The organism is Cellulomonas sp. SG140 (genome assembly GCF_025770785.1).
Taxonomy (GTDB): Bacteria; Actinomycetota; Actinomycetes; order Actinomycetales; family Cellulomonadaceae; genus Cellulomonas.
On the sequence record NZ_JANZLA010000002.1, the window covers coordinates 269,698 to 327,368 of the forward strand.

General features: G+C 73.0%; 51 protein-coding genes (1 of these 51 running past the window's edge). 38 read left to right on the plus strand and 13 right to left on the minus strand.

Features of this window, described 5'->3' with window-relative positions:
• Positions 1–198, plus strand: a 198-nt coding sequence (locus N0B34_RS05070) for a hypothetical protein (RefSeq protein WP_263730220.1), incomplete at its 5' end; no start/stop codon positions are given.
• Positions 199–254: 56 nt separating this feature from the next.
• Positions 255–1,265 carry a DNA polymerase III subunit delta gene (gene holA, locus N0B34_RS05075; protein WP_263730221.1) on the plus strand — a complete coding sequence of 337 codons (1,011 nt, stop codon included), beginning with the start codon at positions 255–257 and terminating at the stop codon, positions 1,263–1,265.
• 39 nt (positions 1,266–1,304) lie between these two features.
• On the opposite strand, the gene N0B34_RS05080 is transcribed toward holA, so the two are convergent.
• Positions 1,305–1,958, minus strand: coding sequence for an EAL domain-containing protein (locus N0B34_RS05080; protein WP_263730222.1), 654 nt, complete (start codon positions 1,956–1,958; stop codon positions 1,305–1,307).
• A 139-nt stretch (positions 1,959–2,097) separates the two neighbouring features.
• Positions 2,098–2,826 (minus strand): EAL domain-containing protein, encoded by a 729-nt coding sequence (locus tag N0B34_RS05085; protein ID WP_263730223.1) that lies wholly within the window; start codon positions 2,824–2,826, stop codon positions 2,098–2,100.
• Between the two features lie 191 nt (positions 2,827–3,017).
• Between N0B34_RS05085 and N0B34_RS05090 the strand changes: the two genes are divergently transcribed.
• Both N0B34_RS05090 and N0B34_RS05095 read left to right on the plus strand, forming a co-directional pair.
• Positions 3,018–3,146: a hypothetical protein gene (locus N0B34_RS05090; protein WP_263730224.1), complete on the plus strand. Its 129-nt coding sequence runs from the start codon at positions 3,018–3,020 to the stop codon at positions 3,144–3,146.
• A 104-nt stretch (positions 3,147–3,250) separates the two neighbouring features.
• Positions 3,251–4,570: a helix-turn-helix domain-containing protein gene (locus N0B34_RS05095; RefSeq protein WP_263730225.1), complete on the plus strand. Its 1,320-nt coding sequence runs from the start codon at positions 3,251–3,253 to the stop codon at positions 4,568–4,570.
• Between the two features lie 224 nt (positions 4,571–4,794).
• On the opposite strand, the gene rpsT is transcribed toward N0B34_RS05095, so the two are convergent.
• Entirely contained in the window at positions 4,795–5,055 is a 261-nt protein-coding gene (gene rpsT, locus N0B34_RS05100) for a 30S ribosomal protein S20 (protein WP_263730226.1), read from the minus strand.
• A gap of 186 nt (positions 5,056–5,241) precedes the next feature.
• Positions 5,242–5,631 carry a type II toxin-antitoxin system PemK/MazF family toxin gene (locus tag N0B34_RS05105; protein WP_412175695.1) on the minus strand — a complete coding sequence of 130 codons (390 nt, stop codon included), beginning with the start codon at positions 5,629–5,631 and terminating at the stop codon, positions 5,242–5,244.
• A gap of 226 nt (positions 5,632–5,857) precedes the next feature.
• Between N0B34_RS05105 and N0B34_RS05110 the strand changes: the two genes are divergently transcribed.
• From N0B34_RS05110 to hemW, 5 genes are all read left to right on the plus strand, one after another.
• Positions 5,858–7,435 (plus strand): circularly permuted type 2 ATP-grasp protein, encoded by a 1,578-nt coding sequence (locus N0B34_RS05110; RefSeq protein ID WP_263730228.1) that lies wholly within the window; start codon positions 5,858–5,860, stop codon positions 7,433–7,435.
• A complete protein-coding gene (locus N0B34_RS05115; protein WP_263730229.1) occupies positions 7,429–8,358 on the plus strand; it encodes an alpha-E domain-containing protein in 930 nt (309 codons plus the stop codon). Before N0B34_RS05110 ends, N0B34_RS05115 begins: the two co-directional genes overlap by 7 nt.
• Positions 8,355–9,191 (plus strand): transglutaminase family protein, encoded by an 837-nt coding sequence (locus N0B34_RS05120; protein WP_263730230.1) that lies wholly within the window; start codon positions 8,355–8,357, stop codon positions 9,189–9,191. The genes N0B34_RS05115 and N0B34_RS05120 overlap by 4 nt, the downstream gene beginning before the upstream one ends.
• A 79-nt stretch (positions 9,192–9,270) precedes the next feature.
• Entirely contained in the window at positions 9,271–11,172 is a 1,902-nt protein-coding gene (gene lepA / locus N0B34_RS05125; protein WP_318529963.1) for a translation elongation factor 4, read from the plus strand.
• Positions 11,169–12,407 carry a radical SAM family heme chaperone HemW gene (gene hemW, locus N0B34_RS05130; RefSeq protein WP_263730231.1) on the plus strand — a complete coding sequence of 413 codons (1,239 nt, stop codon included), beginning with the start codon at positions 11,169–11,171 and terminating at the stop codon, positions 12,405–12,407. Before lepA ends, hemW begins: the two co-directional genes overlap by 4 nt.
• A gap of 127 nt (positions 12,408–12,534) precedes the next feature.
• On the opposite strand, the gene N0B34_RS05135 is transcribed toward hemW, so the two are convergent.
• Both N0B34_RS05135 and N0B34_RS05140 read right to left on the minus strand, forming a co-directional pair.
• Complete coding sequence (locus N0B34_RS05135) at positions 12,535–13,014, minus strand: DUF4870 domain-containing protein (protein WP_263730232.1); 480 nt, start codon at positions 13,012–13,014, stop codon at positions 12,535–12,537.
• 135 nt (positions 13,015–13,149) lie between these two features.
• Complete coding sequence (locus N0B34_RS05140; protein ID WP_263730233.1) at positions 13,150–14,007, minus strand: DUF3097 domain-containing protein; 858 nt, start codon at positions 14,005–14,007, stop codon at positions 13,150–13,152.
• A gap of 124 nt (positions 14,008–14,131) precedes the next feature.
• Here N0B34_RS05140 and hrcA point away from each other — a divergent pair, with 124 nt between their 5' ends.
• The 3 genes from hrcA to N0B34_RS05155 are packed head-to-tail and all read left to right on the plus strand — an operon-like array spanning position 14,132 to position 17,098.
• Positions 14,132–15,157 (plus strand): heat-inducible transcriptional repressor HrcA, encoded by a 1,026-nt coding sequence (gene hrcA / locus N0B34_RS05145; protein WP_263730234.1) that lies wholly within the window; start codon positions 14,132–14,134, stop codon positions 15,155–15,157.
• A 35-nt stretch (positions 15,158–15,192) separates the two neighbouring features.
• Positions 15,193–16,317: a molecular chaperone DnaJ gene (gene dnaJ / locus N0B34_RS05150; protein WP_263730235.1), complete on the plus strand. Its 1,125-nt coding sequence runs from the start codon at positions 15,193–15,195 to the stop codon at positions 16,315–16,317.
• A 13-nt stretch (positions 16,318–16,330) separates the two neighbouring features.
• Entirely contained in the window at positions 16,331–17,098 is a 768-nt protein-coding gene (locus N0B34_RS05155) for a 16S rRNA (uracil(1498)-N(3))-methyltransferase (RefSeq protein ID WP_263730236.1), read from the plus strand.
• Positions 17,099–17,225: 127 nt separating this feature from the next.
• Here the strand turns inward: N0B34_RS05155 and ppdK are convergent, their stop codons facing one another.
• Positions 17,226–19,934, minus strand: coding sequence for a pyruvate, phosphate dikinase (gene ppdK, locus N0B34_RS05160; protein WP_263730238.1), 2,709 nt, complete (start codon positions 19,932–19,934; stop codon positions 17,226–17,228).
• A gap of 185 nt (positions 19,935–20,119) precedes the next feature.
• Here ppdK and N0B34_RS05165 point away from each other — a divergent pair, with 185 nt between their 5' ends.
• The 10 genes from N0B34_RS05165 to N0B34_RS05210 all read left to right on the plus strand — a co-directional run bounded on the left by N0B34_RS05165 (position 20,120) and on the right by N0B34_RS05210 (position 31,428).
• Positions 20,120–21,193, plus strand: coding sequence for a PhoH family protein (locus tag N0B34_RS05165; RefSeq protein WP_263730239.1), 1,074 nt, complete (start codon positions 20,120–20,122; stop codon positions 21,191–21,193).
• Positions 21,190–21,642, plus strand: coding sequence for an rRNA maturation RNase YbeY (ybeY, locus tag N0B34_RS05170; protein ID WP_263730240.1), 453 nt, complete (start codon positions 21,190–21,192; stop codon positions 21,640–21,642). Before N0B34_RS05165 ends, ybeY begins: the two co-directional genes overlap by 4 nt.
• Entirely contained in the window at positions 21,639–22,940 is a 1,302-nt protein-coding gene (locus N0B34_RS05175) for a hemolysin family protein (protein ID WP_263730241.1), read from the plus strand. Before ybeY ends, N0B34_RS05175 begins: the two co-directional genes overlap by 4 nt.
• Complete coding sequence (gene era, locus N0B34_RS05180; protein ID WP_263730243.1) at positions 22,937–23,851, plus strand: GTPase Era; 915 nt, start codon at positions 22,937–22,939, stop codon at positions 23,849–23,851. Before N0B34_RS05175 ends, era begins: the two co-directional genes overlap by 4 nt.
• A gap of 2 nt (positions 23,852–23,853) precedes the next feature.
• On the plus strand, positions 23,854–25,446 hold the full coding sequence (locus N0B34_RS05185) for an alpha/beta hydrolase family protein (RefSeq protein WP_263730244.1): 1,593 nt from the start codon (positions 23,854–23,856) through the stop codon (positions 25,444–25,446).
• Between the two features lie 140 nt (positions 25,447–25,586).
• Complete coding sequence (locus tag N0B34_RS05190; protein WP_263730245.1) at positions 25,587–26,396, plus strand: PP2C family protein-serine/threonine phosphatase; 810 nt, start codon at positions 25,587–25,589, stop codon at positions 26,394–26,396.
• A 9-nt stretch (positions 26,397–26,405) separates the two neighbouring features.
• Complete coding sequence (locus N0B34_RS05195) at positions 26,406–27,866, plus strand: hypothetical protein (RefSeq protein WP_263730246.1); 1,461 nt, start codon at positions 26,406–26,408, stop codon at positions 27,864–27,866.
• A 166-nt stretch (positions 27,867–28,032) separates the two neighbouring features.
• Positions 28,033–29,829, plus strand: a complete 1,797-nt coding sequence (gene leuA, locus N0B34_RS05200) for a 2-isopropylmalate synthase (RefSeq protein ID WP_263730247.1) — start codon at positions 28,033–28,035, stop codon at positions 29,827–29,829.
• 76 nt (positions 29,830–29,905) lie between these two features.
• Positions 29,906–30,637 carry a DNA repair protein RecO gene (gene recO, locus N0B34_RS05205; RefSeq protein ID WP_263730248.1) on the plus strand — a complete coding sequence of 244 codons (732 nt, stop codon included), beginning with the start codon at positions 29,906–29,908 and terminating at the stop codon, positions 30,635–30,637.
• An 8-nt stretch (positions 30,638–30,645) separates the two neighbouring features.
• Positions 30,646–31,428 carry an isoprenyl transferase gene (locus N0B34_RS05210; RefSeq protein WP_412175696.1) on the plus strand — a complete coding sequence of 261 codons (783 nt, stop codon included), beginning with the start codon at positions 30,646–30,648 and terminating at the stop codon, positions 31,426–31,428.
• Positions 31,429–31,489: 61 nt separating this feature from the next.
• Here N0B34_RS05210 and N0B34_RS05215 read toward each other — a convergent pair whose 3' ends face one another.
• From N0B34_RS05215 to N0B34_RS05225, 3 genes are read right to left on the minus strand one after another with little or no spacing between them, the layout of a single operon-like run.
• A complete protein-coding gene (locus N0B34_RS05215; protein WP_263730250.1) occupies positions 31,490–32,482 on the minus strand; it encodes a metal ABC transporter permease in 993 nt (330 codons plus the stop codon).
• Positions 32,479–33,279: a metal ABC transporter ATP-binding protein gene (locus N0B34_RS05220; RefSeq protein WP_263730251.1), complete on the minus strand. Its 801-nt coding sequence runs from the start codon at positions 33,277–33,279 to the stop codon at positions 32,479–32,481. The genes N0B34_RS05215 and N0B34_RS05220 overlap by 4 nt, the downstream gene beginning before the upstream one ends.
• Positions 33,276–34,268, minus strand: coding sequence for a metal ABC transporter substrate-binding protein (locus N0B34_RS05225; protein WP_263730252.1), 993 nt, complete (start codon positions 34,266–34,268; stop codon positions 33,276–33,278). The genes N0B34_RS05220 and N0B34_RS05225 overlap by 4 nt, the downstream gene beginning before the upstream one ends.
• A gap of 101 nt (positions 34,269–34,369) precedes the next feature.
• Between N0B34_RS05225 and N0B34_RS05230 the strand changes: the two genes are divergently transcribed.
• The 7 genes from N0B34_RS05230 (at position 34,370) to dusB (ending at position 41,281) form a co-directional block, all read left to right on the plus strand.
• Positions 34,370–35,755 (plus strand): glycine--tRNA ligase, encoded by a 1,386-nt coding sequence (locus tag N0B34_RS05230; protein WP_263730253.1) that lies wholly within the window; start codon positions 34,370–34,372, stop codon positions 35,753–35,755.
• A gap of 100 nt (positions 35,756–35,855) precedes the next feature.
• Positions 35,856–36,812: an ABC transporter ATP-binding protein gene (locus N0B34_RS05235; protein ID WP_263730254.1), complete on the plus strand. Its 957-nt coding sequence runs from the start codon at positions 35,856–35,858 to the stop codon at positions 36,810–36,812.
• Positions 36,809–37,633 (plus strand): ABC transporter permease, encoded by an 825-nt coding sequence (locus tag N0B34_RS05240; RefSeq protein WP_263730255.1) that lies wholly within the window; start codon positions 36,809–36,811, stop codon positions 37,631–37,633. The genes N0B34_RS05235 and N0B34_RS05240 overlap by 4 nt, the downstream gene beginning before the upstream one ends.
• Positions 37,634–37,680: 47 nt before the next feature.
• Entirely contained in the window at positions 37,681–38,862 is a 1,182-nt protein-coding gene (locus N0B34_RS05245; protein WP_263730256.1) for a sensor histidine kinase, read from the plus strand.
• Positions 38,859–39,482 (plus strand): response regulator, encoded by a 624-nt coding sequence (locus N0B34_RS05250; protein WP_263730257.1) that lies wholly within the window; start codon positions 38,859–38,861, stop codon positions 39,480–39,482. Before N0B34_RS05245 ends, N0B34_RS05250 begins: the two co-directional genes overlap by 4 nt.
• Before the next feature lie 110 nt (positions 39,483–39,592).
• Positions 39,593–39,988: a VOC family protein gene (locus tag N0B34_RS05255; protein ID WP_263730258.1), complete on the plus strand. Its 396-nt coding sequence runs from the start codon at positions 39,593–39,595 to the stop codon at positions 39,986–39,988.
• Between the two features lie 93 nt (positions 39,989–40,081).
• Positions 40,082–41,281 (plus strand): tRNA dihydrouridine synthase DusB, encoded by a 1,200-nt coding sequence (gene dusB / locus N0B34_RS05260; RefSeq protein WP_263730259.1) that lies wholly within the window; start codon positions 40,082–40,084, stop codon positions 41,279–41,281.
• A gap of 69 nt (positions 41,282–41,350) precedes the next feature.
• Here the strand turns inward: dusB and N0B34_RS05265 are convergent, their stop codons facing one another.
• Positions 41,351–42,244, minus strand: coding sequence for a carbohydrate kinase family protein (locus tag N0B34_RS05265; RefSeq protein WP_263730260.1), 894 nt, complete (start codon positions 42,242–42,244; stop codon positions 41,351–41,353).
• Between the two features lie 87 nt (positions 42,245–42,331).
• Between N0B34_RS05265 and N0B34_RS05270 the strand changes: the two genes are divergently transcribed.
• Positions 42,332–43,834: an alpha-amylase gene (locus tag N0B34_RS05270; protein WP_263730261.1), complete on the plus strand. Its 1,503-nt coding sequence runs from the start codon at positions 42,332–42,334 to the stop codon at positions 43,832–43,834.
• Positions 43,835–43,884: 50 nt separating this feature from the next.
• On the opposite strand, the gene N0B34_RS05275 is transcribed toward N0B34_RS05270, so the two are convergent.
• Together N0B34_RS05275 and N0B34_RS05280 are read right to left on the minus strand one after the other, a co-directional pair.
• Entirely contained in the window at positions 43,885–45,591 is a 1,707-nt protein-coding gene (locus N0B34_RS05275; protein WP_263730262.1) for a glycoside hydrolase family 13 protein, read from the minus strand.
• A 124-nt stretch (positions 45,592–45,715) separates the two neighbouring features.
• Positions 45,716–46,780: a LacI family DNA-binding transcriptional regulator gene (locus N0B34_RS05280; protein ID WP_263730263.1), complete on the minus strand. Its 1,065-nt coding sequence runs from the start codon at positions 46,778–46,780 to the stop codon at positions 45,716–45,718.
• 218 nt (positions 46,781–46,998) lie between these two features.
• On the opposite strand from N0B34_RS05280, the gene N0B34_RS05285 reads away from it, so the two are divergent.
• From N0B34_RS05285 to N0B34_RS05320, 8 genes are all read left to right on the plus strand, one after another.
• Positions 46,999–48,246: a maltose ABC transporter substrate-binding protein gene (locus N0B34_RS05285; protein WP_263730264.1), complete on the plus strand. Its 1,248-nt coding sequence runs from the start codon at positions 46,999–47,001 to the stop codon at positions 48,244–48,246.
• A gap of 260 nt (positions 48,247–48,506) precedes the next feature.
• Positions 48,507–50,126 (plus strand): ABC transporter permease subunit, encoded by a 1,620-nt coding sequence (locus tag N0B34_RS05290; RefSeq protein ID WP_263730265.1) that lies wholly within the window; start codon positions 48,507–48,509, stop codon positions 50,124–50,126.
• Between the two features lies 1 nt (position 50,127).
• Entirely contained in the window at positions 50,128–51,057 is a 930-nt protein-coding gene (locus N0B34_RS05295; RefSeq protein ID WP_263730266.1) for a sugar ABC transporter permease, read from the plus strand.
• Positions 51,054–52,940, plus strand: coding sequence for a glycoside hydrolase family 13 protein (locus tag N0B34_RS05300; RefSeq protein ID WP_263730268.1), 1,887 nt, complete (start codon positions 51,054–51,056; stop codon positions 52,938–52,940). The genes N0B34_RS05295 and N0B34_RS05300 overlap by 4 nt, the downstream gene beginning before the upstream one ends.
• Before the next feature lie 43 nt (positions 52,941–52,983).
• Positions 52,984–54,276, plus strand: a complete 1,293-nt coding sequence (locus N0B34_RS05305; protein WP_412175704.1) for a deoxyguanosinetriphosphate triphosphohydrolase — start codon at positions 52,984–52,986, stop codon at positions 54,274–54,276.
• A 17-nt stretch (positions 54,277–54,293) separates the two neighbouring features.
• A complete protein-coding gene (gene dnaG, locus N0B34_RS05310; protein ID WP_263730269.1) occupies positions 54,294–56,261 on the plus strand; it encodes a DNA primase in 1,968 nt (655 codons plus the stop codon).
• A 92-nt stretch (positions 56,262–56,353) separates the two neighbouring features.
• Entirely contained in the window at positions 56,354–57,256 is a 903-nt protein-coding gene (locus N0B34_RS05315) for an ABC transporter ATP-binding protein (RefSeq protein ID WP_263730270.1), read from the plus strand.
• A protein-coding gene (locus N0B34_RS05320) for an ABC transporter permease (protein ID WP_263730271.1) crosses the window boundary here: on the plus strand, positions 57,253–57,671 show its 5' end (the start). It continues 640 nt past the right edge of the window; the window shows 419 of its 1,059 coding nt (coding positions 1–419); the start codon lies at positions 57,253–57,255; its stop codon lies beyond the right edge, outside the window. The genes N0B34_RS05315 and N0B34_RS05320 overlap by 4 nt, the downstream gene beginning before the upstream one ends.

The following is a 57,671-nucleotide window of genomic DNA, read 5'->3' on the forward strand; positions in this document are numbered from 1 at the left end:
CAGCGCGCGGGCGCCGCCGGCTGGGGGGCGGCCGGGGTCGCACGGGTCGCGGCCGCGGCGCCGGGTGCCCAGCTCGCGTGGGCACCCGGCGCCGGTGGCATCGTCGCGATGGCCGGCGTGTCCGCAGCGATCGGTGCCCTCGTGCTGTCGGCACGGCGGCGCCGCCATCGACGAGGGCCCCCACGTGTCCCGGTCTGAGCGGCGTGGCGACGCGGACTGGAGAACGTGTCCGTGCTGTCTGGCAGGCTGGTGCCGTGCCCAGCGCCCGACGTGCGACGTCCCGAGCCGCGCAGAGCGGGATCGGCTGGCAGGACGCACCGGTCGCACCCGTGGTGCTGGTCTCCGGTGCCGAGGCGCTCCTCGCCGAGCGCGCGGTGGACCGGATCGTCGAGCAGGTGCGGGAACGGATCCCGGACGTGGCGGTCGAGCGCCTCGATGCCGCGGAGTACACGCCCGGTGCCCTCGCGGTGCTCACCAGCCCCAGCCTCTTCTCGGACGACAAGGTGGTCGTCCTCGAGGGCCTCGAGCGAGCGTCGGACGAGCTGCTGTCGGACGCGGTCGCGTACGTCGGCGCTCCGCTCGACTCCGTCGTCGTGGTGCTCCGGCACGGCGGCGGTGCTCGGGGCAAGCGTCTCCTCGACACGTGCCGGGCTGCCGGCGTGCCCACCGTCGCTGCCGATCCCGTCAAGTCGGATGCCGACAAGGTGGCCTTCGCCGCCGCCGAGCTGCGGCGTGCCGGCCGCCGAGCCGATGCCGCAGCGCTCCGCGCGCTCGTGGACGCCGTCGGCGCGGACCTGCGCGAGCTGTCCGCCGCGTGCTCCCAGCTCGCCGCCGACACCACGGGGCTCATCGCTGCCGAGACGGTCGAGCGGTACCACGGGGGGCGTGTCGAGGCGACGGGCTTCCAGGTGGCCGATGCCGCCGTGGTCGGTGACGCCGGCCGCGCGGTGGCCCTGCTCCGGCACGCCCTGTCCACCGGCCTCGACCCGGTGCCGATCGTCGCGGCGCTCGCGGCCAGGTTGCGCATGCTGGCCAAGGTCGGTGCGGTGCGGAGCCGGGGCGCTGCCGCCGCGCGGGAGCTCGGCCTGGCTCCGTGGCAGGTCGACCGGGCCGCCGGTGAGCTGCGCCGCTGGACACCCGAGGGTCTGGCTGCCGCGATCAGCGCCGTCGCCCAGGCCGACGCCGAGGTGAAGGGCGAGAGCAGGGACGCCGAGTTCGCCGTGGAGCGTGCCGTTCTGCGGATCGCGGCTGCCGTCCGCCGCTGACGGCGCGCGGCCTGCCGTTCCTCAGCAGGCTCGTGTTGGTCAGCAGGCCTGCGTCGTCGCGGCGCCAAGGGCGTCACCCTGGAGGAACTCGAAGCCGAGCTCGAGGGCGCGCACCAGCACCTCGACGTCGCACACGTGCTCGGCGACCAGTCGCGCACCGTACCGCCGCGCCTCTTCGAGCGCCTCGCCCGGCAGCCGCGCGAGGTCGCGACAGTCGACCTTGACGAAGTCGGCGTACGGCAGCATCGCCCGCTGGTCCGTCGACGCGGTGTAGTCGTCGACGGCGATGCGGTAGCCGCGGGCCCGCAGCCGTCGGAGCCCGAGCAGCACCCCGGCGTGGGCGGGAACCGTCTCGACGACCTCGAGGACGAGCCGGCCGCACGGTGCCGGGAGCGGACGGTCGCGGACCAGGAACGAGCGCGTCACGTTGACGAAGGCCAGCGCCGACCCCGCCGCCACGCCGCCGTCGCCGAACACGGTGCGCAGCACGGAGGCGGATGCCTCGTCCTGCCGCGCCGCCGCCCAGCTGTCGACCCCCGCCGGCCGGCCGGAGATCGACCGGTACAGGTACTCGTGCCCGAGGAGTACTCCGTTCGTGGCCCAGATCGGCTGGAGGGCGACGGGAAGCCGCTGCGTGGGGACGCTCGTCGGGGCGCCCCCACCCCCACGCACCCGGTGCACCTGTGCGGTCACGTCGGATGAGAGCGGCCGTGGTCCGGATCGTGACGGCGCATCGCCCGTTCGGCCCAGCCGGCCATGACGCGACGCAGGTCCGCTGAAGGTCACCTGGGCATGCCGCAGGCGTCCCCGGACGCTGCGATGGACCGACGGCTCAGGGCACGACGGGCCGTGCGTCGGCCCGGTCGAGCACGCCAGCGCGCTCGAGCAGGTTGCCCTGGAAGAGGTTGACGCCGAGCTCGCGCGCGTGCTGCAGCTGGTCCGGGCGTTCGACGTACTCGCCTACGACGAGCGCGCCGTACGACCGGGCGGCGCGGACGACGGGCCGCCCTTCCACGTCGAGGTCACGGACGTCGATCTTGACGAAGTCGACGAGCGGCAGCAGCTGACGTTCGCTGGGGACGTTGGTGAAGTTCGGCAGCGCGATCCGGAACCCCTGAGCGCGGAGGCGCCGGATCCCGCCCATGACGGCGGGGTCCACCGAGTCGCTCACCTCGATGACCAGCCTGTCTGGGCGGTGCGGCACCCGCAGCTCCCCGAGCAGGTAGGCGCGCGGGCAGCGGACGAACAGCAGCCGTCCCTGGGCCACGTCCTCCAGGTCGGCACGACCGAACGTCGCGTCCAGGACGTGCGCGGTGGCCTCTTCGTGCTGGCGGGCGCTCCAGGCGGACGGGTTCTCCAGCCGGTGCCCCGGTGACCGGAACGACAGCTGGTACGCGAAGGCCCGGCCGTGCTCGGTGAAGATGCCCTGCCGTGCGACGAGGACCGGCGTGCGCGCGACGTGCCGGTCCCACTCCAGCAGCAGCTGGGCCGGGATCGCCTCGTCCACCGCGGCGCCCAGCCAGGACAGGCTGTCGTCGCTCTCGGGCGTCATGCGGTTCATGACACCACATGTGTGCCTCAGGCACGCAGTTCGGCGAGGGTGGATTTTCCGCGAGGCGACGAGGCCTTTGTGCCGGTCCGTCGTTCCCGTGCCGACACGCCCCGAAACGTACCGAGAAGTAGGGACATCGTGCGGTCGAGGTGTGATGATGGGAATGACCGCACGCACAACCCTCATGACAGGAGCCCGTCATGTCCCGCGCCGCCAAAACCCTCACCGCCGCCCTCGCCCTCGTCGCCCTGCTCGGCCTGAGCGCACCCCAGGTCGCGCCCGGTTCGTCGACCGCCGGCGGCGCGATCGGCTGCTGCAAGACCTACTGAGCGTTCCCGCCGGCCGGGGCGGTTGCGACCCCATGCCGCCCCGGCCGGAATTGACCCGCTGTTGAAGGCGTCACCTACCGAGGTCACAGGTAGAGTGACTTGGTATGACGACCATCGCTGACCGTGTGCGGGAGGCGCGACTGGCTGCGGGCCTGTCCCAGACCGCCCTCGCCGGCAACGCGTTCTCGCCCAGCTACATCTCGCTCATCGAGTCAGGGCACCGAGAGCCGACAGACGCTGCGCTCACGGTCCTCGCCGAGCGCCTGGGCAGCACGCTCGAGTACCTCAAGCACGGAGAAGAGGGCCCCAACGAGGCCCGGATCCGCTTGGAGCTCAGCTACGCCAGGCTGGACGTCACGACGGGCGACACCGAGGCGGCGCGTCGGCGCCTCGAGGCGCTCGACCTCGCGGTCGTCACGCCCACGCTGCGCGTCGAGGTGCTGTCGGAGCTCGCTCGCACCCACGAGCTGCTCGGTGACCTCGAGGCGGCGGTCGAGATCCTCGAGCCGCTCCACGCCGACGAGCGCGCCCGCGGGCATCACCTCGAGGCCGCCAAGCTCGCGAACGCCCTCGTCGTGTCCTACCTCGAGGGTGGAGACCTGCACAGAAGCGTGGAGGTCGGGGAGGCCGCGCTGGAGGACCTGGTCCAGCAGGACCTGGTCGGCACCGACGAGCACCTGCGGCTCGGTTCGACGGTCCTGTGGTCCTACGTCGAGCGGGGCGACCTGCTGTTCGCCACCCATCGAGCCGCCGAGCTGATCCAGCTCGCCGAGTCTCTCGGCTCACCGCGCGGGCGCGGGTCGGTGTACTGGAACGCGGCGCTGGTCGCCGAGGAGCGCCGGGACTACGCGCTGGCCCAGCAGTACACGGAGCGGGCCCTCGCCCTGCTGTCGGAGGGCGAGCCGGACCGTGACCTGCCCAGGCTGCGGCTGAACTACGCGTGGCTGCTGCTGCGCTCGGACCCCCCGGAGCCGGCGGCGGCCCTGCAGCACATCCAAGGTGCGGCGCGCGACCTCGAGGTGCTCGGCTCCACCGTCGAGCTCGCGGCGATGGACGTCGAGACGGCGCGGGCGCACCTGCTGCTCGGAGATCCCGAGCTGGCGGAAGAGCGTGCGCGGCACGCGATCGAGCGCCTCGGTTCCGCACCGCGCCTCGAGTCCGCAGTGGCGCACCTCGCGCTGGGCGATGCGCTCCACGCCCTTGGTCGTACCGAGGAAGCGGCCGGGGCCTACCAGTGGGCTGCCGACGTCCTCGGCATGATGTCCGCCTCCCGACAGTCTGCGGCTGCGTGGCGGGACCTGGGGGATCGCTACCGGGCGCACGGCGAGTCGGCGGCCGCCGCCCAGGCGTACGACCGTGCCCTCGCGGAAGCAGGCTTCCGCAGCAGCGTGCCGGTCGGCGGTTGGCAGGTCTGGGCTCGCTGAGGAGAGGTGGCGGTGGCCGGTCGCCAGGAGGGCGGTGACCGGCCGGCGGCTTCGCCCGGGCTGCGGGCACCGTCTCGTCGCCGATGGCAGTCGAGCTCGGCAACGACTGAGGGCGTCACCCCACGGGGTGACGCCCTCAGTCGTCGTGCGAAGCGGTGCCCTGTCGGGCTACCTCACCGAGCTGCGGTCGAACGGCGCAGCGGCGCCGGTGCGCGCCGCTGCTGTCAGAGACCGTTGACCGACTTCGCGAGGGCCGACTTCTTGTTCGCGGCCTGGTTGGCGTGGATGACGCCCTTCGAGACGGCCTTGTCGAGCTTGCGGGACGCGGTGACCAGCGCCTCGCCGGCCTTCTCCTTGTCGCCGCCGGCGACCGCCTCGCGGACGCGCCGGACGTAGGTCTTCAGCTCGGACTTCACGGCCTTGTTCCGCATCCGCGCCTTCTCGTTGGTGCGGATGCGCTTGATCTGAGACTTGATGTTTGCCACGTGTGGACTCTCTGGTGTTCGCCGAAGCGGTCTGACAGGTCGTGAGGGCGGACCGGCTCCGGGACCGAGGCGGTGGGGACGCCCGTGCGGAGGAGCTGGACCAAGCAGCGCAGCGTGTCGGCGCAGGGCGCCGGCGAGGAGGACCCGCCGACACGAACCCGGCCGGGCACGCGAGCGACCATGGTATCAGGCCGTGCGGCCGGCCAACGCGCGCGTGACCAGGTCGAACATCGCGCGCGGAAGCGCGGCGCCCTCGCGACGCACCGCCGCCGGGTCGATCCGCAGCACCCGGTCGAGGCGTACCTCGCTGGGCCGGCGGCGCGCGTCCCAAGGCCCGGTGCCGAGGTCGAGCCACACCCGGCCGAGGCGATCGGCACGCACGCCGCCCGCCTCGCCGGCAGCGACGTGGTCCTTGCTCGTCAGCATCAGTCCCAGCAGCCACGGTCCGTCGCGGCCCACGAGCAGGGCGGGCCGGTCCTTGCCCTGGCTCGCGTCCTCCTCGAAGGGCACCCAGGTCCAGACGATCTCTCCGGGGTCCGGTGCACCGTCGAGGTCAGGTGCGTAGACCGGGCGCACCGTCCCGTGGAAGTCAGGGCCCGGCCGGTGGTGAACGACCGACGGGTCAGGGGGAGCGGTCGCGGCGGCGCGTCCGACGGACGTCGGCGCGGGCGTCCCCGGCGCTCGCCACACGTCGAGGAAAGTGCGCCACCAGCTGCCGGCCATGGTGGTGCACGGTAGCGGTTGGTCGTCGCACGTAACACGGCGTAACGCGGCCGAGACATCCCGCTCCTAGCCTCCCGGCATGGCGGACCTGTTCGACGGCTATCCCACCGGGAGGGCGTGGGACGAGATGCTCGGTCCGGACGGGGCCGTGCTGCCCGCGTACGAGCAGGTGCACGCGGCGGTCGCGCGGCTCACCGCCGACGAGCTGCGTGCCCGGGCGGACGGCCTCGCGCGGTCGTACCTCAAGCAGGGCGTCGCGTTCGACTACGCCGGTGAGGAACGGCCCTTCCCGGTGGACGTGGTGCCGCGCGTGCTCGCGGAGGACGAGTGGGACCACGTCGCTCCCGGGGTCGCCCAGCGCGTGCGCGCCCTCGAGGCGTTCCTGGCGGACGTGTACGGACCGCAGCGGGCCGTCGCGGACGGCGTCGTGCCGCGTTCGGTCATCGTGTCGTCGCACCACTTCTGCCGGGCGGCCCACGGCATCGAACCGCCCAACGGCGTCCGGGTGCACGTCTCCGGCATCGACCTGGTGCGTGACGGGCACGGCGGATGGCGGGTGCTGGAGGACAACGTCCGAGTGCCCAGCGGCGTGAGCTACGTGCTGGCCAACAGACGGTCCATGGTGCAGACGTTCCCGGAGCTGTTCGCGACGCTGCGGATCCGCCCCGTCGCCGACTACCCCCGCAGGCTGCACGCCGCGCTGACGGCCGCCGCACCTGCGGGGGTCGACGAGCCCACGGTCGTCGTCCTCACCCCGGGCGTGCACAACAGCGCGTACTTCGAGCACACGTTGCTCGCACGGATGATGGGCGTCGAGCTCGTCGAGGGCAGGGACCTGTTCTGCGCCGGCGGTCGCGTCTGGATGCGCACCACGCAGGGCCGTCGCCGGGTGGACGTGATCTACCGGCGGGTGGACGACGACTTCCTCGACCCGGTGGTGTTCCGTTCGGACTCCGTGCTGGGCTGCCCCGGGCTGCTGGCGTGCGCGCGCAACGGGACGGTGACCCTGGCCAACGCCGTCGGCAACGGCGTGGCCGACGACAAGCTCGTCTACACGTTCGTCCCCGACCTGATCCGGTACTTCCTGCACGAGGAACCGATCCTGGCGAACGTCGACACGTGGCGGCTCGAGGATCCGGGTGCGCTCGAGGAGGTGCTCGACCGGCTCGACGAGCTGGTGGTCAAGCCCGTCGACGGGTCGGGCGGCAAGGGCATCGTCGTCGGGCCCGCCGCGAGCGTCGCCGAGCTGACCGCGTTGCGCGACCGGCTGCTGGCCGACCCTCGCGGGTGGATCGCCCAGCCGGTCGTCCAGCTGTCCACCGTCCCGACCCTCGTGGAGGAGGGCCTCCGGCCGCGGCACGTGGACCTGCGGCCGTTCGCCGTCAACGACGGCGAGCACGTGTCGGTGCTGCCAGGTGGGCTCACCCGGGTGGCGCTGCCCGAAGGCCAGCTGGTCGTCAACTCGTCCCAGGGGGGCGGCTCGAAGGACACGTGGGTGCTCGGTCGCGCGGCTCGCCGAGGCCCTGCAGCCCCGCACACGCCGCCGCAGGCCGTGGCGAAGGATGCGTCGGTGCCGATCGACGCAGGTCCGGAGGACCTGCGCGGCCAGCAGATGCAGCAGCAGCAGGCCCGGACGACCGGCGGTGCACCGTGCTGAGCCGCATCGCCGAGGCGCTGTTCTGGATCGGACGCTACGTCGAGCGTGCCGACGACACCGCCCGCCTGCTCGACGTGCACGTCCAGCTGCTCGCGGAGGACCCGTGGGCCGAGGAGGACCTGGCGTGCCGTTCGCTGCTCTCGGTGATGGACCGGCCGGTCCCGGCGCCCGGCGTGGAGGTCGGCCGGGAGCAGGTGCTGGCCGTGCTGGCGTACGAGCGGTGGTCCGCCTCGTCCGTCACGGGCGCGGTCGTCGCAGCGCGGGAGAACGCACGTCGGGTGCGGGAGATCATCTCCACCGAGCTGTGGGAGTGCCTGAACGCGACGTGGAGCGCCGTCCCCGCGATGGCGACGAGCACCGGTCCCCACGAGTTCTTCACCTGGGTGCGGGAGCGGTCCGCGATGGTGGCGGGCATCGTAGACTCCGCCCTGTCCCGCGACGAGACGTGGCAGTTCCTGGTGCTCGGGCGGTCGATCGAACGTGCGGACATGACGGCTCGACTGCTGACGACCCGGGCGCTCGCCGGCTCGACGGGGCCGAGCTGGACCGCTCTGCTGCGGTCCTGCGGGGCGTACGAGGCCTTCCTCCGTACCTATCGGGGGGCGGCGTCCGACGAGCGGATGGCCGGGTTCCTCCTGCGGGACCGGCTGTTCCCGCGCTCCGTGGTGCACGCGCTCGAGCAGGCGGACGTCTGCCTCGCGGGTCTCGAGCCCGTGGTGGACCGGTCGACGGTCGAGGACGCCCGGCGGCACGTCGGCCAGGTGCGCGCGGCGCTGGAGTTCAGCAGGCTCGGCGACCTGGTGGACGACCTGCCCGGCCAGATGGCCCTCGTCCAACGCGGCTGCTCGGCCGCGTCCGACGCCGTGCGGGCGCGCTACTTCCCGACGCCGCTGGTCACCACATGGGTGGGGGAGGCGCTGTGAGCCGCCTGCGCATCGTGCACACGACGACGTTCCGCTACCCGGAACCGGTGGCCGTCTCGCACAACGAGGCCCGGATGACACCCGTGGACGAGCCGGGTCAGCGGGTGCTCTCGACGCGTCTGGACGTGCAGCCGAGCACCTGGTCGACGGCCTTTCGGGACTACTGGGGCACGGCCGTGACCGCGTTCGAGGTGGTGACGCCGCACACCACCCTCAGCATCACCGCCGAGCACGTCGTCGAGGTGGGTGGGCGACCGGAGGTCGTCGCGGTCGACTGGGACGTCGTCCGCTCCCGGCAGGTGCGCGACCGGTACGCCGAGCACCTCGCCGACCCGCCGAGCACGCAGGTACCCGACGAGGTCGTCACCCTCGCCGTGTCCGCGGCCGCCGGTCTCGCGCCCGATGCCGCCGCCCGGGCGGTGTGCGCGGCCGTGCACGAGGCGATGGAGTACGTCCCGGGCGTCACCACCGTGCACACGCCCGCAGCCGAGGCGTGGGCCGCACGCAGGGGCGTCTGCCAGGACCTGACCCACCTGGCGCTCGGCGCGCTGCACGCCATCGGGCTGCCGGCGCGGTACGTGTCCGGATACCTCCACCCGAAGGCCGACGGCCCGACGGGACAGCCGGTGACCGGGGAGTCGCACGCGTGGCTCGAGTGCTGGGTGGGGGACTGGCTCGCCCTGGACCCCACGAACCTGGGCGTCGTGGCGGACCAGCACGTGGTCCTGGCCCGCGGTCGCTCGTACGAGGACGTGCCGCCCCTGCGCGGCATCTACGCCGGGCCGGCGGCGCAGGAGCTGAGCGTGCAGGTGCAGGTGACCCGCCAGGCCTGAGGTCGTCGTGTGAGGGCCTCGTGCGGCATGGGACGATGAGGGGCCCCCGCCCCTCCCGTCGTCCGGAGCCCGACCGCCCGTGTCACCGATCCCGAGCACCGCCGCCGCGGCCCGCATCCGCCCCGCGGCGACCCCGCCGGAGCTGCTGCGCAACTTCTGCATCATCGCGCACATCGACCACGGCAAGTCGACGCTGGCCGACCGGATGCTGCAGCTGACCGGCGTGGTGGACGCGCGGGCGATGCGCGCGCAGTACCTCGACCGGATGGACATCGAGCGCGAGCGCGGTATCACCATCAAGTCGCAGGCCGTGCGGATGCCGTGGGGCGTCGAGGACGCCGCCGGCGTGCTCACCCCGTACGCCCTGAACATGATCGACACCCCGGGGCACGTGGACTTCACCTACGAGGTGTCCCGGTCGCTGGCCGCCTGCGAGGGGGCGGTGCTGCTGGTCGACGCCGCCCAGGGGATCGAGGCCCAGACCCTCGCCAACCTGTACCTGGCGCTCGAGAACGACCTGGCGATCATCCCGGTGCTCAACAAGATCGACCTGCCCGCGGCGCAGCCGGAGAAGTACGCCGAGGAGCTGGCGCACCTGATCGGCGGTCAGCCCGAGGACTGCCTGCGGGTCTCCGGCAAGACGGGCGAGGGCGTCCGTGAGCTGCTGGACCGCATCGTCGAGCAGGTGCCCCACCCCGTCGGGGACGCCGGCGCACCGGCCAGGGCGATGATCTTCGACTCCGTGTACGACACCTACCGCGGCGTCGTGACGTACGTGCGGGTCGTCGACGGGCACCTCGACCAGCGCGAGCGCATCGCGATGATGTCGACGCACGCGACGCACGAGCTGCTCGAGATCGGCGTCATCTCGCCGGAGCCGGTGCCGACCACCGGTCTCGGGGCCGGCGAGGTCGGCTATCTCATCACCGGCGTGAAGGACGTGCGGCAGTCCAAGGTCGGCGACACCGTCACCAACGCCGCACGGCCTGCCACCGAGTCGCTGGGCGGGTACCGCGACCCGAAGCCGATGGTGTTCTCCGGCCTGTACCCGATCGACGGTTCCGACTACCCGAACCTGCGGGACGCGCTCGACAAGCTGAAGCTGAACGACGCGGCGCTGCACTACGAGCCGGAGACGTCGGTGGCCCTGGGCTTCGGCTTCCGCGTCGGCTTCCTCGGCCTGCTGCACCTGGAGATCGTGCGGGAGCGGTTGGAGCGCGAGTTCGACCTCGACCTGATCTCCACCGCACCCAACGTCGAGTACGACGTGACGATGGAGGACCGGACCGAGATCCGGGTGACCAACCCGAGCGAGTTCCCCGGCGGCAAGATCCGCGAGGTGCGGGAGCCCGTGGTGACCTCGACCGTGCTGGCGCCGAGCGAGTTCGTCGGCACGATCATGGAGCTGTGCCAGTCGCGTCGCGGCGAGCTGCTGGGGATGGACTACCTGTCCGAGGACCGGGTCGAGCTGCGGTACCGGCTGCCGCTCGCGGAGATCGTCTTCGACTTCTTCGACGCGCTGAAGTCGCGCACCCGCGGGTACGCGAGCCTCGACTACGAGCCCGCCGGTGAGCAGGCCGCGGACCTGGTGAAGGTCGACATCCTGCTCCAGGGGGAGCAGGTCGACGCCTTCAGCGCGATCGTGCACAAGGACAAGGCGTACGCGTACGGCGTCGCGATGGCGTCCAAGCTGCGCGAGCTCATCCCGCGCCAGCAGTTCGAGGTCCCGATCCAGGCGGCGATCGGGTCGCGGGTGATCGCCCGGGAGACGATCCGCGCGATGCGCAAGGACGTGCTGGCCAAGTGCTACGGCGGTGACATCACCCGCAAGCGCAAGCTGTTGGAGAAGCAGAAGGAGGGCAAGAAGCGGATGAAGACGATCGGTCGCGTCGACGTGCCGCAGGAGGCCTTCATCGCCGCCCTCTCCTCGGAGGCCGCGCCCTCGTCCGGCAAGGACGCGAAGGACGCGAAGCGCAAGTGAGCCCGGCGCTGCCGGACGGCGATCCCGCACCTGACGACGGCGCGCTCCCCGCGTCCGCCGCGGTCGGCGCCGACCGGCGCCGGTTCGGGGTGTACCTGCACGTGCCGTTCTGCACGGTGCGGTGCGGGTACTGCGACTTCAACACGTACACCTCCGCCGAGCTCAGCGGAGGTGCCAGCCAGGTGGCGTACGCCCGGACGGCGGTCGACGAGATCCGCCTGGCGGCACAGGTGCTCCGGGATGCCGGTCTCCCGTCGCGGACCGCGTCGACGGTCTTCGTGGGTGGTGGCACGCCGACCGTGCTGCCCGTGGCGGACCTCGGGACGATGCTCGGCGCAGTCCGGGACACCTGGGGCCTCGCCGAGGGCGCCGAGGTGACCACCGAGGCGAACCCGGACTCGGTGGACGCCCGGTCGCTCGTGGCGTTGGCGGAGGCGGGCTACACGCGGGTGTCCTTCGGGATGCAGTCCGCGGTACCGCACGTGCTGGCGACCCTCGACCGGACGCACGACCCGCGGCGGATCCCGGACGTGGTGCAGTGGGCGCGCGACGCGGGGCTGCGGGTCTCGCTCGACCTGATCTACGGCACGCCGGGCGAGTCGGTGGACGACTGGCGCCGGTCCGTCGACGCGGCGCTCGCCACCGGCGTCGACCACGTGTCGGCGTACGCCCTGGTGGTGGAACCCGGGACCCGCATGGGGGCGCAGGTGCGTCGCGGTGAGCTGCCGATGCCCGACGAGGACGACCAGGCGACGAAGTACGAGCTGGCCGACGCTGCCTTCGAGGCCGCCGGTCTGCACTGGTACGAGGTGAGCAACTGGGCCCGCGGGCCGCAGGACGTCAGTCGGCACAACCTCGCCTACTGGCGCGGCGACGACTGGTGGGGCGTCGGGCCTGGCGCCCACTCCCACGTGGGCGGGGTCCGGTGGTGGAACGTCAAGCACCCACGGGCGTACGCGGACCGGCTCGCTGCCGGACACTCACCCGCTGCCGGTCGCGAGGTGCTCGACGAGGACACCCGTGCGATGGAGAGGGTGCTGCTGGGTGTGCGGCTCGCGGAGGGTCTGCCGGTCGACGAGCTCTCGGCGGCGGCACGCCTTCGTGTCGCCGAGCTGGTGGCCGACGGTCTCGTCGACCCGGTGGCGGCCTTGGGCGGCAGCGGAGCGCGGCGTCTGGCGCTGACGCTGCGCGGACGGCTCCTCGCCGACGCGGTGGTCCGGACCCTCGTCGACTGACCGAGGGGGCGAGGCGTCGTGCCGACAGCCCCGCAGCAGAGGCGTGGGCACGGCGGAGGCCGGCGCCCGTGGGCACCGGCCTCCGCATGCTCGACGGTCCTGACCGTGGGCGGTCAGTCCCGGTTGCTCACTTGATGATGCGCCAGTTGAACGGGTAGCGGTACAGCTCACCCTTGTTGGCCGCGACGGCGCCCATGACCCCGAAGATGATGGTCGCCAGCCATGCGAGGGCCAGGATCAGGCCGCCGATGAGGACCACCGTCAGGATGCCACCGACGATGTAGGCGATCACGATCAGGATCTGGAAGTTGAGGGCCTCCTTCGCCTGGTCGTTCACGAAGCCGCTGCGCTCGCGGAACACCAGCCAGACGACCAGCGGCGCGATGAAGCCGAGGACGATGCCGCCGACGTGCGCCAGGGTCGCCCAGAGCCGCTCGTCGCTCGGGCTGAGCGGCGCGGCGTAGACCGGCTGCCCGTAGGCGGGTGGCGTCTGGCCGTAGCCAGGGGCCGGAGCCTGGTAGGCGGGGGGAGCCTGAGGCGGGGTGGGGGAGTCCGGCGGCGGGTAGGCCCCGGGATCCGGGGTGCCCTCGGGAGGGTTCGTGGTCATGGTTCCAGCTCTCTCGTCGGGGGTCGCCAGCCGCGTCCGGCGCGGCCTTGCGCCGACAGTAGCGCCGCGCACAGCTTCGGTGGAGGTGCTGGCAGGGCGGGTTTTGGACCAGTTCGTCGCCGTTGCGCGCGCCGGTCAGGACGTGACGAAGTCGATGAGCTCCTCGACGCGTCCCAGCAGGCTCGGCTCGAGGTCGGCGTACGACCGCACGGTCCGCAAGATGCGTTGCCAGGCGCGTGCGACGTCCGCCTGGTCCTCGGCCGGCCAGCCGAGCTCGCGCAGGACGCCGAGCTTCCACTCCGTGCCCCGCTCGATCGCCGGCCAACGGTCGAGACCCACGCGTTCCGGCCGGACCGCCTGCCACACGTCCACATAGGGGTGGCCGAGCACCAGCACGCTCCCCGGTGGACCGCACCGCCTCGCCTCCGCGGCGATCCGCTCCTCCTTCGAACCCGCGACGAGGTGGTCGACCAGGACGCCGACCCGACGGTCCGGGCCGGGAGCGAAGCTCCGCAGGTGGTCCACCAGGTTGTCGACCCCGTCGAGCAGCTCGACCACCACGCCCTCGATCCGCAGGTCGTCGCCCCACACCTTCTCCACCAGCTCGGCGTCGTGCCGGCCCTCGACCCAGATCCGGCTGGCGCGGGCGACGCGCGCGGGGGCGCCTGCGACGGCACGCGACCCGGATGCCGTCCGCGCCGGTGCCACCGGCGCTCGTCGGCCTGCCGGTGCGGTGAGGACGACCGGTTCACCGTCGACCCAGAAGCCGGGCCCCAGCCCGAAGGTGCGGGTGCGGCCCCGGCGGTCCTCGAGCACGACGACGTGCTGGCCACCCGACTTCTCCACCCGCACCACCGCGCCGACCCAGCCCGTCTCGACGTCCTCGACCACGAGCCCGGGCTCCGCCGGGCACGGCCGGGCGCGCGGCGCAGCTCGGTGGGGCACTGCCTGGGTCCCGGCCAGCACGTCGCGCCCGTAGCGGTCCTCGGTCACCCGGGCACTGTAGGGGCACGACGACGGCGCCTCCGTCACCCTCCCGCGACGTTGCGTAGAATTGGCACTCGACTGCGTGGAGTGCTATCCGCAGCGATCCGGCTGTGACGGGCGGGAGGGACGCATGAGCAGCGAAGACCGACGCCTCGACGTCCTGCGCGCGATCATCGAGGACTACGTCGCGACCCGTGAGCCGGTCGGGTCGCGGGCCCTGTCCGAGCGGCACCAGCTCGGGGTGTCGCCCGCGACGATCCGCAACGACATGGCCGCCCTCGAGGAGGCCGGGCTGATCGTCCAGCCGCACACCTCGGCGGGTCGCGTCCCCACCGACATGGGGTACCGGCAGTTCGTCGACCGGCTCGCGGAGGTCAAGCCGCTCTCCCTGCCCGAACGGCGGGCGATCAGCGCTCTGCTCGAGCAGGCGGTCGACCTCGACGACGTCATCGACCGGGCCGTGCGGCTGCTCGCCCAGCTGACCCAGCAGGTCGCGGTGGTGCAGTACCCGTCGCTGCGCCGCTCGTCGCTGCGACACGTGGAGCTGGTCCCCGTCGGCGCCCGTCACCTGCTCCTCGTCATCATCACGACCACCGGCCGGGTGGAGCAGCGGACGCTGGAGCTCGCGGAGGACCTCGACGAGGCGCTGGTGGCTCGCCTGCGGGTGCGGCTCAACGTCGCGCTGTCCGGGCTGCGGCTCGCCGAGCTCCCCAAGGCGCTGGAGGGTCTCGTCGCCGAGCTGAGCCCCGCCGGAGCCGCACTGGTGCGGGTCGTCGTCGCAGCCGTGTCCGAGACGCTCGCGCAGGAGAGCGAGGAGCGGGTGGTCGTCGCCGGCACCGCCAACCTCGCGCGGACCGCCGGTGCCGACTTCAGCCGCACCATCGGTCCGGTGCTCGAGGCGCTCGAGGAGCAGGTGGTGCTGCTGCGCCTGCTGGCCGAGATGGCCGAGGACCACACGGCCGTCGCCGTCCGGATCGGGCGCGAGACGCAGCACGCGGGCCTCGCCGAGACGAGCTTCGTCACCAGCGGCTACGGCGGAGAGGGCCCCGGTGTGGCCCGCGTGGGCGCTGTCGGACCGCTCCGCATGGACTACCCGGGCACGATGGCCGCCGTGCGTGCCGTCGCCCGGTACCTCACCAGGATCCTGGCCGGCTGACCGGCCGACCTCGAAGGAAGCGAGCACACCTGCTTGTGACGGACTACTACGAGATCCTCGGCGTGCCGCGGGACGCGACCCCCGAGCAGATCAAGAAGGCCTACCGGCGCCTGGCCCGCGAGCTGCACCCCGACGTGGCGGGCAACGACCCGGCGTCCGAGGAGCGCTTCAAGGACGTCTCGCGCGCCTACGACGTGCTCGGCAACCCGGACAAGCGCCGCGCGTACGACCTCGGAGGCGACCCGAGCGCCGCGGGCGGCATGGGCGGCGGCTTCGGTTTCCAGGACATCTTCGAGACGTTCTTCGGGGCGGCGACGGGCGCGACGGCGCAGCGCGGCCCGATCCCGCGTGCACGACGCGGTCAGGACGCGCTGGTCCGGCTGGACATCGACCTGTCGGAGGCGACCTTCGGGTCGCACCGCGAGGTGCAGGTGGACACCGCTGTCGTCTGCCCCACCTGCCAGGGCAGCTGCTGCCGGCCGGGTACGTCTCCCCGGACGTGCGAGGTGTGCGGCGGCCGTGGTTCCGTCCAGCGCGTCGCCCGCTCCTTCCTCGGCCAGGTGATGACGACGCAGCCCTGCGCCGCGTGCCAGGGCTTCGGCACGGTGATCCCCGAGCCGTGCACCGAGTGCGCCGGTGAGGGCCGGGTCCGTTCCCGTCGCACGATCTCCGTGGACGTGCCCGCCGGCGTGGACACCGGGACGCGGATCAAGCTCACGGCACAGGGCGAGGTCGGCCCCGCCGGGGGACCCGCCGGCGACCTGTACCTCGAGGTGCGTGAGCGCCGGCACGACGTGTTCGTCCGCCGTGGTGACGACCTGCACGCGACTCTCCCCGTGCCGATGACGGCCGCGGCCCTCGGCACGGTTCTGACGCTGGACACGCTCGACGGGCCGCAGGAGGTCGATCTGCGACCGGGCACCCAGCCCGACCAGGAGGTCGTGCTCAAGGGCCTGGGCGTCGGGCACCTGCACACCGGTGGCCGGGGTGACCTCCACGTGCACGTGGACGTCCAGGTCCCGGTGGCGCTGGACGACGAGCAGGCGGAGCTGCTGCGACGGCTCGCGGCGCTGCGCGGCGAGGAGCGCCCCGATGCGCGGCTCGCGACCGCCAGCACGGGGATGTTCGCGCGGCTGCGCGACAAGCTCGCCGGACGATGAGCCGCGACCGGCGATGAGTGCGCCCGTCTTCCTGACCGAGCCGGGGGACCTCCGCGACGTGGTGGCCGGTGGGACGTACCTGCTGGACGGTGCGGAGGGTCGGCACGCCGGCGTGGTGCAGCGGCGTGGCCCCGGTGAGCGGGTCGACGTGGTGGACGGCAGCGGTGTCCGGCTCGTCGGCGTCGTCGAGTCGACCGGTCCGGACGGCGTGCGGCTGCGGGTCCTGGCCCGCAACGAGGAGCCGCCCGACCGGCCGGCCCTGGTCCTGGTGCAGGCCTTGGCCAAGGGCGATCGCGACGAGCTGGCGATCGAGGCGGCCACCGAGGTGGGCGTCGACGCGGTGGTGCCGTGGCAGGCAGCGCGGTCGATCGTGGTCTGGCGTGGGGACCGGGCGGCGAAGAGCCGGGCGCGCTGGCTCGGCACGGTGCGGGCGGCGACGAAGCAGGCGCGCCGTTCCCGCGTGCCGGTGGTGGAGCTGGCCGTGAACACGGCCGGGCTCGCCAGCCGGGTCGCCGACGTGGTCGCTGCCGGGGGAACCGCGCTGGTGCTTCACGAGGAGGCCACCACGCCGCTGCGGACCGCAGCCCTGCCGGCCGACGGCTCCGACGTCGAGGTCCTGGTGGTCGTCGGCCCCGAGGGCGGCATCTCCGCGGACGAGCTCGACCGTCTGGTGGAGGCGGGCGCGGTGCCGGTACGCCTGGGGCCATGGGTGCTGCGCACGTCGACGGCCGGTCCCGTTGCGCTCGCCCTGCTGGCCGAACGTCTGGGTCGCTGGAGCTGATCAAGGCCGACCGCGTCGCCTGGCGCGCCAGGTTGCTGCCGCACCAGTGCGTGTGAGCTGGTCGTCGGATCCTCCGACGAGCCCGCGGGGGGCCGGGCCCAGCCCTGGCCCGACCCCCCGCGGGGACTCAGCGGGCGTCGCTCGTGCTGCTGTCGATCGCCGCGCGACCGGCCTCGAGCCGGGCCACCGGCACCCGGAACGGGGAGCAGGACACGTAGTCGAGCCCGACGGAGTCGAAGAACCGGATCGACTCCGGGTCGCCGCCGTGCTCGCCGCACACGCCGAGGTGCAGGTCCGGTCGCGTCGCGCGCCCCTCCTCCACGGCGATCTTCACGAGGCGGCCGACGCCCTGGGCATCGATCGTCTCGAACGGGGACACCGACAGCACGCCGTTCGCGGTGTACTGCGCGAAGAAGGCGCCCTCGACGTCGTCGCGAGAGAAGCCCCACGTCGTCTGCGTCAGGTCGTTCGTGCCGAAGGAGAAGAACGCGGCCTCCTCCGCGATGCGTCCGGCCGTCAGCGCGGCGCGGGGCAGCTCGATCATGCAGCCGATCGGAAGGTCGAGCGTGATGCCGTGCTTGGCGCCGACCTCGCCCATGATCTCGAGCGCCGAGTCACGGACGAGGTGCAGCTCCTGCACCGAGCCGATGAGCGGCACCATGATCTCGGCCTTCGGGTGGCCTCCGGCCGCGATGCGGGCGGCCTGCGCCTCGCAGATCGCACGGATCTGGAGCTCGAACAGTCCCGGGATCACCAGACCGAGCCGGACACCGCGCAGCCCGAGCATCGGGTTCGCCTCGTGCATGCGCTCGACCGCCGCGAGCAGCTCGACGTCGTGCTGGTCGACCTCGCCGCGCTCCTTGGCGACAGCCACCTTGACGGACAGGGCCGTCAGGTCGGGGAGGAACTCGTGCAGCGGGGGGTCGATGAGCCGGATCGTCGTCGGCAGGCCGTCCATCGCCTCGAAGATCTCGATGAAGTCCTGCGTCTGCACCGGGAGCAGCGCGTCGAGTGCGGCCTGACGCTCCTCGTCGGTCCGGGACAGCACCACGTGCTCGACGAGCACCCGGCGCTCGCCGAGGAACATGTGCTCGGTGCGGCACAGCCCGATGCCCTGCGCGCCGAGGCTGCGGGCACGGCGGGCGTCCTCCGGCGTGTCGGCGTTGGCACGCACCCCGAGCCGACGGGCGGCATCGGCGTGCGTGATGATCCGGTCGACCGCTCGCACCAGCTCTGCGGTGTCCTCGTCGGCAGCCTGCGCGAGCGCGGCGTCCAGACCCTCCTCCAGGTAGGTGGTGACCGGCGACGGCACGACGGGGACCTCGCCGAGGAACACCTCGCCGGTGGTCCCGTCGATGGCGATGACGTCGCCCTCCTTCACCAGGGTCTTGCCGCAGGTGAACTGGCGCGCCACCGGGTCCACGACGAGTGCCTCCGCACCGACCACCGCCGTGCGGCCCATGCCACGGGCGACGACCGCCGCGTGCGACGTCTTGCCGCCGCGAGCGGTCAGGATGCCGACCGACGCGATCATGCCGCCGAGGTCGTCCGGGTTGGTCTCGCGGCGGACCAGGATGACGTCCTTCCCCTTCGCGGCCCACTCGACGGCCGTCGCGGAGTCGAAGACGGCCTCACCGACCGCGGCGCCGGGCGAGGCCGCCATCGCCTTGGTCAGCAGGGTGGTGGACGAGCCGGGGGCGAACTGCGGGAAGAGGAGCTGGGTCAGCTGCGCACCCGTGACGCGGGCCAGTGCCTCGTCCATGGTGATCAGGTGCTCGTCCACCAGCTGTGAGGCGATCCGGAACGCCGCAGGCGCGGTGCGCTTGCCGACACGCGTCTGCAGCATCCACAGCTTGCCGTGCTCGATGGTGAACTCGATGTCGCACAGGTCGCGGTAGTGGGTCTCGAGCTGGCGCATCACGCGCTTGAGCTCGTTGTGGGCGTCCGGGTCGATCCGCTCCAGGTCCGCCAGGGACATCGTGTTGCGGATGCCCGCCACCACGTCCTCGCCCTGCGCGTTGGCGAGGTAGTCGCCGTAGTCGCCGGTCTCGCCGGTGGACGGGTTGCGCGTGAACGCCACACCGGTGCCGGAGTCGGGACCGAGGTTGCCGAACACCATCGCGACGACGTTCACGGCGGTGCCCAGGTCGTCGGGGATGCGCTCCTTGCGGCGGTACAGCCGAGCACGCTCGGTGCCCCACGAGTCGAAGACGGCGACGATCGCGAGGTCCAGCTGCTCGCGCGGGTGCTGCGGGAACTCGCGGCCGGTCTGCTCCAGGAAGATCCGCTTGAACGTGCCCACGAGCTCGTGCAGGTCGTCGGCGTCCAGCTCGACGTCGGCCGTCACGCCACGCGCGGCCTTGGCCTTGTCGAGGGCCTCGGCGAAGAGCTCGCCGTCGATGCCCATCACGGTGCGGCCGAACATCTGGATCAGCCGACGGTAGGAGTCCCAGGCGAACCGCTCGTTGTGGGCGAACTCGGCGAGGCCCCGCACGGAGGCGTCGTTCAGGCCGACGTTGAGGACCGTCTCCATCATGCCGGGCATCGAGAACTTGGCACCGGAGCGGACGGACACCAGGAGCGGCTCGTGCACGTCGCCGAGCGTGCGGCCCATCGTGTCCTCGAGGTGCCGCAGCGCCTGCGTCACCTCGACCCGCAGCTCGGGAGGGACGTCCCCGGACTTCATGTAGGCCCGGCAGGCCTCGGTGGTGATGGTGAAGCCGGGCGGTACCGGGAGGCCTAGTCGGGTCATCTCGGCAAGGTTCGCGCCCTTGCCCCCCAGCAGGTCCTTCTGGTCCTTGTCGCCTTCGGTGAAGTCCTTGACGTACTTGGCCACGGTGGCACCTCCGCGTGCGCCGCCAGGCTCCGTTGCCCGGCGTCCTCGCCCGTCAGTTTCGTCCTCGCCGTTGGCGAACGACAGGACCATCGGCCCATCGCTGAACAGGGCTGCCCCGGTGTTGCCAGGTAGGATCGGCTTGCCTGCCGGACCGACCGAAGGAGCGCACGGCGCACGCCGAGCACATGGCTCAACCCACACCCGCCCAGCCCTCGTCGAGCACCCCCGGCGCGACGCCTCCGGCTGCGGGCGCCCCGGTCCTCTCGACCCCCCTCCAGCGTGGTCGGCCCGACGCCGTACCGGCCCGCGTCGAGCACCGCATCACGGTGCCGTCGCAGGTGCCTATGGTCGAGCTGCTCGGCCTCCGCGACGAGGTGCTGCGCGAGATCGAGGCCGGCTTCACCACCGTCGACGTGCACGTCCGCGGCAACGAGGTCACGCTGACCGGTCCGGTCGGGGACGTCGCGCTGGTCGCACGCCTCGTGGAGGAGCTCGTGGAGACGGTCTCCGCCGGGACGCCGCTCAGCCCCGAGGTGGTCAACCGTTCCGTCGCGATGCTGACCGCGGCGTCCTCGGCCCGACCGGCCGACGTGCTCACCTTCAACATCCTGTCGACGCGAGGGCGTGCGATCCGGCCGAAGACGGCGGGGCAGAAGGAGTACGTCGACGCGATCGACCGGCACACGCTGACCTTCGGCATCGGGCCCGCCGGCACGGGCAAGACGTACCTGGCCATGGCCAAGGCGGTGCAGGCGCTGCAGGCGCGGCAGGTGAACCGGATCGTGCTCACCAGGCCGGCGGTGGAGGCGGGGGAGCGCCTGGGCTTCCTTCCCGGGACGCTGGCCGAGAAGATCGACCCGTACCTGCGCCCGCTGTACGACGCGCTGCACGACATGGTGGATCCCGAGTCGATCCCCCGGCTGCTGGACGCCGGCACCATCGAGGTGGCACCCCTGGCGTACATGCGGGGCCGCACGCTGAACGACGCCTTCGTCATCCTCGACGAGGCGCAGAACACCTCCTCGGAGCAGATGAAGATGTTCCTCACCCGGCTGGGCTTCGGCTCGAAGGTCGTGGTGACCGGCGACGTCACCCAGGTGGACCTGCCGTCCGCCGCCACCTCGGGTCTGCGGCAGGCCGAGCAGGTGCTGCAGGGCGTGCCGGACGTCGAGTTCTGCCGGCTCACGTCCTCCGACGTGGTCCGTCACCGCCTGGTGGGGGACATCATCGACGCCTACGCCCGTTGGGACTCCGCATGAGCATCGAGGTCAACAACGAGTCCGGCGTCGAGGTCGACGAGGCCGAGTTCGCCGCGCTGGCACGCCACGTGCTCGACGAGATGCACGTCCACCCGCAGACCGACCTGTCGGTCCTGCTGGTCGACACGGACGTGATGGCGGACCTGCACGTGCGCTGGATGGACGAACCGGGCCCGACCGACGTGCTGTCGTTCCCGATGGACGAGCTGCGGCCGGGGACCGACTCCGACCCCACCCCCGCGGGGCTGCTCGGCGACGTGGTGCTGTGCCCGCAGGTCGCCGCGGACCAGGCGCGGGCCGCGGGCCACTCGACCATCGAGGAGCTGCTGCTGCTGGAGACGCACGGGATCCTGCACCTGCTGGGCTACGACCACGCGGAGCCGGAGGAGGAGAAGGAGATGTTCGCGCTCCAGCGACGTCTGCTGCTCACGTTCCTGGCCGGCCGATGACCGGAGCACCGCTGGTGCTGCTGGGCGTGCTGGTGGTGCTCGGCATCACCCTCGCCGCACTGCTGTCCGCCGGCGAGGTGGCGGTGATGCGCGTGACGCGCGCGCAGGTCACCGAGCTGGTCGCAGCGCACCACCCGGCCGCGCCGCAGGTGCAGCGGCTGGTGGCGCACCCGTCGAGGGTCGCGTCCGCGGCGGCGTTCGTCCGGCTGCTCGGCGAGATGACGGCGACCGTCAGCGTGACCCTGGCCGCCTCCGAGCTGGTGCGGCCGTGGTGGGTGGTGCTGCTGACGTCGTTCGGTGTCTGCGTGGTGCTGGCGCTCGTCCTGGTGCGAGTCAGTCCGCGCACCGTCGGCCGGCGCCGGCCCGTCGCCACCCTGACGGCGCTGGCCGGGCTGCTGTCCGTGGTCACGGCGGCGTTCGGCGGTCTCGGACGGGCGGCGGCGGCAGGCCGGACCACGGCCGAGGAGGACGAGAACGAGCTGCGGGACATGGTGCAGCGCGTGGCGGAGTCCGAGGTGATCGAGGACACGGAGCGAGCGATGTTCCGGTCCGTCCTGCAGCTGGGGGACACGCTGACGCGCGAGGTGATGGTGCCGCGCACGGACATGGTGGTGACGCGCGAGGACACGCCGGTGCGGAAGGCGCTCGCCCTGCTCATGCGGTCAGGGTTCTCGCGCGTGCCCGTGATCGGCGAGTCGGTGGACGACGTCCGTGGGGTGCTGTACCTCAAGGACGTGGTGAGTCGCCTGGCGCCGGACCGGCCGCGGGACGCCGCGGAGCTCGACGTCCCCGTCAGCGCCCTGGTGCGACCGGCGGTGTTCGTTCCCGAGTCCAAGCCGGTGGACGACCTGCTGCGGGAGCTGCGCGACGGCGCCAGCCACATGGCGATGGTGGTCGACGAGTACGGCGGCATCGCGGGGCTGGTCACCATCGAGGACGCCCTGGAGGAGATCGTCGGTGAGCTGACCGACGAGCACGACCGCACCGCCCCGACGGTGCAGGACCTCGGCGACGGGGTGTTCCGGGTGCCGGCGCGGATGGGCCGTGACGAGCTGGGCGAGCTGTTCGGGCTCGAGGTGGAGGACGAGGACGTGGACACCGCCGGGGGGCTGCTGGCCAAGGCGCTGGGGATGGTGCCCCTGCCGGGTTCGGCGGGGGACATCCACGGGCTGCACCTGGTCGCCGACCGTGCGGAAGGACGGCGCCGACGCCTCGCGACGGTGCTCGTGAGCCGGTCCGTCGAGGGCCAGGGCGGCGTGGGTGCCGAGCATCCCGGCGGCGCGGAGGTCGAGCGATGACCCACCGCTCCGGCTTCGCCTGCCTGATCGGCCGGCCCAACGCGGGCAAGTCGACGCTGACCAACGCGCTCGTCGGGCAGAAGGTCGCGATCACCTCGGGTCGTCCGCAGACCACGCGGCACACCGTCCGCGGCATCGTCACGCGGCCGGACGCCCAGCTGGTGCTGGTGGACACCCCCGGGTTGCACCGCCCTCGCACGCTCCTCGGCGAACGGCTGAACGACCTGGTCAAGGACACGCTCGGCGAGGTCGACGTCATCGGCTTCTGCATGCCGGCCGACCAGCAGGTCGGGCCCGGCGACCGGTACATCGCGGCCGAGCTCGCGTCGCTGGGTCAGGGCAGGCGCCGAACCCCCGTCGTGGCCATCGCCACGAAGGCGGACCTCGTCGGCAAGGGCAGGCTCGCCGAGCACCTGATGGCGATGAGCCGGCTGGGCGAGTGGGACGACGTGGTGCCGGTGTCGGCGCGTTCGGGCTACCAGATGGACGTGCTGGCCGACGTGCTGACCGGTCACCTGCCGGAGGGACCGGCGCTGTACCCGGACGGCGAGCTCACCGACGAGCCCGAAGCGGTGATGGTCGCCGAGCTGGTCCGTGAGGCGGCGCTCGAGGGTGTGCACGACGAGCTGCCGCACTCGCTCGCGGTGGTGGTGAACGAGATCGTGCCGCGAGGGACCGCCGGTCGGGACGACGTGCCGCTGCTGGACGTGCGCGTCGACCTGTTCGTCGAGCGGGACTCGCAGAAGGCGATCGTCATCGGCAAGGGCGGCGGTCGGCTGCGGGACGTGGGTACGCAGGCCCGGCGCGAGATCGAGGCGCTGCTCGGAGCGCGTGTCTTCCTCGACCTGCACGTGCGGGTGGCCAAGGACTGGCAGCGCGATCCCAAGCAGCTCGGCCGACTCGGGTTCTGAGCGTGAGCCTGCACACCGTGACGTCCCTCCCGCACCTGCTGAACCAGGACGGTCACCGGCGTCCGCCGCACGCCGTCTCGCGTGCAGGCAACGTGTACCGGGTCCTCGCCTCCTCGGTCGTGGGCGTGCTGGTGCTCGCCGTCGTCGGGGCCGTGCTCGGGCCGCAGTGGGACCCGGCACCGCTGACGCAGCCGCTCCAGGTGCAGAGCACCTCGACGGCGATCACGGGTGCCCCGACCCTGCACACCTATCCGGTGCGCACCGAGATCGTCACGGTGCAGCTCGACGGCGCGAGCGTCCAGGCGCAGATCACCGAGCCCGTCGGGGCGCCTGGACCTCGCCCGGGCGTGGTGTTCATCCACGGTGCCGGCACGGGCAAGTTCGCCGTGGCGTTCCGGTCCCAGGCCGCCGCTCTCGCGAGCGCCGGCGTCGTCGCGATGGTCCCGGACAAGCGGCTCGACACCTACTCGACCGCGCATCGCGACTACGTGGCGATGGCGGCCGACTACGACCGCTCGGTGCAGCTGCTGCGCGCGCACCCGGGCGTCGACCCCGCACGGGTGGGGGTGTACGCCGAGAGCGAGGGCGGCTGGATCGCCCCCGTCATCGCGGCCACCGACCGCCAGCTCGCGTTCGTCATCCTCGTGTCGTCGCCGGTGGTGCCCCCGCGGCAGCAGGCGGCGTTCGCCTCCGACCAGTACCTGCGCAACACCGGTGTGCCGCACGGGGTGTTCCGCGCGATCCCGCGGGCGGTCGGCATGACGCTGCCGGGCGGCTTCGAGTACGTGGACTTCGACGTGCAGCCGTACCAGCAGAAGATGACCCAGCCGGTGCTCGTGGTGTACGGCACCGGCGACGCGTCGATGCCCGTGGTGCAGGGTGCCCAGCAGATCCTCGCCGACACGGCTCGGGCCGGCAACGACGCGGTGACCGTCCGTTACTACGCCGGGGCGGACCACGGCATCAAGGTCGACGGGACCGTGTCGTCCACGTTCCTGCAGGACATGACCGGCTGGGTGCTCGGTCTACCCGCGACCGCGTCCGGCGTGCCGCAGGTCGCCGGCGCCCAGCCGGTCCAGCTGTACCTCGCCGGGCCGGTCCCGCAGCCGTCGCAGCTGCGGGACGGCAACGTCGTGCTCCTCGTGGTGCTCGGGGCGGCCGGTCTGGTGCTGCTCGGCTGCCTGCTCGTGGTCGGCCACCGGCTCGGCGAGGCGTGGACGCGCCGCCGCTCGGCCCGGGACCGGCCGGCCGGGGCCCGGTGGCCGTCGGGCTACGCGCGCTACCTCGTGGCGTTCGGCGGCGGCGCGATCCTGACGGTCGCCGGGCTGGTGTGGTACCTGCTGTCGGTCGCGCGGCTGGCGATGGACTACCAGCACAACTCCCTGCTGGTGCAGGGCGGATGGCTCGCGCTCCGGCTCGCCGGGATGCTCGTCGTCGTCGCCGGCGTGCTCGCGGTGCGACGCGCGAGGGCCGGCCGGGTACCCGGTTCCGGGCCCGGCGCCGTGCGGACCGCCGCCTCCTGGACCGTCGCCACCGGAGGCCTGGTCCTGCTCGTCGTGCTCGCCTACTGGGGTGTCTACCAGCTGGGTGTCTGAGGTCCCGCCAAGATGGGCACGGGCGCCGGTACCGTCGACGCTCAGGTTGGCGTCCCTCGACGCCGATGTCATCGTCAAGAGTGCGGGACGGGGGGTGCAGGGTGCGGACGTCGTGGGGCTCGGCGAGCGATCGCGGTCGCGTGCGTGACGTCAACGAGGACGCGTTGCTGGCGTGCCCTCCGGTGTTCCTCGTCGCGGACGGGATGGGGGGCCTCGACGCGGGGGCCGTCGCCAGCCGTGTCGCGGTCGAGGAGTTCGCACGGCTCGCCGGACGGGGGTCGGTCGGTACCTCCGACGTGCTGGAGTGCCTCGACAGCGCCTGGACCCGGCTCCGCGAGGAGCTGACCGGGGACCGCCAGGGCGGCACGACGGTCGCGGGCGTCGCCACGGTCGTGGACCAGGGGCGCCCGTCGTGGCTCGTGTTCAACGTGGGCGACTCGCGCGTGTACCGCTGGGCCGACGGCGTGCTGCACCAGGTGACGGCCGACCACTCGGTGGTGCAGGAGCTGCTCGTCGAGGGCCGCGTCACACCGGAGGAGGTGGCGCGTCATCCGGAGCGCAACGTGCTGACGCGCGCCCTCGGCACGGGCCGTCGCCCCGACCCGGACCTCTGGATCCTTCCCGCGGGCCCCTCCGACCGTTTCGTCATCTGCACCGACGGCCTGACCCGGGACGTCCCGGCGAACCGCATCGCCGAGCTGCTGAGCCAGGAGCCCGACGCGCGCCGGGCGGCGAGCGCGCTCGTCGCCGAGGCGTTGCTGAACGGTGGCCACGACAACGTCAGCGTCGTGGTGGTGGACGGCGGCACGCGCGCCGACGGGGCGGACGGCACCCAGCCTGCCGCTGCCGAGGCCCGTGCGCTTCCCCGTCAGCGGCGCGACGCTCCGCGGCCCGAGGGGCCGACGGCCGCACCCGCCACCCCTCCCGCGCGGTCGGGACGGCACTCCTAGACTCGGAGCATGACCGGGATCCACCCGGCCGTGAGGATGCGGCCGGTGGAGCTCGACGAGGACGTCACCCCACGGCGGTGGCACCGCTCGTCGGCGAACGGTGCGCTCACGGAACCTCCCGTGCCGGCCCGTGCGACAGCCGCGTCCGGCGAGGCTTCCGGGTCCGGTCCTCGCCCCCGCCGCTGGCCGTGGTTGAGCGCGGCCGCGCTGGTGGCGCTGGTCGGCCTGGTGGTGGCCGGGAACGCGGTCGACAGCCGCCAGCGGGCGCTCGCGGACCGGATCGCCGCGGTGCCGGGTCTGGTCCGGCCCATGCAGGACGCGCCCGTCGAGCTGTGGCGCGCGGCCGCCGCCGAAGGGCCCGGCACGGTGCTGCAGGCTTCCGGCGCCGTCGTGCTGGTGTCGCTCCGCGCAGCCGTGTGGTGGGTGACGGCGTACGAGCCGCGTTCGGGCGCGCAGCGCTGGATGGTTCCGGTCGCGCCCACGACGGCGGATGGCGGGCCCGTCACGGTGCGCTGCCCATCGGACGCCGGCACCGATGACGGTGTTGTGCTGTGCCTCGCCGGTGGGCCTCGCGACTCGGCGGCACCGGCCCGCGTGATCGCCCTCGACGCCGTCGGTGGGCGCCCGCTGGGCCGGTGGGCGGTGGACCGCCCGGTCGTCGGCGTCGGACGGATCGGCGACGACCTGGTGCTCGGATCGGTCCGGCCCGACGGACGGGTGCGCGTCCAGCGGTCCGACGGGCTGACCGGCGCCGTGCGCTGGGAGCACGTCACGGCGGACGTCCTCGACGACGCGGCGGCGGGGCGTGCCGCCGAGGTCGTCGTGGGTCCGCGCAGGACCGTCGTCCGCGGTGCGGGCTCCGAGGTCCTGGACGACGCGACCGGATCGGTCCTGGTCGCCGCGCCGGTCGGCGTGGAGCTCCAGGTGGTGGACGTGCCCGGGGGCTTCGCGACGTTCGGAGGTGTCCAGGGCGGCCGGCTCTACCGGGACGGCTCGGACTCGTGGGCCACCTTGCGCGGCAGGGCGGTCCAGCTCGAGGCGGACGACGGTTCCGCTCCTGGTCTGCTGGTGGTCGACACCGGCCCGCAGCTGCGCGGCGTCGACCGGGTGACCGGGACGGTGCGATGGCAGCTGCCGACCGACCTCGACGCGGTGGCGGTCGCCTCGGGCGTCCTGGTCACAGCGGCCGACGGCGTGTACGGAGCGGTCGACGTGCGCACCGGGGCGGCCCTGTGGCAGGTGCGGGCCGGCCTGGAGGGCGGCGCGCGCACGTGGGTCCCGCGCACGGACGGCACGCAGGTCATCGGGCTCGAGGTCGCGTCGGGCGGGGCGCTGGCGATCGTGGGCCGAGGCCTGCGCGACGGGATCCGGACCTGGAGCGTGCCGGCGCCGGTGGGGACGGACCGGCTCGACACGGTCGGGGCCCGATTGCTCGCGCGCGGGCCGGCGGACGTCGTCGTGCTCGGCTGAACCTGGACGCGTTGCCGGGTCGCGCGAACGGGGGAGTAGGGTGCCAAGCGTGCTCCGGAGCGTTCTCCTTCTTCGTCGCCGCGGCGAGGCCCTCTAGGCCGGATCCTCGTCGCGGTGTCCGCTGCGCCGGCTGAGCACCCGCCGCGACGACTGACGAGGAACCCCGATGACCGACGTAGCAGAGCGCAACCCCCAGCAGCCCTCCGGGATGCCGGTGCACAAGTACCGGCCCTTCCACGAGCAGATCCGTGTGGACCTGCCGGACCGGACCTGGCCCGACCGGCACGTCACCCGCGCCCCGCGCTGGTGCGCCGTGGACCTGCGGGACGGCAACCAGGCGCTGATCGAGCCGATGAACCCCGCCCGCAAGCTCGCGATGTTCGAGCTGCTGGTGCAGATGGGCTACAAGGAGATCGAGGTCGGGTTCCCGTCCGCCTCGCAGACCGACTACGACTTCGTGCGGATGCTGATCGAGGAGGACCGCATCCCCGACGACGTGGTCATCCAGGTGCTCACCCAGTGCCGCGAGCACCTGATCGAGCGGACGTACGAGGCGATCGCCGGTGCCAAGCAGGCGATCGTGCACTTCTACAACTCGACCTCGGTGCTGCAGCGGCGCGTCGTGTTCAACGCCGACGAGGACGGCATCCTCGACATCGCCGTGTCCGGCGCGCGGTTCTGCAAGAAGTACGAGGAGCTGGTCCCGGACACCGAGGTGTTCTACGAGTACAGCCCCGAGTCGTACACCGGGACCGAGCTCGAGTACGCCGTGCGGGTGTGCAACGCGGTGCTCGACGAGCTGGAGCCGACCCCGGACCGGAAGGTGATCATCAACCTGCCGGCGACGGTGGAGATGGCCACCCCGAACGTCTACGCCGACTCGATCGAGTGGATGGGCCGGCACCTGCACCACCGCGAGAACGTGGTGCTGTCGCTGCACCCGCACAACGACCGCGGCACCGCCGTGGCGGCGGCCGAGCTGGGCTACCTGGCCGGTGCCGACCGCATCGAGGGCTGCCTGTTCGGCAACGGCGAGCGGACCGGCAACGTCGACCTGGTCACCCTCGGCATGAACCTGTTCAGCCAGGGGATCGACCCGCAGATCGACTTCTCCGACCTGCCGCACGTGCGGTCCGTCGTGGAGCACTGCAACCAGCTGCAGGTCGCCGAGCGGCACCCGTACGGCGGTGACCTGGTGTTCACCGCGTTCTCCGGCTCGCACCAGGACGCGATCAAGAAGGGCTTGACGGCGATGGAGGTGGACGCCGCCACGGCCGGCACCACCACCGACCAGCTCGAGTGGGCGGTGCCGTACCTGCCGGTGGACCCGAAGGACGTCGGCCGCAGCTACGACGCGATCATCCGGGTGAACAGCCAGTCCGGGAAGGGCGGCATCAGCTACCTGATGAAGTCCGAGCGCGACCTCGACCTGCCGCGCCGGCTGCAGATCGAGTTCTCGCAGGTGGTGCAGCGGCACACCGACACCCACGGCACCGAGGTGACGGCGGACGACCTGTGGCGGATCTTCGTCGACGAGTACCTGCCGGTGGAGATGGCTGCGGCGGCGCGCCCGCGGCAGACCGGCGGTGCTGGCGACGAGCCCGGCCAGCCGCTCGACCCGTGGGGTCGGTTCTCGCTGCGCGGCACCCGGGCGACGAGCACCGAGGGCGGGGAGGACCACCTCGAGGTGGACCTGGTCGACCGCGGGGTCGAGCGGACCATCGTGGGCAACGGGAACGGGCCGGTCGCGGCCTTCGTGGCAGCGCTGCGGTCCATCGGCGTCGACGTCGCCGTCATGGACTACGCCGAGCACGCGCTGTCCTCCGGTGGTGACGCGACGGCGGCCGCCTACGTCGAGTGCGCGGTGGGCAGCGACATCCTCTGGGGTGTCGGCATCGACCCGTCGATCACCACGGCGTCCCTCAAGGCGATCATCTCCGCGGTGAACCGGCAGCAGCGCTGAGCGTTCCCCGTCCGGCCACCGACGCGCCGCGTCCTTCGCATCCCGGCGCGTCGGTGGTCCGGGGGAGAATGGGCCGGTGAGCCTCTACCGCGACGAGGCGATCGTGCTGCGCACCCATCCGCTGGGTGAGGCGGACCGCATCGTCACCCTCCTGACCCGCACCAACGGCAAGGTGCGTGCGGTCGCCAAGGGGGTGCGGCGCACCACGTCCCGGTTCGGCTCACGGCTCGAGCCGTTCATGCACGTGGACGTGCAGCTCAGCACCGGGCGGTCGCTGCACGTCGTCACCCAGGTGGAGACGCTCGGTGCGTACGGGCGGCCGGTGTGCGAGGACTACGCGCTGTACACGGCCGGCACCGTGATGCTCGAGACGGCCGACCGGCTGGTCGAGGCGGAGCACGAGCCGGCGGTGCAGCAGTACTGGCTGCTGGTCGGTGCGGTGCGGGCGCTGGCCGGCCGCGAGCACGCCCCGGGCCTGGTGCTCGACAGCTACCTGCTACGGGCGCTGTCGGTGGCGGGCTGGGCACCCAGCTTCGCCGACTGCGCGCGCTGCGGAGCGGCGGGCCCGCACCACTCGTTCGCCGTGGCCATGGGCGGTGCGGTGTGCAACGCGTGCCGACCGGCCGGTGCGGCGGCACCTGCGCCGGAGACGTTCGCCCTGCTCGCCGCTCTGCTGGTCGGTGACTGGTCCACGGCGGACGGCAGCGCCGAGCGGCACCGCGCCGAGGGCAACGGCCTGGTGGCGGCGTTCAGCCAGTTCCACCTCGAGCGACGGCTGCGGTCCCTGCCGATGGTGGAGCGCGTCTAGTGGCCGCCGTGCGCACCCCCGTCCCCCCACCCCCGCACCCGTCCGGTGCCCGGCCGCCGGCGATCCCGCGGGAGCTGGTGCCGCGGCACGTCGCGGTGGTGATGGACGGGAACGGCCGGTGGGCGAACGCGCGCGGGCTGCCCCGCACGGCCGGGCACGCCGCCGGTGAGGCGTCGCTGCTCGACGTGGTCGCAGGCGCCATCGAGGTGGGCGTCGAGTACGTGTCGGCGTACGCCTTCTCCACCGAGAACTGGTCACGCTCGCCGGACGAGGTGCGGTTCCTCATGGGGTTCAACCGGGACGTGCTGCACCGACGCCGCGACCTGATGGACTCGTGGGGCGTGCGCGTGCGCTGGGCCGGCCGCCGGCCACGGCTGTGGCGGTCGGTGATCTCCGAGCTCGAGCGTGCCGAGGAGCAGACCAGGGACAACACCGTGTGCACGCTGACGATGTGCGTGAACTACGGCGGCCGGGCGGAGATCGCCGATGCCGCCCGCGCCATCGCCCTGGAGGTCGCGGCCGGGCGGCTCGACCCGAAGAAGGTCAGCGAGAAGACCATCCAGCGGCACCTGGACGAGCCGGACCTGCCGGACGTCGACCTGTTCGTGCGGTCGTCCGGCGAGCAGCGCACCTCGAACTTCATGCTCTGGCAGGCGGCGTACGCCGAGCTGGTGTTCCTCGACGAACCGTGGCCGGACGTGGACCGGCGGCACCTGTGGCGGGCCGTCGAGACGTACGCGCGCCGTGACCGCAGGTACGGCGGCGCGGTGGACAGCCCCGTCGCGACCTAGCGGCGACCCGGGCTCCGGGTTCCCACCGGGGGCCTCACCTGCGGGCGAGGCCCAGGAGGGCCTACTGGCGGCGCACCTGGTCGGCCCGCAGCGAGGCGTTCGGGTGCCGGTGGGGTGCCGGCACGGGGACCTGGCACTCCTCGTCCGAGTCGGCCAGCAGCACGTCGTCCGCCATCTCCGGGTGGGGGTCGGGGGGCGTCGTGCGCCGCCGCACCATCGGCCGCAGCGCCGCCGACACGGCGTAGACCACGATCGCCAGCACCACGATGGTGGCCCCAGGCGGGATGTCGTTCCAGTAGGTCAGCACGAGGCCGACCACGCTGACCGTCACACCGACACCGCTCGCCGTCGCCATGGTCCGGCCGAACGACCGGGCGTACAGCTGCGCGACGGCAACGGGCACGATCATCAGCGCGCTGACCAGCAGCAGGCCCACCACGCGCATCGCCACGGTCACCGTCACGGCCGCCAGCACGGCGACCACCATCGCGAGGGCGCGCGTCGGCAGCCCGGAGGCGCGCGCGAACTCCTCGTCGTGGCTCACGGCGTACAGCGCGGTCCGCAGACCGACGCCCACGACGAGCACCACGGCGGCGAGCGCGACCGTCCACACGAGGTCGGTCGGGGAGACCGTGGAGATGGACCCGAACAGGTAGGCCATCAGGTTCGCGTTGGTGCCGCCGGCGACCTTGATCAGCAGCACGCCACCGGCGATGCCGCCGTAGAACATCAGCGCCAGCGCGAGGTCGCCCGTGGTGCGGCCGCGTTCGCGGACCAGCTCGATGACGACGGAGCCGACGACGGCCGCCACCACGGCGCCCGGGACGGCGAGGGCGCCGTTGGGCACCAGCCCGGCCCAGCTGCCGACGAGCCAGCCGAGCGCGACACCGGTGAGCGCCACGTGACCGATGCCGTCGCCCATCAGGGCCATGCGCCGCTGCACCAGGAAGGTGCCGACCACGGGCGCCGCGGCGCCGACGAGCACCGCGGCCAGCATGGCGCGCTGCATCAGCGGCGAGGTGGCCATGGCCACCACCTGGTCCCAGAACGTCACGGGGTCACCTCCACCGACAGGCCGGATGCGGCGCTCGGCGGGTCGCCGTGCGCGTGCGCGTGGTCGTGCGCCGGTCCGGCGTGCTCGACGCGGGCGACCGGTGGTGCGCCGTCGTGCACCACGCGACCGTGCCGGAGCACGACGGAGCGCTGGATCAACGGTCCGAACTCGCCGAGCTCGTGGAGCACCACGACGACGGTGCCGCCGTTCTCGTGCATCCGCCGCACGGTGCTGACGAACGCCTCCTGGGTCGGCAGGTCGATGCCCGAGGTCGGCTCGTCGAGCACCAGCAGGTCGGGCCGCCGCACCAGCGCCCGCGCGATCTGGACGCGCTGCTGCTGCCCGCCGGACATCTCCTGGACGCGCTGACCGGCGCGGCCCGCCATGCCGACCTCGTCCAGGGCGGCGAGCGCCCGGGTCCGCGCGTCCCGCGGCGGCCGCAGCGACCGGCCCGACAGCAGACCGGACCGCACCACCTCGAGCGCGGTCGACGGCATTCCGGACGCGACGGGCACGCGCTGCGGGACGTACCCGACGCGCAGCCACGGGACGCCGGGACCGAGGGGCTCGCCGAACAGGTGGACGCTGCCGCCGCTGAGCGGGACCGCGCCCAGCAGGGAGCGGATCAGGGTGGACTTGCCGGAGCCGTTGGCACCGAGCACCGCCAGCACCTCGCCGCGCGCCACCTCCAGGTCGACCCCTCGGACGATCGTCAGCCCCCCGAGCGTCACCTGCAGGTCCACCGCCTCGATCACGGGTGCGGTGTCGGGGCCCGACGACGTGGTCGCGGCGCTCATGCGCAGCCCAGCGCCGTGCGCAGGGTCGCCAGGTTGTCCTGCGCGACGGAGAAGTAGTCGGCGCCCGGCTCGGTGATCGACTCCATCGGGTCGAGCACGGTGGCCTGGACCCCGAGGTCCGAGGCCAGCGTGCGGGCCACCTTGGGGCTGGCCAGCGTCTCGAAGAAGATCGTCGTCACACCCTCTCGTCTCACCACGTCTCCGATCTGTGCCAGCCGGGCCGGCGACGGTTCGGTCTCCGGGTCCAGCCCGGAGATGCCGACCTGCTGAAGGTGGTACCGGAGCGCGAGGTACCCGAAGGCCTCGTGCGAGGTGACCAGCACCTGACGCCGGCAGTCCGCCAGACCGGTGCGGTAGGCCGTGTCCAGGGCGGTGAACCGGGCGGAGAGCCGGTCCGCGGCGGCGCGGTAGTCCGCTGCGCCCGCCGGGTCGACCTGGCTCAGTGCCGTCGCGACGTCGTCCGCCAGTGCGGGCAGGCGGGACGGGTCCAGCCAGAAGTGCGGGTCGAGCGTGCGCGTGGCGGCGGTGCCGCCGCCGGTGCCCGCGAGCGGGTCGGCTCCCTCGGCGGCCTGCTCGGTGCCGAGGTCCATCAGCCCGGCGTGCACCGCTGCGTCGAGCACGTGGTGCGGGCGCACCTGACGGACCGCGTCGTCCACCGCTGCCTGGAACCCGGAGAGGTAGACCACCAGGTTCGCGGTCTCGACGGCGGACACCTGGGCGGGGGACAGCTCGACGTCGTGCGGCTCGGCGCCTGGAGGCGTCAGCGAGTCGACGTGCACCCGGTCGCCACCGACCTGCTGCGCCACGAACTGGAGCGGGTAGAAGGACGCGAGCACCTGCACCTTGCCGGCAGGTGCGCCGGCGAGGGTGCCGCTGGCGCCGGCCGCGCCGCAGGCGGTCAGGGCGGCCAGCGCAACGACGACCACTGCCGCCAGGCCGCCGATCCGTCGTCTGCTCACAGCGAGGATCTTGCCGAATACGAGAATCATTGTCAAAAGAGGCCAGAGGGCGGTGTTGCCGCAGGCCGGTAGCCTGGGGCGGCTGTTCCCGCGGCACCCAGCCGCGGACCCCCGACCCAGGAGTGCACACCGTGGCCGCACCGTCCCGCCTCGACAACGCCATCTCCCTCGCCAAGCGGCGCGGCTTCGTGTTCCCGAGCGGGGAGATCTACGGCGGTACCAGGTCGGCGTGGGACTACGGGCCGCTCGGCGTGGAGCTGAAGGAGAACATCAAGCGGCAGTGGTGGCGTGCGATGGTCACCAGCCGTGAGGACATCGTGGGCCTGGACTCGTCCGTGATCCTGCCCCGGCAGGTGTGGGTCGCCTCCGGCCACGTCGGCGTGTTCACCGACCCCCTGACCGAGTGCCTGCACTGCCACAAGCGGTTCCGCGAGGACCAGCTGATCGAGGAGTTCACCGAGCGCAAGGGTCACGAGCCCGAGGGCGGCCTCGCCTCCGTGCCGTGCCCCAACTGCGGCACCAAGGGTCAGTGGACCGAGCCGCGCGACTTCAACATGATGCTCAAGACGTACCTCGGCCCGGTCGAGGACGAGTCCGGGCTGCACTACCTGCGTCCCGAGACCGCCCAGGGCATCTTCGTCAACTTCGCCAACGTGCTGACGGCCGCGCGCAAGAAGCCGCCGTTCGGCATCGGCCAGATCGGCAAGTCGTTCCGCAACGAGATCACGCCGGGCAACTTCATCTTCCGCACGCGCGAGTTCGAGCAGATGGAGATGGAGTACTTCGTCGAGCCGGGCACCGACGAGACGTGGCACCAGTACTGGATCGACACGCGCACCGACTGGTACGTCGGGCTCGGCATCGCCCGGGACAACCTGCGGCACTACGAGCACCCGAAGGAGAAGCTGTCCCACTACTCGAAGCGGACGGTCGACATCGAGTACCGGTTCGGGTTCCAGGGCAGCGAGTGGGGCGAGCTCGAGGGCATCGCCAACCGGACCGACTTCGACCTGTCGACCCACTCGAAGCACTCCGGTGCGGACCTGTCGTACTTCGACCAGGGCCGTGGTGAGCGGTACGTGCCGTACGTCATCGAGCCGGCGGCCGGCCTGACGCGGTCGCTGATGGCCTTCCTGGTCGACGCGTACACCGAGGACGAGGCGCCCAACACCAAGGGCGGCGTGGACACCCGCGTCGTGCTGAAGCTGGACCCGCGCCTGGCGCCGGTCAAGGCCGCCGTGCTGCCGCTCTCGCGCAACGAGCAGCTGTCGCCCAAGGCGCGCGACCTGGCCGCCGAGCTGCGCCGGGCGTGGAACGTCGACTTCGACGACGCCGGGGCCATCGGTCGCCGCTACCGCCGCCAGGACGAGATCGGCACGCCGTTCTGCATCACGGTCGACTTCGACACCCTCGAGGACGACGCCGTGACCATCCGCCACCGCGACGACATGTCGCAGCAGCGCGTCGGGCTCGGTCACGTGTCCGAGTACCTCGCGCAGCGACTGATCGGCGCCTGAACCGGGTCTCTCGAGCCACCGGCTGGGCATGACATCCGTCATGCTCAGCCGGTGACGCGCGGCGTGGGCCGCTGACCTGGTACGTCGCCAGGATCGGTGCATGACCTTCACCGAGACCTCCCTCCGGCCACGTGCGGCCGGGGACGCCCCGCCGGCCATCGACCTGCGCGGGCTGCACAAGTCGTTCGGCTCCGTGCACGCCGTCGACGGCATCGACCTGGCCGTCGAGCCGGGCGAGGTCGTCGCCTTCCTGGGACCGAACGGCGCGGGCAAGACGACGACGATCGACCTGCTGCTCGGGCTGTCCGTGCCGGACGCCGGGACGGTGCAGGTGCTCGGCCTCGACCCGACGCGGGCGATCGCCGAGGGCCGTGTGTCGGCCGTCATGCAGACCGGCGGCCTGCTCAAGGACCTCACCGTCGGCGAGACGGTCGAGGTGACCGCCTCGTTCTTCCGGTCGGCCCGATCCGCGGCCGAGGTGCTGGGCCGTGCCGGCATCGCCGACATCGCGGGACGCAAGGTCGGATCCTGCTCCGGCGGCCAGCAGCAGAGGCTGCGGTTCGCACTGGCGCTGCTGCCCGACCCCGACCTCATCGTGCTGGACGAGCCGACCACCGGGATGGACGTCGAGGGTCGCCGGGAGTTCTGGACGGCCCTGCGGGCGGACGCGGCGCGGGGCCGCACCATCCTGTTCGCCACGCACTACCTCGACGAAGCGGACGCGTACGCCGACCGCATCGTGCTGGTCAGCCACGGCCGGATCGTCGCCGACGGCTCGGCCGCGCAGGTGAAGAACCTGGCGTCCGGCCGTCTGGTCTCGGCCACCCTGGCCGACCTGACACCGACGGACGAGGCCGCGCTCCGCGGGCTGCCCGGGGTGCAGTCGGTCGAGCTGCGCGGTGACCGGCTGCTGGTGCGCACCTCGGACTCGGACGGGGTCGCGCGGCTGCTGCTCACCTCCACCACGGCCACCGACATCGAGATCACCGCACGTGGGCTCGAGGACGCGTTCCTCGCGCTGACCAGTGACACGACGAGCGCAGGGAGCCCCTCATGACCAGCACGGAGACCGCCAGCGCCGCACCGACGGCCCCCGGCACCACGCCCCGTCCGACGGCAGCGCCGGACCGGACGCCGCGCACCGGCCTGCTGAACGGCCGCTTCCTCGCCGTCGAGCTGCGCCGGCTGCTGCGCAACCGCCGCACGGTGATCTTCACGCTGGTGATGCCGCCGGTGTTCTTCCTCATCTTCGGAGCCAACACCGCCTACCGGCACCAGTCGGTCGGCCACGGCAACGTGACGGCCTTCATCATGGTGTCGATGGCGCTGTACGGCGCGATGCTCGCCACCACGGGCGGTGGCGCCAGCGTCTCGGTGGAACGTGCTCAGGGGTGGACCCGTCAGCTGCGGCTCACGCCGCTGCGTCCGGCCACCTACGTCACCACCAAGGTGCTGGTGGCCATGGTGCTCGGCCTCGCAGCCGTGGTCGTGGTCGGTGGCATCGGGATCGCCGAGGGTGCGACGGGCCAGGGCGGCGCGCTCGTGTGGTCGCTCCTGCTCGCCTGGGTCGGCTCCGTGGTGTTCGCCGCGTTCGGACTGTTCATGGGCTACCTGCTGCCGGCCGAGAACGTGATGCAGATCCTCGGACCGGTGCTCGCGCTGCTCGCGTTCGCCGGCGGGCTCTTCGTGCCGCTGGGTGACGGGGTGTTCGCGCAGATCGCCAAGGCGGTCCCGACCTACGGGGTGGCGCAGATCGTCCGAGCACCGCTGACGGGAGAGGCCGTGACGGGGTGGGCGGTGCTCAACGTGGTCGGCTGGGCCGTGGTCTTCGGGCTCGGGGCCGCGTGGCGGTTCCGGCGGGACACCGCACGGGTGTGACCGGCGGGCGGCCGGTGCCGGTGTGGCCGCCCGCTACCGTGAGCGCCGTGAGGCGCGGATGGCCCGGCTGGGGCGGGAAGCCGGCCGTGGAGTCGGAGTCCGACGGCGCGGCACGGCCCCTGAACCGACGGGTGATGGCGGTGGTCGGGCCCGCCATGGGCCTCGTCTGGGTCGTCTTCCTGGTGCAGCCGTGGCTGGCGGCCTGGCGCAGCCACGTGGGGCTCGCCCGGGACGTGTCGCTCGCAGCCGTCGCCGGGCTCGCGCTCAGCTTCGGCTGGACGGTCGTGACGCGGGGCGGCGGCCGTGGTGAGCGGATGGGCAGCCGCGGTGTCGCGCTGGTGCTGGGCGGCCAGGCCGTGCTCGTCGGCCTCTCGACCCTGGCCGCTGCCGAGCAGGGGCTGGTCGGGCTCGTCTTCCTCTCCGTCTCGGCCGTCTTCCTGATCTGCCAGCCGCGGGCGCTGCTGGTGCCCCTCGGGGCGAGCGTCGTGGTGGTGGGCCTGCCCCGGGTGGTCCCCGGCTGGTCCACCATCGACGGGCTCGTGCTGTCCGTGCTGCTGGCGTCGTTCGCGGTGTTCGGGTTCACGCAGCTGGTGCAGCGCAACCGCCAGCTGCAGCTGGCCCAGGCCGAGGTCGCCGTGCTGGCCGTCGAGCGGGAGCGGGAACGGATCGCCCGCGACATGCACGACATCCTGGGGCACTCGCTGACGGTGATCGCGGTCAAGGCCGAGCTGGCCGGCAAGCTGTTCGAGCTGGACCCGGAGCGGTCCCGTGCCGAGATGGCCCAGGTGCAGGCGCTGGCCCGCGGCGCCCTCGCCGACGTGCGCGGGATGGTGTCGGCGACCCGCGCCGTCACGCTGGCCGGCGAGCTCGCCGGCGCCCGGCAGGCGTTCGACGCCGCGGGGGTCCTGGCGCAGGTGCCCGGCAGCGTCGACGACGTCCCGGAGCACCTGCGTGAGCTGTTCGCCTGGGCGCTGCGAGAGGGGACGACCAACGTGCTGCGGCATGCGGCGGCGAGCCGCGTGGAGGTGACGATGACGGCGGACTCCCTCGTCGTCGACGACGACGGGCACGGACCCTCGGGCGGTGCCGGCGGGGAGCCGACCGCGCCGGGGAACGGGCTGCACGGTCTGACCGAGCGGGCCCGGGCCGCCCGGGCCCGTCTCGAGGTGTCGACGAGCCCGTTGGGCGGCTACCGGCTCGCGGTGATCGCCCGGAACGAGGGCCGATGAGCGACCGACCGATCCGGCTGCTGCTCGCCGACGACCAGGCGCTGGTCCGCGGCGCCCTCGCCGCCCTGCTGGACCTCGAGGCGGACCTGACGGTCGTGGCGCAGGTGGGACGCGGCGACCTGGTGGTGGACGCCGCGCGCGCCAACGCGGCCCAGGTGGCGCTCCTCGACGTCGAGATGCCGGGGATGGACGGGATCGCCGCCGCTGCCGCTCTGCGCGCCGCGTACCCGTCCTGCCGGTCCTTGGTGGTCACCACGTTCGGCCGGCCGGGGTACGTGCGGCACGCACTCGACGCGGGCGCGAGCGGGTTCGTCGTCAAGGACACCCCGGCCGAGCAGCTGGCGGACGCGGTCCGCCGCGTGCACGCGGGGCTGCGCGTGGTCGACCCCGACCTCGCCGTCGAGTCGCTGGCCGTGGGCGCGAGCCCGCTGACCGACCGCGAGCGCGACGTCCTGCTGGTCGCCGGCCGGGGCGGGACGGTGGCGGACATCGCGCGGGAGACGTTCCTGTCCGAGGGCACCGTGCGCAACTACCTGTCGGCCGCGATGGGCAAGACCGGCGGGCGGACGCGTGCGGAGGCGGTCCGCCTCGCCCAGGAGAACGGGTGGCTGCTGGGCTGAGCGGCCGGCCTGCGGCACAGCCGCCGGCGGCGTCCCGGCTCAGGCAGCGGCCGCCCTTCGGCACTGCCAGAGTGGAGCCGTAGATCCGCATCGTGCGCAGGAGGTCCATCGTGTCCCGTGTCGTGCACTTCGAGATCCACGCGGACGACGTCGCCCGGGCCCGGGAGTTCTACGGGTCGGTGTTCGGCTGGCAGTTCCAGGACTGGTCGGGGGTGGCAGACGACGAGTACTGGGGCGTCACCACCGGCGGGGGTGACCAGGTCGGCATCGACGGGGGGCTGCTGAAGCGGCGAGCCCCTGCGCCGGGCGCGGAGCAGGGTCCCAACGCGTTCGTCTGCACCGTCCAGGTGGACGACTTCGACGCCACCGCCGCGGCGATCGAGGCCGCGGGTGGGCGTGTCGCGCTGCCCAAGTACGCCCTGACCGGCATGGCGTGGCAGGGCTACTTCCTCGACCCCGAGGGCAACACGTTCGGCATCCACCAGGCCGACCCCGAGGCCCGGTAGCCGCTCGCACCTCGTCGCGACGCCTGACGACCGGGCCCGGCGGCCCCTCCGCCAGGCGGTGGTCGTCCACGGCCGGATGCGACACTGGACGGCATGCCCCCGGTCCTCGACGACGCCGACGCACGTCCGGCCGCCCCGACGGTCGGTGCCGTGCTGCCCCCGCTGCACATCGGTCCGATCGTCGTGGACACCCCCGTGGTGCTCGCACCGATGGCCGGCGTGACCAACGCGGCGTTCCGCCGGCTGTGCCGCGAGTCCGGTGCCGGCCTGTACGTCGCCGAGATGGTCACCAGCCGCGCCCTCGTGGAGCGGAGCCCGGAGTCGTTCCGGATCATCGACTTCGCGCCCGACGAGCGCCCCCGGTCGGTGCAGGTGTACGGCGTGGACCCGGCGACCGTGGGTGCGGCGGTCCGGATGCTGGTGGAGGAGGACCGGGCCGACCACGTCGACCTGAACTTCGGCTGCCCCGTGCCGAAGGTCACCCGCCGCGGCGGGGGCGCGGTGCTGCCCTGGAAGCGAGACCTGTTCGCGTCCATCGTGCAGGCGGCGGTGGCCGCCGCGGCACCTGCGGGGGTGCCGGTGACCGTGAAGATGCGCAAGGGGGTCGATGACGACCACCTGACCTACCTCGAGGCGGGGCTGCGTGCTCAGGACGCCGGCGTGGCGGCCGTGGCGCTGCACGGTCGCACGGCGGCCGACTACTACTCGGGGACGGCCGACTGGGACGCCATCGCGGCGCTCAAGGCTGCCGTGACGGACGTCCCGGTGCTCGGCAACGGGGACATCTGGTCGGCGGAGGACGCGCTGGAGATGGTGGCGCACACGGGTGTCGACGGGGTGGTCGTCGGCCGCGGGTGCCAGGGGCGGCCGTGGCTGTTCGCGGACCTCGCCGCAGCGTTCTCCGGCTCGGACGTGCGCGTGCGGCCCGGGCTGGGCGAGGTCGCCGCGGTGGTGCGGCGGCATGCCGAGCTGATGGTCGACACCTTCGGGGACGAGTCGAAGGCGTTGCGCGAGATGCGCAAGCACATGGCCTGGTACTTCAAGGGCTACGTGGTGGGCGGTGAGCTGCGGGCCCGGCTGGCGATGGTGTCGACGACGGCGGAGCTGGACGACCTGCTCGCGCTGCTGGACCACGACCAGCCCTATCCCGGCGCTGCCGCCGAGGGGCAGCGGGGCCGCGCCGGATCGCCGAAACGACCGCACGTGCCGGACGGGTGGCTCGACTCGCGGGAGCTGTCGGAGGAGTTCCGGCGGACGCTGCGCGAGGCCGAGCTGTCGGTGTCGGGCGGCTGACGCCACCGTTGGTCCGCCGCGGACGTCCGGGACCACCGCTCGACGGCCCGTGGACGAACCGGGAGTGCGTCAGGCGCGCCGCACGCGCACGGAACCCGCCAGCGCGTCGGCCTGCGCACGCGTGACCGACCCCCCGCCGAGACCGGGCTGCGCGACGGCCAGTGCCGCGACGGCCGAGGCGAGCGCCAGGCCGTCCGGCGTCGGCAGCCCGTCGAGGTGGGCCGCCAGCAGCCCGGCGAGGAAGGCGTCACCGGCGCCCTCGGGATCGACCACGTCGACCCGCACCGCGGGGACCTCCCACCAGCCCTCGGCGTCGCGCGCGAGCGCGCCCGCCGACCCGGCCGTGCAGACGGCCAGTCGCGCCCCGGCAACGACCCGCGCGTCGAGGTACCGCCTCGGGTCGTCGAGCCGTGCGGCACTGACGAGCAGCACGTCCGCCACCTGCGCGAACGCTCGTGGGTACTCCGCCGCGCCGTCGTCGTCGTGGACGTCGCACCACACCGGCACCCTGCTCGCCCGCGCGGCCTCGAGCAGCGGACGGGAGTGCTCCGCCAGGTCGAGGACCGCGACCGGTGCCTCGCGCAGCGCAGCGAGCAGGCCGGACGGCGTGGGGCCCTGCACCTGCGGCAGCTCGAGGTAGATCGACACCCGGTCGCCGTTCTGGGCGAGGAGGTTGAGGTGCTGCTCGGTGCGACCGCGCGCGGCCGGACGCCCCAGCACACGCAGCCCGGGCCGATCCAGCCCCGTGCGTACCTGCGTGCCCGGTTCGTCGTCGCCCAGCACGGTCGAGAGCAGCACGTCGACGCCGAGGGCGGCCAGCGTCACCGCCTTGCCTGCGGCGGTACCGCCCAGGCCGTGCTCGACCGAGCGCGCCGCGAGCGTCTGCGATCGCGGCTGCGGCAGTGCGTCGAGCCGCACCAGGGTGTTCCACGACGCGGGTCCGTTGACGACGACGGCGGGCACGTCGGGAGCCTACGGCCGCCGCTCGCGGGCTACACTCGGCGCGCCGAAACTTGCTGCAAGTCCTTGCGGCCCGACCTGGTGGTGACGATGACGCACCGCACGACCCCGTCCGCCCGCTCTCGGCGGCTCCTCCGGACCGCGACGCTGGCCGCCGTGCTCGCCCTGCTGGCCGCGTGCTCGACGCCCGGACGGTCCGCCTCCCCGACCGCCGGCCCTGCCGTGCGCGACGTCGGCGTCCAGCTGTTCCAGTGGACGTGGCCGGCGATCGCGCGTGAGTGCACCGATCGGCTGGGCCCCGCCGGCTACGGGTGGGTGCTGACCTCACCGCCGCAGGAGCACGTGCTGGGCAGCCAGTGGTGGACCTCCTACCAGCCGGTCAGCTACCGGCTGGAGAGCCGGCTCGGCACCCGTGCGCAGCTCACCGCCATGATCACGGCCTGCCACGCCGCCGGCGTGAAGGTCTACACGGACGCCGTGGTCAACCACATGACGGGCCAGGACACCCCGGGCGTCGGCTGGGCCGGCTCGTCGTACTCGCACTACGAGTACCCGGGGCTGTACTCGGACGCCGCGGGCGACTTCCACCACTGCGGCCTGACGCCGGGCGACGACATCGTCAGCTACCAGGACGCGACGCAGGTGCGCACGTGCGAGCTGTCCAACCTCGCCGACCTTGCCACCGAGAAGCCGCAGGTGCGCCAGAAGATCGCGGACTACCTCGCCGACCTCGTCTCGCTCGGGGTGGACGGCTTCCGCATCGACGCGGCCAAGCACATGGCGCCGGAGGACATCGCGGCCTTCACCGCGGACCTCCCGGCCGGCACCGGCGTGGTCCAGGAGGTGATCCGCGGCAGCGGCGAACCCATCACCCCGGAGCAGTACCTGGCGAACGGCAAGGTCCTCGAGTTCTCCTGGGGGCGGGACGTCAAGGGCATGCTGGCGGGCTCGATCGGTCCCGTGCTGACCCTGGGGACCGGCAGCCGCTACGCGCCGAGCGACAAGGCGGTCGTCTTCGTCGACAACCACGACACCGAGCGGAACCGGTCCACCCTCAGCTACCGCGACGGCGCCACCTACCAGCTGGCCGACGTGCTGATGCTGGCGGGCAGCTACGGTACGCCGCTGGTGTACTCCGGGTACGCGTTTGACGACCGCGACGCGGGCCCCCGCCAGGACGCCCGCGGTGCCGTTCTGGACGCCGCGTGCGGCGCCGCTCCCGGCCCCGGCGCCGCGCTGCAGCCCGGCGACTGGGTGTGCCAGCACGCCTGGCCTGCCGTGGCCGGCATGGTCGGGTGGCGTGCGGTCGCCGGTTCGGCCGCCGTGGTCGACACGTGGTCGGAGGGTGACGCGGTCGCCCTCGGGCGCGGCGGTCTCGGCTTCGTCGTCGTGAACAACGCGGACAGCCCGGTGGCGACGAGCATCCCGACGCACCTGCCGGCCGGCGCCTACTGCGACGTGCTGGCGGGTGGTGCGCCGGTGAGCGGGGGCCGGTGCACCGGGTCGTCGGCGACCGTCAAGGGCGGCCAGATCACCGTCCAGGTGGCGCCGCACTCGGCGCAGGCGTGGGACGTCTCCGCACGTCGCGGCTGATGCGGTCGGGCCCGCAGGGCCACGGTCTCTCCGCGTCGGACGGGCAACCGTCAGCGCAGCCGGACCCAGACCGTCGTGGCGGGCGGCACGGTGCGCTCTGCCCCCGCTGCCGGCGGCGCGGAGGACAGCAGCACCTCTCCGTCGTCCGGCAGCGGCACCGTGCTCTCGCCGAGGTTGGCCACCACCAGGACGTCCCGGACGACGAACGCGAGCACCGTCGGGTCGGCCGACTCCTCCGGCGCCCAGCTGAGGTCGCCCGCGCCCAACCCGTGCTGCCGCCGCAGCCGCAGAGCGGCCCGGTAGAGCTCGAGGGTGGAGCCCGCCTGGTCACGCTGGACGTCGACGGCCAGCCGCGCCCACTCGTCCGGCTGCGGCAACCAGGTCGCCCCGGTCGGTGAGAAGCCGTACGCGGGAGCGTCCGTGCGCCACGGCAGCGGGACCCGGCAGCCGTCGCGACCCAGCTCGGCGCCACCGGTCCGGAAGAAGGCCGGGTCGGCCCGGACGGCCGGGTCGAGGGTGGTGTGGTCCGGCAGCCCGAGCTCCTCGCCCTGGTACAGGTACGCGGAGCCGGGCAGCGCCAGCACCAGGAGCGTCGCGGCGCGCGCCCGCCGCAGCCCGAGCTCGGCGTCCGGCTGGACGTCGTCCGGTCCGATGCCGTTGGGCCGGCTGGTCGGGTCGGGCAGGCCGAGCCGGGACGCGTGCCGGACGACGTCGTGGTTCGACAGCACCCAGGTGGTGGGAGCGCCGACGGCGTCATTGGCGGCGAAGGACGAGTCGATCACCCGCCGCAGCCGCACCGCGTCCCATCCGGTGACCAGGACGTCGAAGTTGAACGCCTGGTGCAGCTCGTCGGGCCGCACGTACCGGGCCAGCCGGGGGAGCGGGTCCACCCACGCCTCGGCGACCATCACGCGCTCGCCCGGGTACTCCTCGAGCACCCGGCGCCACGCGCGGAAGATGTCGTGGACACCCTCCTGGTCGAACATCGGGTTGGTGTCGCCGGGGACCGTGCCCTGCTCGTCACCCTCGATCATCGCGACGTGGCCCGACCAGTCCGGCAGGCCCTCCGCCTTGACCATGCCGTGCGCGACGTCGACGCGGAAACCGTCGACCCCGCGGTCCAGCCAGAACCGCAGCACGTCCTCGAACTCGGTGCGGACCTCCGGGTTCTCCCAGTTCAGGTCCGGCTGCCCGGCGTCGAACAGGTGCAGGTACCACTGCCCGGGGGTGCCGTCGGCCTCGATCACCCGCGTCCACGCACGTCCGCCGAACACCGACTCCCAGTTGTTCGGCGGCAGCTCACCGTGCTCGCCACGGCCGTCCCGGAACAGGTAGCGCGCCCGCTCGGTGGAGCCCGGGGCCGCCGCTCGTGCCGCCCGGAACCAGGCGTGCTGGTCCGAGGTGTGGTTGGGCACCAGGTCGACGATCACCCGCAGCCCGAGCCGGTGCGCCCGTTCGAGCAGCGCGTCGGCGTCGGCCAGCGTGCCGAACAGGGGGTCGACGTCCCGGTAGTCGGCGACGTCGTAGCCCGCGTCCACCTGGGGTGACCGGTAGAACGGCGACAGCCACAGGGCGTCGACACCCAGCTCGACGAGGTGGTCCAGGTGGGCCGTGATCCCGGGCAGGTCGCCGACGCCGTCCCCGTCCGAGTCGGCGAACGAGCGCGGGTACACCTGGTAGATCACGGCGGAGCGCCACCACTGCGCGTCCGCCGAGGCGGTGTGCACGCGGACGCGGTCGGGAGCGGTGCTGGTCATGGAGGCCTCTCGAAGGGTGCGGCGGGGCGCCGCGCGGGCGCGTCAGGACGCGACGGCACAGGACGTGACGGCTCGGGCGGTGAGGTGGTGCGGTGCCGGCGGCACGGGACGGCGGGAGCCGTCGTCAGACTGCGGCGGCCCCGGGTCCGGGGAGCACCAGGGCACCGGCGGGCGCGGCGCCGGTGGACCCACGCACGACGAGCTCCGGCTGGAAGAGCAGCTCCGCCCGGGAGACCGGGGTGGACCGGATCTCCGCGACCAGCGCCGCGACGGCGGCGTGCCCCATCGCCGCCACCGGTTGCCGGATGGTGGTGAGCGGCGGATCGGTGAACGCGATCAGCGGTGAGTCGTCGAAACCGACCACCGAGAGGTCGTCCGGCACCTGGAGCCCGCGCGAGCGGGCGGCACGGACCGCGCCGAGGGCCATCAGGTCCGACCCGCAGATCACCGCGGTGTGCCCGGACTCGATGAGCTCGAGCGCGGCGGACTGACCGCCCTCGACCGTGAACAGGGTCGAGACGATGTGCTGCTCGGGCTCGGCGACGCCCTGCCGCCGGAGCAGCTCGGAGAACGCGTCGATCTTGCGGCGAACCGGCACGAACCGCGTCGGGCCCACGGCCAGCCCGATCGACCGGTGGCCGAGCGAGGTCAGGTGCCGGACGGCCTGCTCCATCGCGGCCGCGTCGTCCGTCGACACGGTCGGCGCGTCGACCCCCTCGGCGTACCCGTTGACCAGCACCAGCGGGATGCCGCGGCTGCGCAGCCGCTGGTACCGCTCGGTGCTGGCGGAGGTGTCGGCGTGCAGGCCGGACACGAAGACGATGCCGTCCACCCCGTGCTCGAGCAGCATCTCGACGTACTGGTCCTCGGTGGTGCCGCCCGGCGACTGCGTGCACAGCAGCGGCGTGTACCCGCGGTCGGACAGCATCGTCTCGATCACCTGCGCGAACGCGGGGAACACGGGGTTGCTCAGCTCCGGCACGACGAGCCCGACGAGGCCGGCAGGCCGCGAGTGCAGCCGGTCGGGCCGTTCGTAGCCGAGCACGTCGAGGGCGGCGAGCACCGCCTGGCGGGTGTGGGAGGACACCCCGTGCTTGCCGTTGAGCACGCGCGACACCGTGGCGGTGCTGACACCTGCCTGTTCGGCGATGTCGGTCAGCCGGGTGCGTGCCGGCGGCAGCAGAGACACGGGACCTCCTCGTCCATACGGGGTGCGACGGTCAATCATGCCCGGCGCGTCGCCGGCGTGTCTCCGTCCGACGTCCCAGCCCTGCAAACCGTTGCCTGAAAGTTACCGTAACGAGTTGCTGATGCGATCACAAGCGCGTTACCGTCCCAGCCATCAGGCCATCGTCGGCGGGCGTCCCGTCGGCCGACGGCACGTCTTCCACCGAGGAGCACACAACGATGCGACGGAGCATCCCCCTCGCGGCGATCGCCGGAGTGACCCTGGCGCTGGCCGCATGTTCGGGCTCGGGGTCGGGTTCCGGCTCCACCGCGAGCGCCACCGCGAGCGCGAAGCCGACGCTGAGCGGCACCCTGACCATGTGGGTCGACGAGACCCGCATCGACTCCATGAAGCCGATCGTCGACGAGTTCCAGCAGCAGACCGGCGTGAAGGTCGACCTGGTGCAGAAGGTGTCGGGCGACATCCGCACCGACTTCGTCTCCCAGGTCCCCACCGGGCAGGGCCCCGACGTCATCATCGGCGCGCACGACTGGACCGGTGAGTTCGTCAACAACGGCGTCGTCGCCACCGTCCAGCTCGGCGACAAGGCGAAGGACTTCAGCAAGTCCGCCGTCTCCGCGTTCGCCTACAACGGCCAGCAGTACGGCGTGCCGTACGCCATCGAGAACATCGCGCTGGTCCGCAACAACAAGCTCCTCCAGGACACGACAGCGAAGACGTTCGACGACCTGGTGACGCAGGCCAAGACGGCCAACACCCCGTTCTCCGTGCTGATCCAGCAGGGTGACAAGGGCGACGCGTACCACCTGTACCCGCTGCAGACGTCCTTCGGCGCCCCGGTGTTCAAGCAGAAGGACGACGGCTCGTACACCAACGAGATCGGCATGAGCGGTGACGCGGGCACCAAGTTCGCGGCCTACCTGCAGAAGCTGGGCAAGGAGAAGGTCCTCGACGCGTCGATCGACGGCGACAAGGCCAAGCAGGCGTTCCTCGACGGCAAGGCGCCGTACATCATCACGGGCCCGTGGAACACCACCGCGTTCACCAAGGCCGGCATGGACATCTCCGTGCTGCCGATCCCGAGCGCCGGTGGCCAGGAGGCCAAGCCGTTCGTCGGTGTCCAGGGCGCGTTCATCTCGGCGAAGAGCAAGAACCCGCTGCTCGCCCAGGAGTTCGTGGTCAACTTCCTCACCACCGAGAAGGTGCAGACGGAGCTGTACAAGAGCGGTGGCCGCCTGCCGGCCCTGACCGCCGCGGCCAGCAAGGTGGACGACAAGGTGCTCGCCGGCTTCAACGCCGCCGGTGCCACCGGTGCGCCGATGCCGTCCATCCCCGAGATGGGCTCCGTGTGGTCCTTCTGGGGCACCACCGAGGTGCAGCTGATCAACGGCCAGGCGGCCGACCCGGCCGGCGCCTGGACCACCATGATCACCAACATCCAGAACGCCATCGCCACCAAGAAGTGACGCCCGTGACCGGTCGCTGACCGGTCGGGGAGAGGCGGCCGCGGGGCCCCCCGGCCGACACCCCGACGGGCCCCCCCCCCCCCCCGCCGCCCCCCCCCCCCGCCCCCGGGCGGGGCGCGGCGCCCGGGCCCCCGGCGCGCACTCCCCCGGGGCCCCCGCCCCGCCGCCGGGCGGCCGCCAGGCGCCGCCGCCCGGACAGGACCACCATGAGCCGCAGACGACGACGTCACCCGGCCGTCCCGGCCGCCTCGAGGAGCACCATGTCCCACCAGGGAACCCAGGTAGAGATCCCGGACGAGGCGCCCCCGCGCACGCCGTCCGGCCGGCGCACCGGCGTGGGGGACACCTCCCACGCACGCAGCTGGTCCCGCGGCTTCTTCGTCAAGCTCGCCGTCGTCGCCGTCGCCGACGCGATCAGCGTCTACGGCATCCTCACGGCGGTCGCGGTGCAGTCGTGGGGCGTCGCGGCGTTCCTGCTCGTCGCGCTCGTCGCCATCACGTGGGTGTACTTCTCCCGGCGCGGCCTGCCGGCCAAGTACCTGCTGCCCGGGCTGCTCTTCCTGCTCGTGTACCAGCTGTTCGTCATGGGGTACACGGCTTACGTCGCCTTCACCAACTACGGCGACGGGCACAACTCCACGAAGAGCGACGCGGTCGCCCAGATCCTGGTGCAGAACGAGAAGCGGGTGGAGGGCTCCGCCACCTACCCGCTCACGGTGGTCGACAAGGCCGGCACGGTCGGATTCGCCGTCGTCGTCGACGGGAAGGCGGAGGTCGGCTCGGCGTCGCAGCCGCTGACGGCCGTGGACGGTGCGACCGTCGACGGCGGCAAGGTGACCGCGGTGCCCGGCTGGCAGGTGCTGGACTTCGCCTCGATCGCCGGTCGGCAGGACGAGATCGTCAACCTGCGCGTGCCGTTCTCCTCGAACCCGGACGACGGGTCGCTGCGCACCCAGGACGCACAGAACGGCTACCTGTACAGGTCCGCGCTGACGTACGACGCGGCGGCCGACACGATGACGGACACGAGCACGGGGACGGTGTACCGGCCCGACTCGCGCGGCAGCTTCGTCTCGCCCGACGGGACGGCGCTGACCCCCGGCTGGCGCGTCGCCGTCGGCTTCTCGAACTTCACGCAGATGTTCACCGACACCCGGTTGTCCGGACCGTTCACCCAGATCCTGGTGTGGACCTTCGTGTTCGCGGGGCTCTCGGTGCTGACGACGTTCGCGCTGGGCTTGTTCCTGGCGATCACGTTCAACGACCCGCGGGTCCGGGGCCGGCGCATCTACCGGTCCCTGCTGATCCTGCCGTACGCCTTCCCGGCGTTCCTGTCCGCTCTCGTCTGGCGCGGCATGCTCAACCAGCGGTTCGGGTACGTCAACGAGGTCCTGCTGGGCGGCGCGAACGTGCCGTGGCTGACCGACGGCACGCTGGCCAAGGTGTCCGTGCTGATGGTCAACCTGTGGCTGGGCTTCCCCTACATGTTCCTGGTGTGCACGGGGGCCCTGCAGTCGATCCCGGCGGACATCATCGAGTCGGCGCGGATGGACGGCGCGAGCCCCTTCCGCATCTTCCGGTCGATGACGCTGCCGCTGCTGATGATCTCCGTCGCACCGCTGCTGATCTCGAGCTTCGCGTTCAACTTCAACAACTTCTCGCTGATCTACATGCTGACCGGCGGCGGGCCCAGCTTCACCGGCACCCCGGTGCTGATCGGGCACACCGACATCCTGATCTCGATGGTCTACGCGGTGGCGTTCGGCAGCGGCCTGAAGCAGTACGGCCTGGCGAGCGCCGTCTCGATCCTCATCTTCATCGTCGTCGGCCTCATCTCCTGGTGGGGCTTCCGGCGCACGCGCACCCTCGAGGAGCTCTGACATGGCCGCGACCTCGACCCGGACCGGTACCGTCCTGCGGACGCCGACCAAGCCGACCCGCTCTCTCGAGCACCACGCCCCCGTGCACGGCGTGCGGTGGTGGCGGGAGATCGGCTGGCGGCACGTCGTCGCCGTCGTCATGGTGGTGGTCTGCGTGCTGCCGCTGCTGTACGTGCTCTCGGCGTCGTTCAACCCGGGCGGGACGCTCACCGGGTCCAACCAGCTGTTCCGGCACGTGTCCGGGCAGAACTACCAGAACCTGTGGGGCCGGTACTTCGGCTCGTGGCTGCTCAACTCGCTGCTGGTGTGCACGGTGACCGCCGTCGGCACGGTGCTGATGGGGGCGGCCGCCGCGTACGCGTTCAGCCGGTTCCGGTTCCGCGGGCGGCGGGGCAGCCTGACGTTCCTGCTGCTGGTGCAGATGTTCCCGCAGATGCTCGCGTTCGTCGCGATCTTCCTGCTGCTGCTCAGCCTGTCCAAGGTGTTCCCCGCGATCGGGGTGAACAGCCAGCTCGGGCTGATCGCGGTGTACCTCGGCGGCGCGCTCGGGGTGAACACGTTCCTGATGTACGGCTTCTTCAACACCGTCCCGCGTGAGCTGGACGAGGCGGCCAAGATCGACGGCGCCACGCACGCGCAGATCTTCTGGACGATCATCCTGCGACTGGTCGCCCCGATCCTCGCCGTGGTGGGGCTGCTGTCGTTCGTCTCGTCGTACGGCGAGTTCATCATCGCCAAGATCGTGCTGCAGCGGCCGGAGAAGTGGACGCTGGCGGTCGGCCTGTACAGCTGGGCGGCCGACGAGAAGACCGCCCCCTGGGGGTTGTTCGCGGCGGGTGCGGTGCTCGCGGCCATCCCGGTGGTGCTGCTGTTCCAGTTCCTGCAGAAGTACATCGTGTCCGGCCTGACGGCCGGTTCGGTCAAGGGGTGAGCCGGGACCGCACCCGGCAGGCCCCGCGGCACCGGCTCGACCGGCCGCACCACGACGGCTCGGCGCTGTACGTGGCGCCGGGCACCCCGACGCTCGGCGACGTGGTGCCGGTGCGGGTCCGCGTCCCCCGCGACCGGCCGGTCGACTCGGTGTGGTTGCGCGTGCTGCGTGACGGCGAGCCCGTGATGGTGGCGGCCCGCGCTGACGGCGGCGACGGTGGCGGGCGTGGCGACGAGCGATGGTTCACCGCGGACGTCGCCGTGCACAACCCCGTCACCGGGTACCGCTGGTTGCTGGACGAGCCCGGTGGCGCGCGGTGGCTGAACGGCACCGGCCTGCACGCCCGGGACGTCACGGACGCCGCCGACTTCCGGCTCTCGGTGCACGCACCCGCTCCGGCGTGGACGAGCTCGTCCGTGGTCTACCAGGTGTTCCCGGACCGGTTCGCCCGTGCCGACGGGTACGACGGGCCACCGGCCGGAGGTCCGGCATGGGCCGAACCCATGGCGTGGGACGTGCCGCCCGCGGCGACCGGACGCTCCACGGGACGCCAGCTGTACGGGGGAGACCTGCGCGGGCTCGTCCAGCGGCTCGACCACCTGCAGCGGCTGGGGGTGGACACCGTCTACCTCACGCCTGTGTTCCCCGCACGGTCGGTGCACCGGTACGACGCGACCAGCTTCGACCACGTCGACCCCCTGCTCGGCGGCGACCAGGCGCTCGCGGACCTGTCCCGCGCGGTGCACGAGCGGGGGATGCGGCTGGTCGGTGACCTGACGACGAACCACACCGGTGCGGGCCACGACTGGTTCGAGGCCGCGCGGCAGGACCGCTCGGCGCCCGAGGCGTCCTTGTACTACTGGACGGACACCGAGCCCGGCTACGTCGGGTGGCTGGGCCACCCGTCCCTGCCCAAGCTCAACTACGGCGCGGGCAGCACGTTCGACCGGATGGTGTCCGGCCCCGGCTCCGTGACGGCACGGTGGCTGCGCGAGCCCTACGCGCTCGACGGCTGGCGGGTGGACGTGGCGAACATGACGGGTCGGCACGGGTCGGACGACCTGACGCACCGGGTTGCGCGCGCGATGCGGGCGACGATGTCTGCCGTGTCGCCGGAGACGGTGCTGGTCGCGGAGCACTTCCACGACGCGGGGGAGGACCTGCGGGCCGGCGGCTGGCAGGCGGCGATGAACTACGCCGGGTTCGCCACGCCGGTGGGCGGGTGGCTGGTGGACCCGTCGTCCGGCCTGACGATGCCCGGGATCCCCGTGCCGCGGCCCCGACGCCGTGGGCGGGCGACGGTGGCGGCGATGCGCGAGGCGATGGCCGCCGTGCCGTGGTCGGTGGCGGCGCACCAGTGGAACCTGCTGGGGTCCCACGACACCCCGCGCATCCGCACCCTCGCCGGCAGCCCCGCCGCGGTCGAGGTGGCCGCCGGGCTCCTCTTCACGTATCCGGGCACGCCGATGGTCTTCGCGGGGGACGAGGGCGGCTTGACGGGCACCACCGGTGAGGGTGCGCGGGTGCCGATGCCATGGGCGGACATCGACGCCGGGGGCGGTCCGAGGTGGGACCGGGGGACGTTCGACGTGTACCGCCGGCTGATCGAGGTCCGTCGGGGCAGCCGGGCGCTGCGCGAGGGCGGTCTGCGCTGGGTGGTGGTGCACGACGACGCGGTCGCGTTCCTGCGCGAGACGGCGGACGAGCGCGTGCTGGTGCTGGCCGCCAGGGGCCGCTGGCCGGGCGCGCGGTTGCCGCGCGCCCTGCTGGCCGACGGTTCAGGGCCCGAGCGGCTGTACGGCGACGGCGAGCTGGAGGTCCGGCGGGACGGACTCGCCCTCCCTGGCTACGGACCGGCGGTCCACGTCTGGCGACTGTCCTGACCGGCGGGGTGCGCCGTCGCCTAGGGTTTCCCGCGTGACCGTCGTGCACCCCGCCGTGCCCGGCGACCAGGCCGCCCTCGTGCCCGGCTACGCCGAACGGGACCTGCAGCGCTGGGTCCACGAGGGGTCGAAGAACCAGGAGCGCACACCCTTCGAGCGCGACCGCGCCCGCCTGGTGCACTCCTCGGCGCTCCGGCGGCTCGGCGCCAAGACTCAGGTGCTCGGCCCCGCGTCGGACGACTTCGTGCGCACGCGCCTCACGCACACCCTCGAGGTCGCGCAGGTCGGCCGCGAGCTCGGCAAGGCGCTCGGATGCGACCCGGACGTCGTGGACACCGCCTGCCTCGCGCACGACCTGGGGCACCCGCCCTTCGGGCACAACGGCGAGCGGGCGCTCGCCGAGCTGTCCCGGCACATCGGCGGCTTCGAGGGCAACGCCCAGACGCTCCGGCTGCTCACCCGGCTCGAGCCCAAGGTGGTCGGCCCCGACGGCCCGGTCGGGCTGAACCTGACGCGCGCCAGCCTCGACGCCTCGGTGAAGTACCCGTGGCGCTACGGCGAGGGGCCGGTCAGCGCTGCCAGCGGCAGACCGACCCACAAGTTCGGCGTGTACGAGGACGATCTCCCGGTGTTCACCTGGCTGCGCGAAGGGGCGCCGGCCGGGCGCAAGTGCCTCGAGGCGCAGGTGATGGACCTCGCCGACGACATCTCCTACTCGGTGCACGACGTCGAGGACGCGGTGGTCGGCGGCCGGTTCGACCTGGTGGTGCTGACGGACGACGACGAGCGGGCGCGTGTCGTCGAGGCGGTGGAGACCTGGTACGGCGACCAGGTGGACGCCGACGGGCTGCAGGCGGCGATGGACCGGCTGGTCGCGGCGGAGCTGTGGACCACCGGCTTCGACGGTTCGCGCGGCGCGCTGGCCATGCTCAAGGACGCCACGAGCCAGCTGATCGGCCGGTTCGCCGCCGCGGCTCAGCAGGCCACCCGCGAGCAGTACGGTCCGGGACCGCTCACGCGGTACGCCGCGGACCTGATCGTGCCGATCGAGACGGTGGCCGAGATCCTGGTCCTCAAGGGCCTCGCGGTCGCCTACGTGATGGCGCCGCGCGAGCTCGAGCCGCTCTACCAGCGACAGCGCGAGATGCTGGTCGACCTGGTCCGGGTGCTGTCGGAGCGCGCGCCGATCGCCCTCGAGCCACCGTTCGCCGCCGACTGGGCGCAGGCGTCGGACGACGCCGCCCGGCTGCGCGTGGTGATCGACCAGGTGGCCTCCCTGACCGACGTGTCGGCGGCCTCCTGGCACGCCGACCTCGTCGCACCCCCCTACCGCTGACGACCTACACTTCGCGCGTGGCGGGGCGCATCCGGCGGGAGGACGTGGAGGCGGTCCGCGAACGCGTCCGCATCGAGGACGTCGTCGGCCAGCACGTCGCGCTGCGGCCCGCCGGCGTCGGGTCGCTCAAGGGCCTGTGCCCCTTCCACGACGAGAAGTCGCCGTCGTTCCACGTCCGCCCGCAGGTGGGCCGGTACCACTGCTTCGGATGCGGTGAGGGCGGGGACGTCATCGCCTTCGTGCAGAAGGTGGACGGCCTCGGGTTCACCGAGGCGGTGGAGTACCTCGCCGCCCGGGTGGGTCTGCAGGTGCGGTACGAGGAGGGCGGCGCACCACGGCCCGGTGACGAGCCAGGTCGGCGACGCCGGCTGCTGGACGCGCACCGCGTGGCCGAGGAGTTCTACCGGGAGCAGCTCGCGGGGCCGTCGGCCGCGGCGGGTCGCCGGTTCCTCGGCGAGCGCGGTTTCGACCGTGCCGCTGCCGACGGCTTCGGCGTCGGCTACGCGCCGCAGGGCTGGGACGGGCTGCTGCGGCATCTGCGCGGGCGAGGGTTCACGGAGCCGGAGCTGATCGCGTCCGGCCTGGTCAGCCAGGGGCAGCGGGGCGTCTACGACCGGTTTCGCGGGCGGCTGGTGTGGCCGATCCGCGAGGTGACCGGCGAGACCGTCGGCTTCGGCGCGCGGCGGCTGTTCGACGAGGACAACGGGCCCAAGTACCTCAACACCCCCGAGACGGTGCTGTACCGCAAGTCGCACGTGCTCTACGGCATCGACCTGGCCAAGCGGGAGATCGCCCGCGAACGGCAGGTGGTGGTGGTCGAGGGGTACACCGACGTGATGGCGATGCACCTGTCCGGAGTGGGCACCGCGGTGGCGACCTGCGGTACGGCGTTCGGCACCGAGCACGCGCGGATCGTGCGGCGGTTGATGGGCGACTCCGGGGGAGCGGGCGGCGTGCAGCTCGCCGGGGGCGGCTCCGTCGGCGGTGCCGTCGTCTTCACGTTCGACGGCGACGCCGCCGGGCAGAAGGCGGCGCTGCGCGCGTTCGGCGAGGACCAGTCCTTCTCCGCGCAGACGTTCGTCGCCGTCGAGCCTTCCGGGATGGACCCGTGCGAGCTGCGGCAGGCCAAGGGGCCCGACGCGGTGCGGGCCCTCGTCGCCGGACGGCAGCCGCTGTTCGAGTTCGTGATCCGCTCCACCCTCGCCAGCTTCGACCTCGGCACCGCTGAAGGGCGTGTCGGGGCGCTTCGGGCGGCGGCGCCGGTGGTCGCGGGCATCCGGGACGCCGCGCTGAGGCCGGAGTACACCCGCCTGCTGACGGGCTGGCTCGGGTTGGGTGACGAGGCGCAGGTGCGCCGGGCGGTCGCCGCCGCGGGGCGGTCCGCGCCTGCTGGCGACCGCACCCGGGTCGACGACCGCTCTCGGGGGGACGGCGACGGACGTGGGGGCCACCCGGGTCGAGAGGGACAGCCCCCGCCGGCCCCGCGGCTGCCGGTCCCGGACCGGCGCGACCCGGTCGCCTCCCTCGAGCGCACCGCCCTCGAGGTGCTCCTGCAGCTGCCGGCGCTGGTCCCGTCCGACGCCGACGACCTCGGCTCCGACACGTTCACGGTGCCGGCCTACCGGGCCGTGCACGAGGCACTCCGGGCCGCGGGAGGACCGCAGGCCGGCCGTGTCGTCGCTGCCGGCGGGGACGCCACCGGGTGGGTGGGCCAGGTGATCGAGGAGGCGTCCGAGCCGGTCCGTCCGCTGGTCACCGAGCTCGCCGTGGCGCCCGTCCCGGAGGACCGCGCCGACGCGCTCGCGGACTACGTCCGAGGCGTGGTGCTGCGACTGGTGGAGATCGGCTGCACGCGGCAGATCGCCGAGCTGCGCGGGCGGTTGCAGCGGATGGACGCACAGGCCGATTCGGCTGCGTACTCCGCCGCCTTCGCCGAGCTCGTGGCTCTGGAGGGTCGGCGCCGCACGCTGCGCGAGAGCGCCTGACCGCTGCCGCTGCGGGGCGCCGGGCTGCGGGCGGGAGCGGCGCTGTCACCGGGGGGTGGTGGCCGCGGGGCGGCCGGTGGTGAGGTGGGCACATGGGCGTCCGCATCGACGTGTCGCACCTGACGATGACGTACGGCGCGCTGGTGGCCGTGGACGACGTCTCGTTCGTCGTCGAGCCGGGGGAGTTCTTCGGCCTGCTCGGGCCCAACGGCGCCGGCAAGACGACGGCTCTCGAGGCGATCGAGGGGCTGCGCCGGCCCGCCGGCGGAACCGTCCGGCTGGACGGCCACGACCCCTGGCGGCGCGACCCCGCCCTGCAACGCCGGATGGGCGTGCAGCTGCAGGCGTCGTCGTTCTTCGAGCGGCTGACCGCCCGTGAGCAGCTGCGCACCTTCGGTGCGCTGTACGGCGTGCCCGCCGCTCGTGCCGACCGGCTGCTGGGCACGGTCGGGCTGGAGGACAAGGCGGACGAGCGCACGGAGAAGCTGTCCGGCGGCCAGCGGCAGCGGCTGTCCATCGCCTGCGCCCTGGTGCACGACCCGGAGGTGGTCTTCCTCGACGAGCCCACCGCGGCGCTCGACCCGCAGGCGCGGCGCAACCTGTGGGACCTGCTGCGGGGCCTGACCGCCGACGGTCGGACCGTGGTGCTCACCACCCACTACATGGACGAGGCCGAGGCGCTGTGCGACCGCGTCGCGATCGTCGACGAGGGCCGGCTGCTGACGCTGGACACCCCGGCTGGACTGGTGCGCGATCTCGACGCACCGGTCCGCATCACCCTCGCTCCGGGAGCGCTGCCGGTCGACGACGTCACGACGGTCGCCGCCGTCGCCGCTGCCGAGGAGGACGACGGCAGCCTCGTCTTCACCACGCGCGAGCCCGCCGTGGTGCTCGGCCGGCTGGCGGCGCGCGGCGCACTGACGGGGCTCAGCGTGCGAGGAGCGACGCTGGAGGACGTCTTCCTGCACCTGACGGGGCGGGAGTACCGATCGTGACCGCGCTGCGCTCGCTCACGGCGGCGATGGCCAAGGGCTTCGTCCGCGACCGCATGACCATCTTCTGGTCCGTCGTCTTCCCGCTGATGTTCCTGGTGCTGTTCGGGGGCATCTTCTCCGACCGCTCCAGCCCTCGGCTCGACGTGGTCGCCGTGGGGCCGGTGGCGGTGCTCGACCGGCTGCCGCCTGACGCCCGCGCGCAGCTGGACGAGTCGATCTCCGTCACGACGAGCGACGACCTCGACGGTTCCCTGGCCAGGGTGCGGTCCGGTGCCGTCGCCGCGGTGGTGACCCAGGACGGCGGCACGGTCGACGTGCGCTACTCCCGTGCCGACCAGGTGCGAGCCGCCCAGGTGCTCGGCACGTTCCGCGGGCTGGTGGACGCGACCAACCTCGCGGCGTCGGGCGCTCCGCC

Excerpts from the sequence above, each read along its gene's own strand:
- N0B34_RS05085 (WP_263730223.1), bottom strand. The coding sequence starts at position 2,826 with ATGAACCGCATGACGCCCGAGAGCGACGACAGCCTGTCCTGGCTGGGC.
- N0B34_RS05090 (WP_263730224.1), top strand. The coding sequence starts at position 3,018 with ATGTCCCGCGCCGCCAAAACCCTCACCGCCGCCCTCGCCCTCGTCGCC.
- N0B34_RS05095 (WP_263730225.1), top strand. The coding sequence starts at position 3,251 with ATGACGACCATCGCTGACCGTGTGCGGGAGGCGCGACTGGCTGCGGGC.
- N0B34_RS05110 (WP_263730228.1), top strand. The coding sequence starts at position 5,858 with ATGGCGGACCTGTTCGACGGCTATCCCACCGGGAGGGCGTGGGACGAG.
- N0B34_RS05135 (WP_263730232.1), bottom strand. The coding sequence starts at position 13,014 with ATGACCACGAACCCTCCCGAGGGCACCCCGGATCCCGGGGCCTACCCG.
- hrcA (WP_263730234.1), top strand. The coding sequence starts at position 14,132 with ATGAGCAGCGAAGACCGACGCCTCGACGTCCTGCGCGCGATCATCGAG.
- N0B34_RS05155 (WP_263730236.1), top strand. The coding sequence starts at position 16,331 with ATGAGTGCGCCCGTCTTCCTGACCGAGCCGGGGGACCTCCGCGACGTG.
- N0B34_RS05165 (WP_263730239.1), top strand. The coding sequence starts at position 20,120 with ATGGCTCAACCCACACCCGCCCAGCCCTCGTCGAGCACCCCCGGCGCG.
- ybeY (WP_263730240.1), top strand. The coding sequence starts at position 21,190 with ATGAGCATCGAGGTCAACAACGAGTCCGGCGTCGAGGTCGACGAGGCC.
- N0B34_RS05175 (WP_263730241.1), top strand. The coding sequence starts at position 21,639 with ATGACCGGAGCACCGCTGGTGCTGCTGGGCGTGCTGGTGGTGCTCGGC.
- era (WP_263730243.1), top strand. The coding sequence starts at position 22,937 with ATGACCCACCGCTCCGGCTTCGCCTGCCTGATCGGCCGGCCCAACGCG.
- N0B34_RS05195 (WP_263730246.1), top strand. The coding sequence starts at position 26,406 with ATGACCGGGATCCACCCGGCCGTGAGGATGCGGCCGGTGGAGCTCGAC.
- leuA (WP_263730247.1), top strand. The coding sequence starts at position 28,033 with ATGACCGACGTAGCAGAGCGCAACCCCCAGCAGCCCTCCGGGATGCCG.
- N0B34_RS05220 (WP_263730251.1), bottom strand. The coding sequence starts at position 33,279 with ATGAGCGCCGCGACCACGTCGTCGGGCCCCGACACCGCACCCGTGATC.
- N0B34_RS05225 (WP_263730252.1), bottom strand. The coding sequence starts at position 34,268 with ATGATTCTCGTATTCGGCAAGATCCTCGCTGTGAGCAGACGACGGATC.
- N0B34_RS05235 (WP_263730254.1), top strand. The coding sequence starts at position 35,856 with ATGACCTTCACCGAGACCTCCCTCCGGCCACGTGCGGCCGGGGACGCC.
- N0B34_RS05240 (WP_263730255.1), top strand. The coding sequence starts at position 36,809 with ATGACCAGCACGGAGACCGCCAGCGCCGCACCGACGGCCCCCGGCACC.
- N0B34_RS05250 (WP_263730257.1), top strand. The coding sequence starts at position 38,859 with ATGAGCGACCGACCGATCCGGCTGCTGCTCGCCGACGACCAGGCGCTG.
- dusB (WP_263730259.1), top strand. The coding sequence starts at position 40,082 with ATGCCCCCGGTCCTCGACGACGCCGACGCACGTCCGGCCGCCCCGACG.
- N0B34_RS05270 (WP_263730261.1), top strand. The coding sequence starts at position 42,332 with ATGACGCACCGCACGACCCCGTCCGCCCGCTCTCGGCGGCTCCTCCGG.
- N0B34_RS05275 (WP_263730262.1), bottom strand. The coding sequence starts at position 45,591 with ATGACCAGCACCGCTCCCGACCGCGTCCGCGTGCACACCGCCTCGGCG.
- N0B34_RS05285 (WP_263730264.1), top strand. The coding sequence starts at position 46,999 with ATGCGACGGAGCATCCCCCTCGCGGCGATCGCCGGAGTGACCCTGGCG.
- N0B34_RS05290 (WP_263730265.1), top strand. The coding sequence starts at position 48,507 with ATGTCCCACCAGGGAACCCAGGTAGAGATCCCGGACGAGGCGCCCCCG.
- N0B34_RS05295 (WP_263730266.1), top strand. The coding sequence starts at position 50,128 with ATGGCCGCGACCTCGACCCGGACCGGTACCGTCCTGCGGACGCCGACC.
- N0B34_RS05315 (WP_263730270.1), top strand. The coding sequence starts at position 56,354 with ATGGGCGTCCGCATCGACGTGTCGCACCTGACGATGACGTACGGCGCG.